The sequence below is a fragment of the Nonomuraea sp. NPDC049750 genome, from assembly GCF_040659625.1.
Classification (GTDB): domain Bacteria; phylum Actinomycetota; class Actinomycetes; order Streptosporangiales; family Streptosporangiaceae; genus Nonomuraea.
On record NZ_JBFANB010000043.1, the window covers coordinates 1 to 57,671 of the forward strand.

40 protein-coding genes, 1 pseudogene and 1 CRISPR repeat array are annotated in these 57,671 nt (G+C 67.6%); of the genes and pseudogenes, 17 read left to right on the forward strand and 24 right to left on the reverse strand.

From position 1 onward, the window contains the following. Positions 1–625 precede the first annotated feature (625 nt). The 4 genes from cas7c to cas3 are packed head-to-tail and all read right to left on the reverse strand — an operon-like array spanning position 626 to position 6,382. Positions 626–1,507: a type I-C CRISPR-associated protein Cas7/Csd2 gene (gene cas7c, locus AB0J16_RS53860; protein WP_358555305.1), complete on the reverse strand. Its 882-nt coding sequence runs from the start codon at positions 1,505–1,507 to the stop codon at positions 626–628. Positions 1,508–1,509: 2 nt separating this feature from the next. Further along, the gene (gene cas8c, locus AB0J16_RS53865) at positions 1,510–3,447 is read right to left on the reverse strand and encodes a type I-C CRISPR-associated protein Cas8c/Csd1 (RefSeq protein WP_358555308.1); all 1,938 of its coding nucleotides are present in this window, start codon (positions 3,445–3,447) and stop codon (positions 1,510–1,512) included. Then, entirely contained in the window at positions 3,447–4,145 is a 699-nt protein-coding gene (gene cas5c / locus AB0J16_RS53870) for a type I-C CRISPR-associated protein Cas5c (RefSeq protein WP_358555311.1), read from the reverse strand. The genes cas8c and cas5c overlap by 1 nt, the downstream gene beginning before the upstream one ends. Then, on the reverse strand, positions 4,142–6,382 hold the full coding sequence (gene cas3 / locus AB0J16_RS53875; protein WP_358555314.1) for a CRISPR-associated helicase Cas3': 2,241 nt from the start codon (positions 6,380–6,382) through the stop codon (positions 4,142–4,144). The genes cas5c and cas3 overlap by 4 nt, the downstream gene beginning before the upstream one ends. A 390-nt stretch (positions 6,383–6,772) precedes the next feature. Next, a CRISPR array of direct repeats spans positions 6,773–8,107; the repeat unit is 16 nt; unit sequence GGCCGAGCATCGCAAC. A 237-nt stretch (positions 8,108–8,344) separates the two neighbouring features. Between cas3 and AB0J16_RS53880 the strand changes: the two genes are divergently transcribed. The 7 genes from AB0J16_RS53880 (at position 8,345) to AB0J16_RS53910 (ending at position 20,705) form a co-directional block, all read left to right on the forward strand. Next, entirely contained in the window at positions 8,345–9,241 is an 897-nt protein-coding gene (locus tag AB0J16_RS53880) for a hypothetical protein (RefSeq protein WP_358555317.1), read from the forward strand. A gap of 295 nt (positions 9,242–9,536) precedes the next feature. After that, a complete protein-coding gene (locus tag AB0J16_RS53885; RefSeq protein WP_358555320.1) occupies positions 9,537–11,834 on the forward strand; it encodes a TIM-barrel domain-containing protein in 2,298 nt (765 codons plus the stop codon). Beyond that, positions 11,831–13,138, forward strand: coding sequence for an extracellular solute-binding protein (locus AB0J16_RS53890; RefSeq protein WP_358555323.1), 1,308 nt, complete (start codon positions 11,831–11,833; stop codon positions 13,136–13,138). The genes AB0J16_RS53885 and AB0J16_RS53890 overlap by 4 nt, the downstream gene beginning before the upstream one ends. Positions 13,139–13,223: 85 nt before the next feature. Then, positions 13,224–14,039: a sugar ABC transporter permease gene (locus AB0J16_RS53895; protein WP_358555326.1), complete on the forward strand. Its 816-nt coding sequence runs from the start codon at positions 13,224–13,226 to the stop codon at positions 14,037–14,039. Next, a complete protein-coding gene (locus AB0J16_RS53900; RefSeq protein ID WP_358555329.1) occupies positions 14,036–14,848 on the forward strand; it encodes a carbohydrate ABC transporter permease in 813 nt (270 codons plus the stop codon). The genes AB0J16_RS53895 and AB0J16_RS53900 overlap by 4 nt, the downstream gene beginning before the upstream one ends. A 10-nt stretch (positions 14,849–14,858) precedes the next feature. Next, entirely contained in the window at positions 14,859–17,792 is a 2,934-nt protein-coding gene (locus AB0J16_RS53905) for a glycoside hydrolase family 3 C-terminal domain-containing protein (RefSeq protein ID WP_358555332.1), read from the forward strand. A gap of 177 nt (positions 17,793–17,969) precedes the next feature. Beyond that, positions 17,970–20,705: a cellulose binding domain-containing protein gene (locus AB0J16_RS53910; RefSeq protein WP_358555335.1), complete on the forward strand. Its 2,736-nt coding sequence runs from the start codon at positions 17,970–17,972 to the stop codon at positions 20,703–20,705. Between the two features lie 59 nt (positions 20,706–20,764). Here the strand turns inward: AB0J16_RS53910 and AB0J16_RS53915 are convergent, their stop codons facing one another. From AB0J16_RS53915 to AB0J16_RS53925, 3 genes are read right to left on the reverse strand one after another with little or no spacing between them, the layout of a single operon-like run. Then, positions 20,765–21,661 carry a carbohydrate ABC transporter permease gene (locus tag AB0J16_RS53915; protein ID WP_358184503.1) on the reverse strand — a complete coding sequence of 299 codons (897 nt, stop codon included), beginning with the start codon at positions 21,659–21,661 and terminating at the stop codon, positions 20,765–20,767. Then, entirely contained in the window at positions 21,658–22,680 is a 1,023-nt protein-coding gene (locus AB0J16_RS53920) for an ABC transporter permease subunit (RefSeq protein WP_358555338.1), read from the reverse strand. Before AB0J16_RS53920 ends, AB0J16_RS53915 begins: the two co-directional genes overlap by 4 nt. Then, complete coding sequence (locus tag AB0J16_RS53925; protein WP_358555341.1) at positions 22,667–24,322, reverse strand: extracellular solute-binding protein; 1,656 nt, start codon at positions 24,320–24,322, stop codon at positions 22,667–22,669. The genes AB0J16_RS53920 and AB0J16_RS53925 overlap by 14 nt, the downstream gene beginning before the upstream one ends. 294 nt (positions 24,323–24,616) lie before the next feature. Between AB0J16_RS53925 and AB0J16_RS53930 the strand changes: the two genes are divergently transcribed. The 3 genes from AB0J16_RS53930 to AB0J16_RS53940 all read left to right on the forward strand — a co-directional run bounded on the left by AB0J16_RS53930 (position 24,617) and on the right by AB0J16_RS53940 (position 29,975). Then, on the forward strand, positions 24,617–25,801 hold the full coding sequence (locus tag AB0J16_RS53930) for an ROK family transcriptional regulator (protein ID WP_358555344.1): 1,185 nt from the start codon (positions 24,617–24,619) through the stop codon (positions 25,799–25,801). A gap of 161 nt (positions 25,802–25,962) precedes the next feature. Next, positions 25,963–28,830, forward strand: coding sequence for a glycoside hydrolase family 3 C-terminal domain-containing protein (locus AB0J16_RS53935; protein WP_358555346.1), 2,868 nt, complete (start codon positions 25,963–25,965; stop codon positions 28,828–28,830). Continuing rightward, positions 28,827–29,975: a LacI family DNA-binding transcriptional regulator gene (locus AB0J16_RS53940; protein WP_358555349.1), complete on the forward strand. Its 1,149-nt coding sequence runs from the start codon at positions 28,827–28,829 to the stop codon at positions 29,973–29,975. Before AB0J16_RS53935 ends, AB0J16_RS53940 begins: the two co-directional genes overlap by 4 nt. Positions 29,976–30,016: 41 nt before the next feature. On the opposite strand, the gene AB0J16_RS53945 is transcribed toward AB0J16_RS53940, so the two are convergent. Both AB0J16_RS53945 and AB0J16_RS53950 read right to left on the reverse strand, forming a co-directional pair. Beyond that, the gene (locus tag AB0J16_RS53945; protein ID WP_358555352.1) at positions 30,017–30,676 is read right to left on the reverse strand and encodes a TetR/AcrR family transcriptional regulator; all 660 of its coding nucleotides are present in this window, start codon (positions 30,674–30,676) and stop codon (positions 30,017–30,019) included. A gap of 44 nt (positions 30,677–30,720) precedes the next feature. Further along, positions 30,721–31,908: a cytochrome P450 gene (locus tag AB0J16_RS53950; RefSeq protein WP_358555355.1), complete on the reverse strand. Its 1,188-nt coding sequence runs from the start codon at positions 31,906–31,908 to the stop codon at positions 30,721–30,723. 215 nt (positions 31,909–32,123) lie between these two features. On the opposite strand from AB0J16_RS53950, the gene AB0J16_RS53955 reads away from it, so the two are divergent. After that, positions 32,124–33,515 carry a glycoside hydrolase family 43 protein gene (locus tag AB0J16_RS53955; protein WP_358555358.1) on the forward strand — a complete coding sequence of 464 codons (1,392 nt, stop codon included), beginning with the start codon at positions 32,124–32,126 and terminating at the stop codon, positions 33,513–33,515. 25 nt (positions 33,516–33,540) lie between these two features. Beyond that, on the forward strand, positions 33,541–33,915 hold the full coding sequence (locus tag AB0J16_RS53960) for a hypothetical protein (RefSeq protein ID WP_358555361.1): 375 nt from the start codon (positions 33,541–33,543) through the stop codon (positions 33,913–33,915). Here the strand turns inward: AB0J16_RS53960 and AB0J16_RS53965 are convergent. The 7 genes and pseudogenes from AB0J16_RS53965 to AB0J16_RS53995 all read right to left on the reverse strand — a co-directional run bounded on the left by AB0J16_RS53965 (position 33,848) and on the right by AB0J16_RS53995 (position 42,873). Next, positions 33,848–35,077, reverse strand: a complete 1,230-nt coding sequence (locus AB0J16_RS53965) for a transposase (protein WP_358555364.1) — start codon at positions 35,075–35,077, stop codon at positions 33,848–33,850. The two genes, AB0J16_RS53960 and AB0J16_RS53965, sit on opposite strands and share 68 nt — an antisense overlap. Before the next feature lie 342 nt (positions 35,078–35,419). Further along, positions 35,420–35,572 (reverse strand): annotated as a pseudogene (locus AB0J16_RS53970) (Ig domain-containing protein); the annotation flags it as partial. Positions 35,573–35,864: 292 nt separating this feature from the next. After that, complete coding sequence (locus tag AB0J16_RS53975; protein ID WP_358555367.1) at positions 35,865–37,778, reverse strand: Ig domain-containing protein; 1,914 nt, start codon at positions 37,776–37,778, stop codon at positions 35,865–35,867. Positions 37,779–37,805: 27 nt separating this feature from the next. Beyond that, positions 37,806–38,708 (reverse strand): carbohydrate ABC transporter permease, encoded by a 903-nt coding sequence (locus AB0J16_RS53980; RefSeq protein ID WP_358555370.1) that lies wholly within the window; start codon positions 38,706–38,708, stop codon positions 37,806–37,808. Further along, a complete protein-coding gene (locus tag AB0J16_RS53985) occupies positions 38,705–39,586 on the reverse strand; it encodes a sugar ABC transporter permease (RefSeq protein ID WP_358555373.1) in 882 nt (293 codons plus the stop codon). Before AB0J16_RS53985 ends, AB0J16_RS53980 begins: the two co-directional genes overlap by 4 nt. Beyond that, a complete protein-coding gene (locus tag AB0J16_RS53990; RefSeq protein WP_358555376.1) occupies positions 39,586–40,953 on the reverse strand; it encodes an extracellular solute-binding protein in 1,368 nt (455 codons plus the stop codon). The genes AB0J16_RS53985 and AB0J16_RS53990 overlap by 1 nt, the downstream gene beginning before the upstream one ends. A gap of 12 nt (positions 40,954–40,965) precedes the next feature. Then, complete coding sequence (locus AB0J16_RS53995) at positions 40,966–42,873, reverse strand: beta-L-arabinofuranosidase domain-containing protein (protein ID WP_358555380.1); 1,908 nt, start codon at positions 42,871–42,873, stop codon at positions 40,966–40,968. 141 nt (positions 42,874–43,014) lie between these two features. On the opposite strand from AB0J16_RS53995, the gene AB0J16_RS54000 reads away from it, so the two are divergent. Beyond that, a complete protein-coding gene (locus AB0J16_RS54000; protein ID WP_358555383.1) occupies positions 43,015–44,004 on the forward strand; it encodes a LacI family DNA-binding transcriptional regulator in 990 nt (329 codons plus the stop codon). A gap of 262 nt (positions 44,005–44,266) precedes the next feature. On the opposite strand, the gene AB0J16_RS54005 is transcribed toward AB0J16_RS54000, so the two are convergent. Together AB0J16_RS54005 and AB0J16_RS54010 are read right to left on the reverse strand one after the other, a co-directional pair. Further along, positions 44,267–44,611, reverse strand: a complete 345-nt coding sequence (locus tag AB0J16_RS54005) for an Lsr2 family protein (protein ID WP_214643165.1) — start codon at positions 44,609–44,611, stop codon at positions 44,267–44,269. Between the two features lie 124 nt (positions 44,612–44,735). Continuing rightward, positions 44,736–45,212 carry an Lrp/AsnC family transcriptional regulator gene (locus AB0J16_RS54010; RefSeq protein WP_357952786.1) on the reverse strand — a complete coding sequence of 159 codons (477 nt, stop codon included), beginning with the start codon at positions 45,210–45,212 and terminating at the stop codon, positions 44,736–44,738. A 95-nt stretch (positions 45,213–45,307) separates the two neighbouring features. Between AB0J16_RS54010 and AB0J16_RS54015 the strand changes: the two genes are divergently transcribed. The 3 genes from AB0J16_RS54015 (at position 45,308) to AB0J16_RS54025 (ending at position 50,964) form a co-directional block, all read left to right on the forward strand. Next, complete coding sequence (locus AB0J16_RS54015; RefSeq protein ID WP_358555386.1) at positions 45,308–48,907, forward strand: indolepyruvate ferredoxin oxidoreductase family protein; 3,600 nt, start codon at positions 45,308–45,310, stop codon at positions 48,905–48,907. A gap of 37 nt (positions 48,908–48,944) precedes the next feature. Continuing rightward, positions 48,945–50,084, forward strand: coding sequence for an acyl-CoA dehydrogenase family protein (locus AB0J16_RS54020; RefSeq protein ID WP_358555389.1), 1,140 nt, complete (start codon positions 48,945–48,947; stop codon positions 50,082–50,084). A gap of 655 nt (positions 50,085–50,739) precedes the next feature. Beyond that, complete coding sequence (locus AB0J16_RS54025) at positions 50,740–50,964, forward strand: hypothetical protein (protein ID WP_358555392.1); 225 nt, start codon at positions 50,740–50,742, stop codon at positions 50,962–50,964. 414 nt (positions 50,965–51,378) lie between these two features. Here the strand turns inward: AB0J16_RS54025 and AB0J16_RS54030 are convergent, their stop codons facing one another. Beyond that, a complete protein-coding gene (locus AB0J16_RS54030; protein WP_358555498.1) occupies positions 51,379–52,575 on the reverse strand; it encodes a helix-turn-helix transcriptional regulator in 1,197 nt (398 codons plus the stop codon). 2 nt (positions 52,576–52,577) lie between these two features. Continuing rightward, on the reverse strand, positions 52,578–52,874 hold the full coding sequence (locus AB0J16_RS54035; RefSeq protein ID WP_358555395.1) for an antibiotic biosynthesis monooxygenase: 297 nt from the start codon (positions 52,872–52,874) through the stop codon (positions 52,578–52,580). 186 nt (positions 52,875–53,060) lie between these two features. Here AB0J16_RS54035 and AB0J16_RS54040 point away from each other — a divergent pair, with 186 nt between their 5' ends. Beyond that, positions 53,061–53,489, forward strand: a complete 429-nt coding sequence (locus tag AB0J16_RS54040; protein ID WP_358555397.1) for an ATP-binding protein — start codon at positions 53,061–53,063, stop codon at positions 53,487–53,489. 1,535 nt (positions 53,490–55,024) lie between these two features. Here the strand turns inward: AB0J16_RS54040 and AB0J16_RS54045 are convergent. The 4 genes from AB0J16_RS54045 to AB0J16_RS54060 all read right to left on the reverse strand — a co-directional run bounded on the left by AB0J16_RS54045 (position 55,025) and on the right by AB0J16_RS54060 (position 57,558). Further along, the gene (locus AB0J16_RS54045; RefSeq protein WP_358555400.1) at positions 55,025–55,462 is read right to left on the reverse strand and encodes an NUDIX domain-containing protein; all 438 of its coding nucleotides are present in this window, start codon (positions 55,460–55,462) and stop codon (positions 55,025–55,027) included. Between the two features lie 55 nt (positions 55,463–55,517). Continuing rightward, positions 55,518–56,291 carry an alpha/beta fold hydrolase gene (locus AB0J16_RS54050; protein ID WP_358555403.1) on the reverse strand — a complete coding sequence of 258 codons (774 nt, stop codon included), beginning with the start codon at positions 56,289–56,291 and terminating at the stop codon, positions 55,518–55,520. Between the two features lie 39 nt (positions 56,292–56,330). Continuing rightward, positions 56,331–56,918 carry an SGNH/GDSL hydrolase family protein gene (locus AB0J16_RS54055; protein WP_358555406.1) on the reverse strand — a complete coding sequence of 196 codons (588 nt, stop codon included), beginning with the start codon at positions 56,916–56,918 and terminating at the stop codon, positions 56,331–56,333. Positions 56,919–56,994: 76 nt separating this feature from the next. Further along, positions 56,995–57,558 carry a hypothetical protein gene (locus AB0J16_RS54060; protein WP_358555501.1) on the reverse strand — a complete coding sequence of 188 codons (564 nt, stop codon included), beginning with the start codon at positions 57,556–57,558 and terminating at the stop codon, positions 56,995–56,997. Positions 57,559–57,671 lie beyond the last annotated feature (113 nt).

The window sequence follows — 57,671 nt, forward strand, 5'->3', positions numbered from 1 at the left end:
CGCGGCAACGTCGGCCTATCTCGAAACCTTGATCAGATGATTCGGGAAGGTACACCCCTTCCCCTCAGATCCACAGGTTTCGATCATTGCTCCACCCGGGCACGCCGGTCGCGGTCGCCGTACGGGTGGCGGTCGCCCTTCGGGACGGCCGAGCATCGCAACCACTTCGAGGTGGACTCGCTGCACCAGCTCCAGACCAGTGGCGGTCGCCCTTCGGGGCGGCCGAGCATCGCAACATCGAGACGCTGCTCGACTACATGGTGATCCCGATCGTGGCGGTCGCTCTTCGGGGCGGCCGAGCATCGCAACGTGTTGATCACCGCAGGGTCGTCGACGACCGGCGGTGGCGGTCGCTCTTTGGGGCGGCCGAGCATCGCAACATCTGGAACGCCCTCGAGTACCGCTATAACCGCTAATGGCGGTCGCCCTTCGAGGCGGCCGAGCATCGCAACTGCTGAAGCCGGAGGGCAACGAGCTGCTTCTGCATCGTGGCGGTGGTTCTTGATTCCGTCGAGGAGCAGTAGCCGCTCGGGGGCAGACGCCTTTGGACGCGTGAGTGGCAGCACCAGGTGCGTCCGGTGCTGCCGTGCTGTTCGTGCAATTGGGTCAATTAGTCCGTTGGGCCTCAGATGAGGGATGTGAGTGTGATTCCGGCTGGTAGATCTGTATCGCTGATTTCTGTTTTGTAGTCGGTGATGGAGCGGGGCACGTTCTGGTTCAGGGGTGTGATCTGGATGCGGTCGAAGAGGGTTGCCGCGCGGGCGCGGCCGAAGGCGTTGTCGTGGCTGAAGATGTAGAGGCCTTGGATGGCCATTTCGCCGCGGGCGGCACTGCGGTCGTGGTCGAACATGTTGGTAAGGGCTTGCCAGAGGGTGTCGAGGTCTTGGCTGGTGGTGCCGGTTTGGAGACCGCGGGCGGCGCTGTAGTAGGCGTGGACCCGGTATAGGCCGTAGTGGACGGTCCACTTTGAGCCCATTTCTGTGCGTTCGCCTTTGTCGATATCTGCTTGTCGGGTTTGGGTGATGCGGGTGATGGCGTGGTCAACGGGGAAGACCGGGCTGATGCTGCGGGCGAAGGAGAATTGGAGTGGTCCGCGGACATGTCCGGCTTGTGCGTCGCCGGTGGAGAGTACGCCGCCGAAGAGGCGGATGTCGTAGAAGTTGTCGCACATCCACTTGTGAACGGCGTCGCGTTCTTGGGGAGTGGCCTTCTTGCTGGGTTTGACGCCTGCGCCAGCGAAGCCGCGTTCGATTTGGCTGTTGAGGGCGACATCGGCTTCGACGAAGATCTTGTAGCGGGGGTCGTCGGGGTGCAGAAGGGGAATAGTGTCGCGGATCTTTCGTTTGAGGGCGACGTCGGTGACCAGGCCTTGGTAGGTCTCGGTGTCGAGGCGAGGTTGGTTGCCGGCGTCAGGGTCGCCGTTGGGATTGCCGTCGTGCACGTCGAAGAGCATGACGATGTCATGGCGGCGGGCGGGGTCGAGGTGGGCGGGGATCTGGTCGGTCATGGTCAGTGCTCCAGGGCGGCGGTTTGGTCAGCTTCGGGATTGGGGCCGAGGTCGGCGTCGGTGGTGGCCTCGTCGGTGGCGCTGTCGGGGATGAGGTCGTCGGTGGCCAGGCGGCGGGCACGGGCGCGGGCGATGTCGTGGTTGCGTTGGTCGGCGTAGCCGTTGAGGAACAGTCCCTGGTCGTACAGGGTCAGGGAGGTGGGGAAGGGACGCAGCCGGCCGATGAGGTCGTTGAGGTTGCGGGCGAAGAAGTCGGCGTAGGCTTTGCGGTCGCGGGTTTGCAGTTTCTTCATGTGGGCGCGGGAGCCGCGTACGGCGGGGATCAGCGCGGAGGCGGGGCTGGTGACGGCGCGGCTGAAGTAGCGGTCTCCGAGGGTGGTGTTGAGCTGTCCGCCGCCTGCACGGGTGGCGGCGTATTGCAGCGATTCCAGGATGGCGAACATACGTCCGGCCAGGTATGCGGGGGTGTTGTCGTCGGGGTCGAGGGCCATGGGGAGCCTCCGGGCGTGGTTGGGGTGGCAGCGGGTCAGGCAGAGCCGGAGCAGGGCTTGGCGGGTGAGGTCGAATCCGCCGTCGGTGCGCACGCGCTGCAGCAGGTGCGCCAGCATTGCTGAAGACAGCCGGGTGCCGTTGAGCGCGGAGTGCAGGAGTTCGCGCTGGATCCAGACGGGGCGTTGGGCGCCCTTGGCGCCGAAAAGGGCGTAGCTGCCGCGGGCGCCGTTCTTTCCGGGATACCAGCGTCCCAGCGCGATGGCCAGCCGAAACAGCGAGGGGAAGCGCCGTTGACTGGTCCAGGGATCGGTGATGAGCATGTCGGCGAACCAGGAGGCGACGTGCTGTTCCGCCTCAGGCAGAGGGATGTCGATCCAGTCCCGGACCATGATCCGGGCGGAGTTGTTGGACAGGGTGCTCGCGCAGAAGCGTTCGGTGTGGGAGGTTCCGGCGACCACGGGGGCACCGGTGCACGGGGCGTCCAGCATGGTGGCGATCTTGATGGGGTTGGGCTGGAAGAGCAGTTGGATGGGGGCGTTGCTCTGCGGGAGGGCGTGGTCGCGGGTGCGGTCGCTTGGCACGATCCACCACACGATCGCGGTGTCGCCGATGGTGCGGCGATGGTCGCGGTGTTGCAGGAGGTGCTCCAGGGCGCCGGTGTAGCTTTCTGCGCAGGTTTCGCATAGCGGGGTGTTCCGCAGGCCGGTGACCAAGTTGAACCCTTGGGCGGGGTGGTTGATGCTGACTAGGTAGGCAGGGTTGCCGCGTTTGCGTTCTGTCCTGCTGAACGGGTCGTGGCCGACGACGGGGATCAAGCCGGGACGGATGGAGCGTACGGCGCGTTCGAGGATCGGCTGGGTGGTGCCGCAGACCAGACAGCGGTCGTGAGCACCGGAGGATTTGCGCTTTGAGGCGACCAGGCTCCAGAAAACGCGAGCGCTGGCGGTGGCATGAGCGGGCTGGCCGTCGATGCGGAACATGACGATCTGGCCAGCCGTGAAGCGTTCCGGCGGCTGGATGTGGCTTACCGCCTGAGAGGTGAGGAAGGCGCGTAGCGCTTGGGCGGCCGGCTCGTGGGGGTCGTGGTCGGCCCAGGCGCAGACCAGGTCGATGAAGGCCTGGTGGTAGCGGCGTGCCCTGGCACGTGTGCGTTCGTCGTCGGCGTCGTTGGGGTCGGGCCAGCCCAGCGCATACTCGATCTTGTCGCAGGCTAGCAGGGGAACCACAGCGGAGGTGCGGCCCACCGTGGGTACCAGCATCGGCAGGCCGTGCCGGCCGCTGGGATCACCGGGGTCGGATATCGGAGACAACTCGGCGACCAGTCCGGAGACGGGGGAGCCGTGCGCGTCCAGGTCGATCAGCCAGTGCACACCGCTGTGAATGAAGAAGGGCGGCGGGATGTGCTCGGGATGGGCGGCGGCGAATTGCTGAAGGCGGGTCAGCAGCATCAGGCCCTCCGCCGTGGCGCGGTGGTGATCGCGGCATCCCGGGTCGGGTCGTGGATGCCCTCGCGGGGCACGCTGAGGATGCCCTGGTTGAGCTGGGCGGTGAACCATAGCGAGCGCGGGGTGGGTGCGTCGTAGTTGATGTCCAGCAGCATCACGCCCAGATCTTCGCTGCGTGTGATGGGCTGGTTGCTGTAATCGGGCGGGCCGAAGTCAGCGCAGGAGAACTCCCGGGTGCCCAGGTAGGGGTGAGAAAAACAGGCGCCACGCTCGATGCGACGGTGGAACTGCTCGCGATACTTGGCCACGTGGGCGGTGGCGTGGGGGTTGAGTTCTATCTGGGCATGGATGCGATAGGCGACATCGCGCAGGGCCACGGTGTTGCGCTGGTCGCGCTTGTGGGGGGCGCGGAAGTGGTAACGGGGCCCCTCCTTGAGCACAGTGCTGAGGCTGGGGGCTTCGGTGACCTCGTTGCGCCGGACATTGAACCACTTGATTTCGTTGAGCACGTCGATCCGCTCGATCCGGTACTCGAACTCCGGCTTCCAGAAGACCGCCTGAAGGATGCGGCGGGCGGCGCTGGGCGTCATCATCGGGTAGCTGACCCGTTCGGCCTTGAGCTCAGGGCGGGTGAAGCAGGCGAAGTCTCCGCTGATCTCCATGACGAGGGCGGGGTAGGACTCACGGGCGGGTTTGCTCACGTGTTCTCCTCTTTGGCGGAAATGACGATGCCGGTGTTCGGGTCGTAGTCGCCGGTCCACTCGTGCAGATCGCCGATGACGGACCGCAGCAGGGCGGCCACGCGTGGCTTGGCCAGCTGATTCTTCGGCAAGGAGATGGTGTAGGGCTGCAGGCGGCGCAGCCAGACATGTCCGCGGGCGGGGTCGCGTCGCAGCTGCTGCAGCCAGTCATCGATCGGGTCCGGCGGGTCCGAGCTGTGAGGATTGCGGTAGCGCACCACCACTGGCACGGTGTCCTCGTCGATCATCCGGAAGTCCCTGGCTACGGTCGGGAAGTCCCAGGAGGTGCGGGCGGCCAGCAGTTCGGCGCCCATGGCCTCATCCGGCAGGACGGCGTAGTAGCCGCGAGAGTAGTCCGCCAGCGTGGCCAGGTTGTCCGGCTCCGGCTGCTTGGTGGGGCCGAAGTGGCGGCGTGTCTCAGCGACCGGCAGCCCGTAGCTGGGCGGCATGGCCTGCTCCACCGGATCGAAGATCACCACAAGGCCGCCCTCAGCCCGCAATCCTTCACGGTTGGCCCGGCCGGCGGCCTGCAGGATCGATTCCGCCGGTGACATCGCCCGGTAGACGACGGGGAAGTCCAGATCGACGCCCGCCTCGATCAGCTGGGTGGACACCAGGTAGAGCGGCTCGGCGGGCTCCCGCTTCAAGGTCGCCTCGACGTCGGCGAGCACATCGTGGCGGTGCGCGGGGCACATCCGGGTGGACAGATGCCGAACTGCCCCCGGCCGCTCCTGGTTCAGCAAGTCATAAACAGTGCGGGCATGATCGACGGTGTTCACCACGGTGAGCACCTGCCTGGTCGGCTCTGCTGCCACCATGGCAGCCACCTGCTTCAGCGACCGGCGGGGACTCACCTCCCACCGATAGCGCATCGGCCGGAGCGCGCGGAGCCGCCGCTGCAGGTCGGCGGGGTCCGGAAGGATCTCCGCCGGTTGCACCTCGCGCAGCGGCGGCAAGTCCCAAAACTCCGGCTGGGTCGCCGAGGCTAGCACCACTGTGACCCCGAAGTGCTCCACCAGTTGCCGCAACATCGCCAAGATCGGGATCAGTAGGTGCACCGGCAGCGCCTGGATCTCATCCAGCACGATGACCGAGCGAGCCAGTCGGTGCAGCTTACGCATCGCCCACGGCCGCCGATCATGCAGCGAGTGCAGCAACTGCACGGTCGTTGTCACGATGAACGGCGCATCCCAGTTCTCGGCCGCCAGTCGCTGCCATCGGCTGCCTGGGCCTTCCAACGCGACGCTGCTGTGATGCTCCAACACCACCGAATCGCGTGGGGTCGAGCGCAAGAGGCCGCGATAGACTTTTGCGTTCTGCTCGGTGATCGAGATGAATGGCACCGCCACAACTACCCGGCGCAACTCGTGCGCCACCGCGTGATGCAGCGCAAACCCCGCACTGGAGATCGTCTTGCCGAGACCGGTGGGCGCCGCCAGCTTGAAAAACCCCGGCTTAAGCGGCGCCGCGGCAACGCACGCGTCGTACACCTCACCGCGCAACGGATCAACCGGGCTCGAAGTCTTCCCTTCCAGCTTTGCTTTGCGCCCGGCCTCGAAACGGTCCAGCAGGTGCGTCATGGTGACCGGGGCGGCGACGTGCTCGCGCCGCTTGCCGAAATGCACCTGCGTATCTAAATGATCGGCATCGACTAGGGCGCTGAACAGCATCCGGGTCAACAGCTCCCCATCCAGCAGGTCGGAGGCGTACGGCGGCCACGTAACGGCAGTAGGAGCATCCAGTTCAGGAAGGCGTGCCCGCAAGCGACGCAGCGCCTGCTCCTCATGCACGGCCTCCAGCGGAGGGAAGCCCAGAAAGTTCTCCATCGCGCCCGGGTGATCCAACCCGCCGTGGTGGCCATAGACCGGCAAGGCGAAGGCGTCAAACCCCAACTGCTCCACCAAGAACCGAGTCCCTACAGCCCGATGATCGGTCCTGACCCGCTCGTCGGTGCCCTCCACCTCCAGCAGCCTTCGCTGCCACACCTCGGCCGCCTTCCCGAAGTCGTGCGTCAGCCCCAACCAATAGGCAACCTGCTCAGCACTGAACGGCTCCGCGAACTGCCAGGACCACCAGGCCACCGATCGAAGGTGATCCTCAAGCAGATGCCTGCGATCAGACCCGTTGGCACGACTATGCGCCCACAATGGGCACTCGCCGTCGTCGGAATCCCGAGGAGCAACTTCACCTGCGTCCATGGCTTGGAACCGTACAAGGGGCTACCGACAATAATCTTCGTGACCTACCTGAGAATCTTGGGCTCGCAAAAATGAGGGGACCGAGCGGTAGCATGCCAACGGCCCAACGAGCAGACTTTGGCTTAAGCCGCCTTTGTACCTTGATAAGTAAATTGTCGGATTTTCTGCGAAGTGGCGGCCTAGCTTTCCGACCACTGAGCATCACAAGCCAATTGCAGCATGATCGCGATTGCATGATCCGTGACGACCACTCTCATGGGTGAGCCCAGCATCGAAACAAGCATCCGCCCAGACTCTGCTGGTATATAGCGCTAAAGCCGTGGCAACCCTCCTGGGCCAACGAGCATCGCAGCCGCCTCGCCTACGGCGCGGAGATGAACGGCTACGACAGTGGCGGTCACTCTCACGGGTGGCCGAGCATCGCAACGTTCACGTGATCTCAACTTGGCCCGAGCTGGGAGGCGGTCACCCTAGCGGGTTGCCGAGCATCGCAACTTGCACATGTGGGCCTCGTCCACCATCAGGAAGTCGGTGGCGGTCACCCTCAGGGGCGGCCGAGCATCCCAACGGGCAGGACGTACGGGATGGATCACGAGGTCCCAGACCGTGGCGGTTGCCCTTCAGGCGGCCGAGCATCGCAGCGGGCCCGGCGCCGCCTCCAGCAGTCGCACGACCCCGGATTGGCGGTTGCCCTTCGGAGCGGCCGAGCATCGCAACGACGCCGCCGAACACGCTGGCGCCAGGGCAGTCGGTGGTGGCGGTCGCCCTTTGGGGCGGCCGAGCATCGCAACGACAGCGACGGCTGGGCGTCGGAGGTCGTCACCCAGTGGCGCTCGCCCTTCGGGGCGGCCGAGCATCGCAACCAATCTGCTCCGGCTCTGGCCAATTTCCGCGCGGGCAGGTGGCGGTCGCCCTTAGGGGCGGCCGAGCATCGCAACCGCGAGAGCGGCGTTGGTTGGGCCAACCTGGTCCAAATGTGGCGGTCGCCCTTCGGGGTGGCCGAGCATCGCAACCTGGTCAGCCAGAGCTGGATGAGCAGAATGACCAGCGTGGCGGTCGCCCTTCGGGACGGCCGAGCATCGCAACTACGTCAAGGCCCGCCTGTGCCACCCGCCCCCGGCAGTGGCGGTCGCCCTTCGGGACGGCTGAGTATCGCAACGCTACGGCTGCGGGCGTGAAGTCGCCGGGCTGGTGTGGCGGTCGCCCTTCGGGACGGCCGAGCATCGCAACAAGGTCGCGGTGAGCAAGTTCCTGCGCGTGCGCGTCGCGGCGGTCACCCTTTCGGGTGGCCGAGCATCGTAACGAACAAGACCGTCGTGTAGTCGTTTCCGCCGCTGGTGGTGGCGGTCACCCTTCCGGGTGGCCGAGCATCGCAACGATTACGGGGGCATTCTCGCGACAGGAAAGGTCGAGTGGCGGTCACTCTTCCGGGTGGCCGAGCATCGCAACGGCGATTACGGGTACGGACCCCGCACCACGCACGTCGGCGTGGCGGTCGCCCTTCGGGGCGGCCGAGCATCGCAACCTGAAATGCTGCTGGGGCTCAGGTGGCGGTCACCCTTCCGGGTGGCCGAGCATCGCAACACGGTTTGACGACGTACGCCCGAGCGTCTTTCTAGTGGCGGTCACCTCTCCGGGTGGCCGAGCGTCGCAACGCGACCGGCACCTGTGGGCGACGCCGTTCGCGGGTGGCGCTCGCCCATCGGGGTGGCCTAGCATCGCAACGTGCGGCCTCGCGGTCGCGAAGTCTCAGAGGGCAGTAAGCGCCCTGTCGTTGTGTGATCAGGTGAATCTGTAGCGTTATGCCTTGCTGGCGGGCCCCGTCGTGGGATGGCCGGGTGGGCGGGCGCAAGCCGTACCCGAGTGACTCTCCAGCGCGGGGAGTCCGCCGGCGTGTCTTGTCAGGTGGCGGGTCGTGGACGAAGATCTCTCCGACGGGCTATCTCGCGGGGGTGGCAGGACGTGAGCAGCAGGTTATGGACGGTGGCGGCCCTGGTGGCGGTCATGGTGACCGTATCGTCTTGCGACGCTGATACCCCGCCGAAGGACACGCCCCCGCCCTCCGCCGCGAGCTCCGCGACCTCGCTCCCGCCGAATCCGCCCCCTTCTCCCACCCAGTCAACCGCCTGGGCAGCCGGGCTCTGCCTTGACGTTCAGGTGCCCAAGCCGGACAGCCAGGTCCCCGCGCTCGTCGACTGTGCCCTCGCGACGGCCGGGGTTCAGATCACCAAACTCGTCTACCAGGGCAACGAGCCGGTGGAGTGCCCGAAGGACACCGACGGGATGCTGGACACCCCGACCGGTCTGGAGCCGCCGCGTACGGCCTGCCTGCGCAACCGCCGCGCCCCGCACCCGGGGGATGTCGGCAAGGGCGGTGGGATCCTGCGCGTCGGCGACTGCACGCTCATCGAGGACGATCCCGTCGTTTCCGTCGAAGAGCGGGCCTGCTACGACGCCCACGGGCCCGGCCGGATCAGGTCCTTCACCAAGACGAAGAAGGCGTGCACGCGCAAGATCTGGTCCTACGCCTACAAGTGGCAGGGCTCTTACGTGTGCGTCGGTCCGGGTGAGGACGCCAAGGAGGTCGGTCCGCAGTACGCGCTTGCGAGCTGTCTGACCGCGCCCAAGACCAAGAAGCGCAAGACGGTCTTCGGCACCGAGAACTCCATCGTCGGCGGGCTGAAGAAGGTGTCCTGCAAGGCCAAGAAGGCGTGGGGGAAGGTCGTCGGGCACGTCAGCATCGAGTTCGAGTGCCGACGGCCGGCCGACTACTCGGTGACGAGCTCGACCACCACGCTGTACGGGCTGGCCCACGGCCCCGATCCCTACCCGTCGGTCACCTGCATCCGGAGATTCTGACCGCGCCTGGGGGTGAGGACCCTGGGCCCGGGGTGAGGACCCCAGGCCCTGTGGGGTGAGGACCCCGGGGACTGGGGGGTGAGGACCCCGGGCTTGAGGCGAGGACCCCACGTGTGGGGCGAGGACTCCGCGCCTGCGGTGAGGCCCCCGCGCCGGCGTGCGCAGTCTCCCGGGGTCAGCGCTCGGTCACTTCATTTGTTTGGCTGGCATCTAAACTAATGGGCGACCGTTGACGTTTGTTGGTTGGGACGGAAAACTAACTCGCGAGCCGTGCCGGTCACTTGAAGGAGCCTTCATGCCCTACCGCCCGCCCCTGGTCGCGCACGAGTACTTTGTCGCCGACCCGCCGGAGCTGCCGGTCCGCATACGGGGCGAACAGGGCCTGTCCGCGTTGACCGCCGCCGAGCCGGTGGCCGTGGACGACTCGGGAGTGACGTTGAAGGGCATCACCTCGGCGGAGGAGAGTCTGGTCGTACAGGTGCGGGTGGCGGGCGAGGGAGTGATCCGGGTCCGGCTCGGCCAGGACGTGGACGCCCGCACCCGCTCGGCCCGGGCGGCCTCCCTGGTGACACCGGGCACGTACGCGGGAGCCCGGGTGGAGACCCGGCCCGGCGGGCTGACCATCGACGCGGGCTCGTTGCGTGCGGAGATCACCCTGGACCCGTGGCGGCTGCGGTTCACCGACGCGGCGGGCGCCACGCTGGTGGAGCAGGACCGGGGGCACACCGACATCAGCGGGCGGCTGCGTACGCTGCCGTTCGGCCGCTCCCACGCCGACGGCGTCACGGTGGCCTACCACGAGAGCTTCGCCGCGCCGGCCGACGAGGCGTTCGCCGGGTTCGGGGAGTCGTTCACCCCGCTCGACAAGCGCGGCCAGCGGCCCGTCATGTGGAACTTCGACGCCTTCGGCGCCGAGTCGCAGCGCGCCTACAAGAACGTGCCCTTCTACCAGTCGAGCAGGGGATACGGCATCGTCGTCGACAGCGGGGCGCCGACGGAGTTCGACGTCTGCCAGTCCACGCACAGCGTCGTGCAGATCGTCGTCCCCGACGACCTGATCGACTACTACGTGATCGCCGGGCCGACGCCGCCGGAGATCCTCGACCGCTATGACCGGCTGACCTGCCGCCCGACCCTGCCGCCGAAGTGGGCGTTCGGCACCTGGATCTCCTCGGGCTTCTTCGTGGACAGCCAGGAGCGGGTCATGACGCGGGCTCGGAAGATCCGCGAGCGCGGTATCCCGTGCGATGTGCTGCACCTGGACACCTACTGGCAGACCGACGGCCACTGGTCGGACCTGCGCTGGGACGAGGCCCGCTTCCCCGACCCGGCCGGAATGCTCGCCGAGCTCGACGGGATGGGCTTCAAGGTCTGCCTCTGGATGAACCCCTACATCTCCCACCTGAGCCCAGCTTTCCCCCAAGCCGCCGAAGCCGGATATTTCCTGAAAAATCAGGATGGGGAGGCGTACGTCGCCGACTGCTGGCACGGGTCCTACCCGGCCTGCGGCATCGTCGACTTCACCAACCCGGCCGCCGTCGCCTGGTTCCAAGGGCTGCTGCGCCCGCTGCTCCAGCAGGGCGCGCAGGCGTTCAAGACCGACTTCGCCGAGGGCGTGCCGCACGACGCGACGGCCTTCAACGGCATGACCGGCACCGACCTGCACAACGTCTACACGCTGCTGTTCAACGACGCCGTCGCCGAGGTGACCCGTGAGGTCCACGGGCACGGCCTGGTCTGGGCCCGCTCGTCGTTCCTGGGCGGCCAGCGGCACTCGGCCCAGTGGAGCGGCGACACCTTCACCAGCTACCCGGCGATGGGCAGCACGCTGCGCGGCGGCCTGGCCCACGGCCTGTCGGGCGTGCCGTTCTGGAGCCACGACGCGGGCGGCTTCACCGGCCGCCCGGCCGACGACCTCTACGTCCGCTGGACCCAGTTCGGCGCGCTGTCCCCGCTGCTGCGGCTGCACGGCACCACCAGTCGTGAGCCGTGGGAGTTCCCCGAGGTGGAGGCCGAGGCGGTGGCCGCGCTGCGGCTGAGGTACCGGCTCATGCCCTACCTCTACTCGGCGGCCGTGGACGCCGCGCGGACCGGCGCGCCGATGATGCGGGCGCTGTGCGTCGACCATCCGGGCGACCCCGTCGCCTGGCGGGCCGACCTGGAGTATCTGCTCGGCCGCGACCTGCTGGTCGCGCCCATGACCACGCCCGACGGCACCCGGCAGGTGTACCTGCCCGAGGGCCGGTGGGTCGACTACTGGACCGGGGAGCTGCTGGAGGGCGGGCGCTACCGCGCCGTCTCGGCGCCGCTGGAGCAGATCCCGCTGTTCGTCCGGTACGGCGCGCTCATCCCGGTCACCACGCCTGGGGACACCGTGGACGTCCCCTCGGAGATCACCCTTGTCGCCTTCGGGGGCGGCGACAGCCGTAGCACGGTCCACGACCTCGACGGCGAGACCCTCGTCGAGGCCACCCGCGACGGCGACACCCTGCACGTCACCGTCACCGGTCCGAAGCGGGTCGCCGGGGTCGAGTTCGCCCCGGTGGCGGGCGCCCCGGTCCGGGCGGTCATCACCTCCCAGGAGACACCATGATCAAGCTGAGAAGTGCCGCGGCGGCGCTCGCCGTCGCGGCATTGACCCTGACCGCCTGCGGCTCCGGCTCGGACGGGCAGCAGCCCGCCGCGAGCGGCCAGCCGCGCGTGCTCAAACTGTGGCACTACGAGAGCGCCGAAGGCGCGATGGGCAAGGCCTGGGCGGCGGCGATCAAGAAGTTCGAGTCGACCCACCCGGGCGTGACGGTGAAGTTCGAGGAGAAGGGCTTCGAGCAGATCCAGAAGACGGCCAGCATGGTGCTCAACTCCGACGAGGCGCCCGACGTCATGGAGTACAACAAGGGCAACGCCACCGCCGGGCTGCTGTCCAAGCAGGGCCTGCTGACGGACCTGACGGAGCAGGCGACCAAGCGCGGCTGGGACAAGCTGCTGTCGGCCAGCCTGCAGACCACCGCCAAGTATGACGACCGGGGCATCATGGGCTCCGGCAAGTGGTTCGGTGTGCCGAACTACGGCGAGTACGTGATGGTCTACTACAACAAGAAGCTGTTCGAGAAGAACGGCGTCACGGTGCCGACCACGTTCGAGGAGTTCACCGCGGCGCTGGACAAGTTCGCCAAGGCCGGCGTCACGCCCATCTCGACCGCCGGGGCCGAATACCCGGCCCAGCAGATCTTCTACCTGCTCGCGCTGAGCAAGGCCAACCGGGCGTGGGTCGACTCCTACGAGCTCTACAAGGGCAAGGTCGACTTCCACGGCCCCGAGCTCACCTACGCCGCCGACACGCTGGCCGACTGGGTGAAGAAGGGCTACATCGCCAAGGACTCGGCCGGGATCAAGGCCGAGGACATGGCCACCGCGTTCATCGGCGGCAAGTTCCCGATCATGGTGTCCGGCAGCTGGTGGTACGGCCGGTTCCAGACGGAGATCAAGAAGTTCGAGTGGGGCTCGTTCCTGTGGCCCGGCAACCAGCTCGCCCCCGGCTCCAGCGGCAACATCTGGGTCGTCCCCGAGAAGTCCAAGAACAAGGACCTGGCCTACGACTTCATCGACATCACGATGAGCAAGGAGATCCAGAACCTGCTCGGCAACTCCGGCGGCGTCCCCGTCGCGGCCGACCCGGCCGCCATCACCGACCCCAAGAGCAAGGAGCTCATCGACAACTTCAACAAGCTCACCTCGCAGGACCAGCTGGCCTTCTACCCCGACTGGCCGGCTCCCGGCTACTACGACGTCCTCGTGGCCGGCGTCCAGAACCTCATCAACGGCAGCAAGCCCCCGGCGAAGGTCCTCGACGAGATCGCCCAGCCGTACAACGAGAACCTCGCCGACCTTGGCAACTAGAGCGTCGGCAACCAGAGCGTCGGTAACCAGAGCGTCGGCAACCAGAACAGAGCGTGGCTACTGGCCGTACCTGATCCCCAGCGCGGTGCTGTTCACCGCGGTCATCGTCGTGCCGTTCGTGATGAATGTCGCGACGAGCTTCACCCGCTGGTCGGGGGTGGGCACACCTACCTGGATCGGTACACAGAACTATGTCCGCCTGTTCGCGGACGAGCGGTTCTGGACGTCCTTCCGCAACAACGTGGGGCTGATCGTCGCGATGGCGATCATCCCCACGGTGATCGGGTTGGTGCTGGCCGCCGCGCTGTTCGACTACATCGGCAAGAGGTTCGGCCCCCGTACGGCCTCGGCCCTGCGGGCGGCCTACTACCTGCCGCAGGTGCTGCCCGTCGCGGTGGCCGGGGTGGTGTGGGGCTGGATGCTGCACCCGACCTACGGCGCGGTCAACCAGATCTTCGGGCTGAAGGTCAACTGGCTCGGCGATCCCGACTACGCGCTGGCCACGGTGATGGCGGTGATGGTGTGGTTCCAGCTCGGCTACCCGGTCGTCATCTTCATGGCCGGGCTGCAGCGGGCCGACCCGGCCCTGCACGAGGCGGCCGAGATCGACGGGGCCTCGTGGTGGCGCCGGTTCTGGCACATCACGATCCCGCAGATCCGTCCTGAGATCTTCGTCGTGCTGCTGACCTGCACGATCGCCGCGCTCAAGGTGTTCGGGCCGATCTTCGTGCTCACCAGGGGAGGGCCGGGCAACGCCACGATGGTGCCTTCGTACTTCTCCTACCTGAACTTCTTCCAGAAGGCCAACATCGGCTACGGCTCGGCCATCGCCACCGTCCTGGCGCTGATCATCGTCGTGGTGACCTCGGCCTTCCTGTTCCTCCAGGAGCGGAAGCCGTGAGACGCTACCCGATCCTGGCCGCGCTGACGGTGCTCGCCGCCGTCATGCTGTTCCCGTTCGTCATCGTCACCTTCAACGCCTTCAAGACGCCCGCCGAGTATTCGGCGGGCAGCCCGCTGGGCCCGCCGCAGGGCCTGAACCTGGACGGGATCATCGCGTTTTGGACCCGGGTCGACTTCGGCGAGAAGCTCCTCAACAGCCTGGTGATCAGCGGCTCCGTCGCCGTGCTCGCCGTGCTGCTGTCGGTGCTCAACGCCTACGCCCTCGGCATCGGCCGGGTACGCGGCCGGCTGTGGATCCTCGTGCTGTTCCTGGTGGCCAACACGCTGCCGCAGGAGGCGCTGGCCTACCCGCTCTACTACCTGGCCAAGGCGGCCGGCCTGTACGACTCCAAGCTGTCGGTGATCATCGTGTTCACCGTCATCCAGGCCGCCTTCGGCACCTACCTGCTCAGCGCCGTGCTCGGGCAGTTCCCCAAGGAGATCCTCGAGGCGGCGCGGATGGACGGCGCGGGGCGCTTCCTGGCGCTGTGGCGGATCGTCGTCCCGATCAGCAGGCCCACGCTGTCGGTCCTGGTGATCTTCTTCTTCATCTGGACCTGGAACGAGTTCTTCCTTCCGCTCATTTTCCTGGTCTCCAACGACACCCAGACGGTGCCGGTCGCCCTCGGCGTGCTGCAGGGCGAGAAGTACATGGACGCCACCATGTCCAGCGCCTCGGCGCTGCTCGGCATCGTCCCGGCCGTCGCGTTCTTCCTCATTTTCCAGCGGACGCTGACCAGGGGCATCACGGTCGGCGCCATCAAGTAGGAGCTCCCGAATGAAGCGATTCCTGGCGGCCGCCTTGCTGGCGGTCACCATGGGCGCGGCGCCCGTCAACGCCGTGCCCGTCCATGCCGCGGCGGCCCTGCCGTACCAGGACCCGGCCGTGCCGCTCGACCAGCGCGTCGGCGACCTCCTGGGCCGGCTCACCCTCGACGAGAAGATCTCGCTGCTGCACCAGTCGCAGCCGGCGATCCCCAGGCTCGGCCTGCCGTACTTCAAGGCCGGGACCGAGGCGCTGCACGGCGTCGCCTGGTCCAACGACCACAACGACGCCTGGAAGCAGAAGCTGGCCAGCGGCACCGTCTTCCCCCAGGCCGTCGGCCTGGCCAGCACCTGGGATCCGGAGCTGATCAAGCGGGTCGGCTCGGCCGTGGGCGACGAGGTACGCGGCTACAACGCGATCGACCCGGTCCTGTGGGGCACCCAGGTGTGGGCGCCGGTGGTCAACCTGCTGCGCGATCCGCGCTGGGGCCGCAACGAGGAGGGCTACTCGGAGGACCCGCTGCTGACCGGCGCCATCTCCACCGCCTACGGCAAGGGCCTGTCCGGCGACGACCCCCTCTACCTCAAGACCGCCCCGGTACTCAAGCACTACCTGGCCAACAACAACGAGTATCTGCGCAGCCTCACCTCCTCCAACCTGCGGCCGAGGATCAAGCACGAGTACGACGAGGCCGCGTTCAAGCCGGCCATCGCCAACGACGCCGCCACCGGCGTGATGGCCTCCTACAACCTGGTCAACGGACGGCCGAACACCGTCAACCCCGACCTCGACACGGTCGTCCGCTCGTGGACGGACAAAGACCTCTACAACGTGAGCGATGCCTGGGCGCCGGACGCGCTGCAGGAGTACGAGCACTACTACGACACCAAGCCCGAGGCCGTCGCCGCGACGCTCAAGGCGGGCCTGGACAGCTTCACCGTCAACGACGACAACCCCTCCCTCATGACCGCGAACATCAAGTCCGCCCTCTCCCAAGGGCTGATCACCGAGGCCGACATCGACCGGGCCGTGCGGCACGTGCTGTCGATCAGGATCCGGCTCGGCCAGCTCGACCCCGACGGCGGACCGTACGCGAAGATCACCAAGGACGTGATCAACTCGGCGGCGAACCAGCGGCTCAACCGGCAGACCGCCGGCGAGGCGATGGTCCTGCTGGAGAACTCCGGCAAGACGCTGCCGCTCTCGCCGGGACTGAAGAAGGTCGCGGTGCTCGGGCCGCTGCAGGACACCCTCTTCAGCGACTGGTACGGCGGCACCATGCCGTACAAGGTGACCCCGCTGGCCGGCATCAAGGAGCGGCTCGGCGCGCGGGCGGCGGTGACCGGCGCCGACGCGCTGGACCGGATCGCGCTCAAGGACCTGGCCAGCGGCAAGTACGTCACCGCGACCGGCACCACGGGCCAGAACGTCGTCGTCTCCGACACCGCGCCCGGCGGCGCCTCGACCTGGGACCAGACCGACTGGACCGGCGACGTCTCGACCCTGCGCAACGTGGGCAACGGCAAGCTGCTCTCCGGCAACTTCGGGCCGTACGTCACCAACGCCGACGTCCCGGGCGGCTGGTACGTCCAGCAGCAGTTCCGGCTGGAGGGCCAGGCGGACGGCACGTACCTGATCCAGTACGTCGGCTACGAGGTCAACGAGGGCTGGTGGCCCTTCCCCGAGCACTACGTGACCGTCGGCGCGGACGGCACGCTCGGCACCGGGACGAAGGCCGCCGCGGCGCACTTCGCCAGGGAGGTCGTCCAGAGCGGCGCCAAGACCGCGGCGGCTGCGGCCAAGGGCGCCGACGCGGCGGTGGTCGTGGTCGGCAGCAACCCGTTCGTCTACGGCCGCGAGAGCCACGACCGCTCCACCCTCGCGCTCGGCCAGGGCCAGCAGGAGCTGATCAAGGCCGTGCGGGCGGCCAACCCGAACACCGTGGTCGTCCTGGAGGACAGCTACCCGACCACCATGAACGTGGACACCCCGGCCCTGCTCTGGACCACCCACGCGGGCGCCGAGACCGGGCACGCCGTGGCCGACGTGCTCTTCGGCGACCGCAACCCGGCGGGCCGGCTCACCCAGACCTGGTACCGCTCCGACGACCTGCCGGACATCCTGGACTACGACCTCACCAAGACCGGGATGACCTACCTCTATCACCGGGGCGACCCGCGCTACGCCTTCGGCCACGGCCTCAGCTACACCACCTTCGGCTACCAGGGCCTGAAGGTGACCCCGCGCGGCGACTCCTACGACGTCACCGTCAAGGTCACCAACACCGGGTCGCGGGCCGGCGACGAGGTCGTCCAGCTCTACACCCACCAGCAGAGCTCGCGCGTCACCCAGCCGGTCAAGCAGCTGCGCGGCTTCACCCGCCTCACGCTGCGCCCCGGCCAGAGCCGTACGGTGAAGCTGACCGTCAAGAAGGCCGACCTGGCCCTGTGGGACGTCACCCGCGGCAAGTGGACCGTGGAGACGGCCACCCACGACGTCCTGGTCGGTGGCTCCTCCTCGGCCATCAGGCAGCGCGCGACCTTCCAGGTGAGCGGCGAGCGGATCCCGCCCCGCGACCTGACCAGGAGCACCCGGGCGATCGACTTCGACGACTACTCCGGCGTGGACCTGGTCGACACCTCGAAGGCGAGCGGCGAGGCGATCGGGGCGGTCACGGGTGACTGGGTGAAGTTCGCCGACGCCGACCTGCGCGGGGGACTCACCGGCATCACCGCGGGCGTGTCCTCGGTGGCGGGCGGCTCCTTCGAGGTCCGCGCGGGCTCCCCGTCGGGCGCGCTGCTGGCCACCGTCGCGGTCCCGGCCACCGGCGGGATCTACCAGTACGGCACCGCGTCGGCGACGCTGTCCGGCGCCGGTGGGATCCGGGACCTCTACCTGGTCTTCAAGGGCGACCTGCGGATCAAGGATCTGACCCTCACCAAGTAAGTTTGGTTAATAACCAAACTATTGACCTCACTCAGAGGCTGTGTGAGCCTCTGAGTGAGGGTTCGGGGACCTCGCGACCATGTGCGCTGGAGCGGCGACGGCAGGGTCCTGTACCCGGTCGTGCATGGCGGTCATCTGCTGCTGTGGGGCCTTCGGCCCCGGAGAGGGAAACCGCTCATGCGAAGAAGGTTGTTCAGCCTGCTCGCGGTGGCTGCCGTCGTCGTGGCGATGGCGGTGGTGCGGATGGCGCCGGTCGGCGCCGTCGCCGCCGATCCGTACGCCTTCAAGGGAGTGAAGATCGGCGGCGGCGGCTTCGTCCCCGGCATCGTCTTCAACCAGAAGGAAAAGGACCTCATCTACGCCAGGACCGACATCGGCGGCGTCTATCGCTGGGACAAGACCAAGTGGACGCCGCTGCTCGACGGCATCGGCTGGGACAAGTGGAGCTGGGTCGGCGGCGTCAGCGTCGCCACCGACCCCGTCGACCCGAACCGGGTCTACGTCGCCACCGGCATGTACACCAACGACTGGGACGCCAACAACGGCGCCATCCTGCGCTCCACCGACCGGGGCAACACCTGGGCCGCCACCGAGCTGCCGTTCAAGGGCTTCGGCAACATGCCGGGCCGCGGCATGGGCGAGCGCCTGGTCATCGACCCGAACAAGAACAACATCCTCTTCTACGGCACCGCCAACAAGAACGGCCTGTGGAAGAGCACCGACTACGGGGTCACCTGGGCCAAGGTCACGAGCTTCCCGAACGTCGGCAACTTCGCCCAGGACCCGAACGACACCCAGAACAACTACAACACGATGACCCAGGGCATCCCCTGGATCACCTTCGACCCGCGCACCGGTTCGGCCGGCACCGCCACCAAGACGATCTACGCCGGGGTGGCGGACAAGGACAACAACGTCTACCGCTCCACCGACGGCGGCGCCACCTGGACTCGGGTGGCCGGTCAGCCGACCGGCTACATCCCGCACAAGGGCGTGCTCGACGCCGTCAACGGCTACCTCTACCTGGCCACCGGCAACACCGGCGGGCCGTACGTGGGCGAGGACGGCGAGGTGTGGCGCTACGCCACCGCCACCGGCACCTGGACCGAGATCACCCCGACCCCCGACGCCGACCGCTACTACGGCTTCAGCGGCATGACCATCGACCGCCAGAACCCGAGCACGATCATGGTCGCCAGCCAGGTGTCGTGGTGGCCGGACAACATCATGTTCCGCAGCACCGACAGCGGCGCCACCTGGACGCGGATCTGGGACTGGAACGGCTACCCCAACCGGACCTTCCGCTACACCCAGGACGTCTCCTCCCATCCGTGGCTGGCCATGGGCAACCCGCAGCCCCCGGAGATCACGCCCAAGCTCGGCTGGATGACCGAGGCGATGGAGATCGACCCGTTCGACTCCAACCGGCTGCTGTACGGCACCGGCGCCACCATCTACGGCACCGCCAACCTCAAGCAGTGGGACGCCGCCGGCGGCAAGATCACCATCAAGCCGTTCATCGAGGGGCTGGAGGAGACCGCGGTCCTCGACCTGATCAGCCCGCCGACCGGGGCGCCCCTGCTCTCGGCGGTCGGCGACATCGGCGGCTTCGTGCACAGCAACCTCGACGCCGTGCCGCCGATGATGTACACCCAGCCCAACCTCGTCACCACCCGGAGCATGGACTACGCCGAGCTCAGCCCGTCGAACATGGTCCGCGCCGGAGACAACGACACGGCCGGGGTGACCCGCATCGGGTTCTCCTCCAACGGCGGCGCCAACTGGTGGCAGGCCAGCAGCGAGCCGGGCGGGGTCACCCAGGGCGGCAGCGTCGCGATCTCGGCCAACGCCGGCACCACGGTGTGGTCGCCGACCGGCGGGGCGGTGAGCCGCTCGACCGACTCGGGCAGCTCGTGGACCGCCTCCACCGGCATCCCGGCCCAGGCGCAGGTGCGCTCCGACCGGGTCAACCCGAACAAGTTCTACGGCTACTCCGGCGGCAAGTTCTACGTCAGCACCAACGCGGGCGCCACCTTCGCCCAGTCCGCCGCCACCGGGCTGCCCACCGGCACCGCCACCGTCAAGTTCAAGGTCGTACCCGGCAAGGAGGGCCACATCTGGCTCGTCGGCGGCGCCCCGTCGACCGGCAAGTACGACCCCGCGGGCACCTACGGCGTGTGGCGCTCGACCGACTCCGGCGCCACCTTCACCAAGCTCGCCAACGTCACCGCGGCCGAGAACGTCGGCTTCGGCAAGGCGGCGCCCGGTGGCTCGTACATGGCGATCTACCTGGTCGGCCAGATCGACGGCGTGCACGGGTTGTTCCGCTCCGACGACGCGGGCGCCTCGTGGGTGCGGATCAACGACGACCGGCACCAGTACGCCAACATGGGCGAGGCGCTCACCGGTGACCCCCGCGTGTACGGCCGCGTCTATCTCGGCACCAACGGCCGCGGCATCATCTACGGCGACCGTACCGGCCCCAACCCGACCCCCACCCCGACCCCGACCCCCACCCCGACCCCCACCCCGACCCCCACCCCGACTCCGACTCCGACGCCCACCCCGACCCCGACTCCCACGCCCACCCCGACGCCGGTTCCGGGCAAGTCGTGCGCGGCGACCTACGCGTCCACCGGCCAGTGGCAGGGCGGCTTCCAGGCCGGGGTGACGGTGAAGAACTCCGGCACCGTCGCCATCACCGGGTGGACGGTCGGCTGGAGCTTCCCCAACGGCCAGACCATCACCCAGCTCTGGAACGGCGCCCACACCCAGACCGGCGCCGCCGTCAAGGTCACCAACGTCAGCTACAACGGCGCGCTGGATCCGGGCGCGAGCACCATGTTCGGCTTCACCGGCAACTGGACGAGCAGCAACGACCCGCCCGCCACGGTCACCTGCACCCCCGCCTGACGACAGGAGGGCCGACCGAGGGAGAGGCCCCTCCCTCGGTCAGCCCTTGGCGGCCTTCGTCAGCCCTTGACGGCGCCGATGATGACGCCCTTCGTGAAGTGCTTCTGCACGAACGGGTAGATCACCAGCACCGGGATCAGCGCCAGCGTCACGATGGCCATCTGGATCGCCAGGCTCGGCGGCAGCGCGTGCCCGCCGACCGCGGTGTCGCCCGTCTGCCCGACGAACATCGACTGCCCCTGAAGCACGAACTGCCGCAGGACCACCTGCAGCGGCCACTTGGTGCTGTCGTTGAGGTAGAGGGTGGCGTTGAAGAAGGCGTTCCAGTAGCCGACCGCGTAGAACAGCCCGATCACCGCCGTGACGCCCTTGGACATGGGCAGCACGATCCGCCACAGGATGCGGAACTCGCTCGCCCCGTCGATCCGCGCGCTGTCGGTGACCTCCTCCGGGATGTTCATGAAGAAGGCCCGCATGACGACCAGGTTGAAGGCGGTGACGGCGGTCGGCAGGATCAGCGCCCAGTACGAGTCGATCAGCCCCAGCGAGCTGACCAGCAGGTAGCTCGGGATCATGCCCGGCCCGAACAGGAAGGTCAGCAGCACGAGGAACAGCATCGGCCGGTGCAGCAGCGAGCCGGGCCGCGACAGCCCGTAGGCCGCCAGGACGGTGACCGTGAGGCTGAGCAGGGTCCCGACGACGGTCACCCCGAGGCTCACCCCGATCGACCGGGTCACCACCCCGCCCGCGAACAACTGCTCGTAGGCGGCGAAGGACAGCTCGCCCGGCACGGTGACCAGGCCACCCGCCTTCGACACCGCCTCCTGCGTGGACAGGCTGGTCAGCACGACCATGTAGATCGGGAACAGCACGGCGGCCACGATGAGGGCCAGCACCAGCCCCTTGACGCTCGCGCCGAACCGGGTGGGCCGCTCGGCCCAGACAGGCATAGTCATGATCGTTTGTAGATTCCCTGCTCGCCGAAACGATGGGCGACCTTGTTGGCTATGAGGATGAGGATCAGCCCGGCCACGCCCTTGACCAGGCCCGCCGCCGCGCCGTAGCTCCACTCGCCGGTCAGCAGCGTGCGCCAGTACATGAACGTGTCGAGCACCTCGGCGGCGTCGCGGCCGACGGCGTCGCGCTGCAGGAAGAACTGCTCGAAGCCGACGTTGAGCGCGTCGCCCAGCCGCAGGATCAGCAGCAGCACGAACACCGGGCGCAGGCCGGGCAGCGTGATGTGCCACAGCCGCCGCCAGCGGGAGGCGCCGTCCACGGCGGCGGCCTCGTAGAGGTGGGGGTTGATGGCGGCCAGCGCCGCGAGGAAGATGATCGTCCCCCAGCCGGCGTCCTTCCAGACCGTCTCCGCGGTGACCAGCAGAATGAAAGTGTCCGGATTCGTCATGATGTCCACGCCCGCGAAGCCGTGGTCGCGCAGGATCTGCGCGAGCAGTCCCGCGCCGCCGAACATCTGCTGGAACAGGGTGACGACCAGGACCCAGGAGAAGAAGTGCGGCATGTACACGATGCCCTGGATGAACAGCCGCAGGCGCGGCCGTACGACGCTGTCGAGCAGGATGGCCAGCAGGATCGGCAGCGGGAAGTAGAAGATCAGCTGGAACGTGGTGATCGACAGCGTGTTGAGCGTCGCGTCCCAGAAGCTCTGGTCGAACATCAGCCACTGGAAGTTCGACATCCCGACCCACGGGCTGTCCTTGACGCCGACGTAGGGGGAGTAGTCCTGGAAGGCGATCACGTTGCCGAGCAGCGGCACGTAGTGGAACAGGAGCAGCAGCCCGATCGCCGGCACGGTCATCAGCAGCAGCTGCCAGTCGCGCCGGAACCGGGCCCGCAGCGAGCCCTGCTTGATCCGGACCCGTGTCCGGGTGATGCCCGAGCCGGCGGGAGAGGGCAGGTCTCCCGCCGGCCCGGCGTCCGTGGCCCGCTCGACCGCGATGTGGTCAGGCGCGGCCATTGTCCCGAAGGACTTTCATGTAGAACTCGCGCGCCTCGTCGCCGCCGTCGCGCCGCCACTCCGCCGCGATCTGCTTGGCGTCGCTGACCGGGCGGCGCCCGCGCATGATGTCGGTGAACTTGTCCTCGGTGGGCACCTGCAGGCCCGCGTACTTCGACGGCCGCTGGATCCTGATCCCGTCGAACGGCGTCTTCTCGATGTACTTGAAGGAGGCGTTCTGCCAGTCGATGTTGGCCTTGGCCGCTTCGGGGAAGGGCCAGTCCACGTAGAGGGGACGGCCGCCCAGGAAGCCGTAGGTGTAGGCGACCTCCTTGCGGCCCAGGTCGGTGCTCTGCGGGATGCCCTTGGCATCGAGGGTGAAGTGCTTGCCCTTGATCCCGAAGTTGGAGAGCTCGTACTCCTTGGTCCCGTACGGTGCGGCGCACCAGTTGAGGATGGACAGGATCTCCTCCATCTTCTCCTTCGGCAGCCCCTTCTTGATGAAGGTGAACATGCCCGCCGCGTTGTTGTGATACATGATCGGCGTGCCGCCGTCATGCGCGAACAGCGGGAAGACGCCCAGCGCGAAGTCGGGGTTCTTGCCGGTGTGCTGCTGGAGCAGCTCCTTCCAGGCACCGATGCCGTCCCGGTAGATGGTGATCTGGCCCGCGCCGATCAGGTCCTTCTCGTTGGCGCCCTTGCTGCCGGCGACGCTCGGATGGATCAGCCCCTCGGCGAAGAGCTTGCGCATCCACGCCAGCATCTCCTCGAACTCCGGCGTCTCGTACTTGTGCGTCAGCTTGCCGCCCGCGTACCGCCATTCCTGCGGGACGCCGAAGATGGGCCAGGCCATCTCGTGGATGTCGCCGAACGCCCAGCGCTTGGCCTTCGCGTCGGTGATCGTCTTGCCGAGCTGGTAGAGCTCGTCAGCGGTCTTGGGGTTCTGGTTCCAGCCGTTCTTGTCGAACAGGTCCTTGCGGTAGAGCAGGCCGTACGGGAAGGGCTCGGTGGGGTAGGGGATCGCCATCAGCTTGCCGTTCCACACCGACCACTCCCACGCGGGGGTCGGCAGGTTGGCCAGCAGCGGGTACGGCTTCACCTTGTCGCCCTGGAGGTACGGCGTGAGGTCCTCGAACGCCTTGTCCACGGCGGTGTTGAAGTCCGCCATCTTGTCGATCTCCCAGCTCGGGAGGGCGAAGATGTCGGGCAGGTCGCCGGAGGCCAGCCGGGCGATCGCCTTGTCGGCGTAGGTGGTGCCGTCGGCGATCTGGAACTCGACCGTCGCGCCGATGTCGGCGTTGACCGCCTGGAAGTAGGTGTTGCCCGGCAGTCCGGGCGGCGGTGGGCCCCACAGCGGGGTCATCGCCTTGTAGGTGCCGCCCTTGCCCGCCTTCTGGGTGAGTGCCGCGGTGGGGGTGGCCGGGTAGGTGGTGAAGCCACCGGCGATGCCCGGCACGCCCGGCAGGTTGGAGACCGTGCCGGCCAGGTCGGGCTTGACGCCGGCGAACTCGACGTACGCAGGCGTGAGCTGGGCGAGCTTGTCCGCGGCGGCCGCGGTCGCGCCGCTCGAGCCGGGCCGCGTCCCGGTCGGGGCGGAGCAGGCGGCGAGGGTGGTCAGACCGGCCAGGCCGAGAAATCCACGGCGAGTCATCGACGGTGTCACGACGGCTCCCTTCGTTGGTCGGAGCAGGGTGAGGGGTGTCCGAACGGGAGGTCTACGAGCTAGAATTAGTTCGTCTAATGACCAAACAAACTAAACCCGAGGCGACGCTGACCACAAGGTGTGCCACCGGTCACAGATTGATGTCGGGAGTGAGATGAGATTCGCTGACGGCTCCCTCCCCGCCGTTCCCGGGGGTCCGCGCGGCTCTCGGCGACGGCACGGGGACACTGGGGGACAGCGCACACTGGTACCGCGGCATGATCGCCCGCGACGGCCTGACGGACGGGACAGACTTTGATCACCTCATCGACCGACCCGCAGCCGGCCGACTTCGCCGACGTGCGGGCCACCAACCTGGCCGTCGTGCTGCGTTTCGTCCGCGAGCACGCGCCGTGCTCGCGGGCCGACATCGCGGCCTCCACGGGCCTGAACAAGGCGACCGTGTCGAGTCTGGTCGCCGACCTGATCGACAGGCGGCTCGTCCGCGAGACCGGCCTGACCGAGAACCGGGTGGGGAGGCCGGCCACGATGCTGGTGCTGGACGGCTCGCCGTACGCGGCGATCGGGCTGGAGATCAACGTCGACTACGTGACGGCCGTCGCCGTCGACCTGGCGGGGGAGCGGCTGCTGTCCTGGCGGCGCGCCTTCCCCGGCTCGGTGGCCGCCGTCGCCGCGATCGTCAGGCGGGTGGTCAACCGCATGGCCAAGGAGGACAAGCAGATCCTCGGCCTGACCGTGGCCGTGCCGGGCCTGGTCGACGAGCAGGGCGTCGTGCGGGTCGCGCCCAACCTGGGCTGGCTCGACACCGATGTCAGCGGCGACCTCGCCAAGGCGCTGCGCGATCCCGGCTTCCCCATCCAGGCCGACAACGACGCCAACCTCGGCGCCCTGGCCGAGCACCGGTTCGGCCCCCATGGGGCGGTCACCGACCTGGTCTACCTCACCGGCGAGATGGGTGTGGGCGCCGGCGTGATCCTGGACGGGCGGCTGCGCCGGGGCGGGCGCGGCTACAGCGGCGAGATCGGCCACATCCAGATCGACCCGCTGGGGCCGGAGTGCCGGTGCGGCCGGACCGGCTGCCTGGAAGCGGTGGCCGGCATCGGTGCGGTCCTGGAGCACCTCTCGCCCTCGCCGGTCGAGGTGGAGCTGGAGATCGAGGAGGTCGTCCGGCGAGCCCGCGCGGGCGACGCCCATACCCTGGGCCTGCTCCGCGGCGTGGGCCGCGACCTCGGTCGCGGGGTGGCCATCCTGGCCAACCTGCTCAACCCTCAGGTGGTGATCCTCGGGGGCTACTACGTGCCGCTGGCGCCCTGGCTGCTGCCCGCCGTGGAGGCCGAGGTACGCGAGCGCACCATCGCGCCGGAGGCCGGCGGCTGCCAGGTGGTGATCTCGTCCCTCGGCTACGACGCGGCCGCGCTCGGCGGAGCCGCCCGGGTGCTCGACTCCATCGATTCAGGAAGATTGCCGCGAATCTCTTGACCCCGCTCGCGCACGCGTGCACCCTTCAGAAGAACTCCGTTCGAAACACTCGTGTAACGGGCGGGGTTTTTCTGGACCGGCTATCGAAGCGCTTCGACAGAGACCCGAAGCGCGCTCCCCCCGCTAGTCGAAGCGTTTCGACGCTTTCAGAAGGTGGCCCCATGAACGAACCGTTCCGCGACCCGGACCTCCCCCTCGCCGAGCGGATCGCCGATCTGCAGGCCCGGCTGACCGTGACCGAGAAGCTCGCGCTGCTGCACCAGTACCAGGCGCCGGTCGAGCGGCTCGGCGTGGGCGCCTTCCGTACCGGCACCGAGGCCCTGCACGGCCTGGCCTGGCTGGGTCCGGCGACGGTGTTCCCGCAGGCCGTGGGCCTGGCCTCGACCTGGGACCCGGAGCTGGTCCGCAGGGTGGGGGAGGCGGCGGGCGAGGAGGTCCTGGCCTTCCACCACAAGGACCCGTCCGGCGCCGGCCGCAACGTGTGGGCCCCCGTGGTCAACCTGCTGCGCGATCCGCGCTGGGGCCGCAACGAGGAGGGCTACTCCGAAGATCCGTTGCTGACCGGCGTCATGGCCACGGCCTACGCGCGCGGGCTTCGTGGGAGCGCTCCCGTAATGCGGACGGCGCCTACCCTCAAGCACTTCCTCGGCTACAACAACGAGACCTACCGCTGCGTCACCTCCAGCAACCTGCCGCCGCGGGTCCTGCACGAGTACGAGCTGCCCGCCTACCGGCCCGCCCTGGAGAGCGGCGCCGCCGTCGCGGTCATGCCCTCCTACAACCTGGTCAACGGCCGCCCGGCGCACCTCAGCCCGCTGATCGGGCAGGTGCTGCGGGCCTGGGCGCCGGACGACCTGCTCGTGGTCAGCGACGCCTACGCCCCCGGCAACCTCACCGGGCTGCAGGGCTACTACGACGACCCGGCCGAGGCGTACGCGCACGCCGTACGGGCCGGGCTCGACAGCTTCACCCAGGACGACGACCGGGCCGAGGCCACCCTCGGCCACCTGCGCGAGGCGCTGGAACGCGGCCTGCTGACCGAGGCCGACCTCGACACCGCCGTACGCCACACGCTGTCGATCCGCTTCCGGCTCGGCGAGTTCGACCCCGCCACGCCGTACGACGACATCACCGAGGCGGTCGTCAACTGCCCCGAGCACCAGGCGCTGGCCCGCGAGGCGGCCGCCCGCTCGATCGTGCTACTGAAGAACGACGGCCTGCTGCCCCTGGCGCCGGCCGCCTGCCGCCGCATCGCGGTGCTCGGCCAGCTCGGCGACACCCTGCTGGAGGACTGGTACAGCGGCACGCTGCCGTACGAGGTGACCGCCCGCGCCGGTCTGGCCGAACGCTGCGAGACCGTCTTCTGCGAGGCCGTCGACCGCGTCACGCTGACCGCCGACGCGGGCCCGGTGGTGGCCGGGCTCGACGGCGGACCCCTGGGCATCGGGACGCCGGGGGACCGCTTCGACCTGTTCGACTGGGGCGGCGGGGCCATCGCCTTCCGCGCGGTCGCCACCGGCCGCTTCCTGTCCGTGGACGACGACGGCGTCCTGGTCAACGACCAGCCCGGCCCGAACGGCTGGGAGGTGCGCCAGACCTTCCGGCTGGAACAGCGCACCCGCGGCGCCGTCGTCCTGCGCCACATCTCCACGGGCCGCTACATCGGCCTGTCCTCCGACGGGGTCTTCCGGCTGGTGGACGACGCCGACGCCGCCACGTGGCTGACGGTGGAGGTCGTCGAGAGCGGCGCCGCGGCGGCGGCCGCGCTGGCGGCCACCGCGGACGTGGCGGTCGTGGTCGTGGGCGACCATCCGCTGGTCAACGGCCGCGAGACCGAGGACCGCACGGACCTGGACCTGGCCCCCGCCCAGGACGCGGTCGTCCGGGCGGTACGGGCGGCCAACCCGCGCACGGTCATGGTGATCACCAGCGGCTACCCCGTCACCTGGTCGGACCCGGACATGCCCGCGGTGCTGTGGTCCTCGCACGGCGGCCAGGAGTACGGCCACGCGCTGGCCGACGTGCTGTTCGGCGACGCCGACCCGCAGGGGCGGCTCACCCAGACCTGGTACCGCTCGGCCAGCGAGCTGCCCGACCTGCTCGACTACGACATCATCGCCACGGACGCCACCTATCTCTATTACCGGGGCACTCCCCTCTACCCCTTCGGCCACGGCCTCAGCTACACCGTGTTCGACTACTCCGGCCTCACCGTCGCGGTCGACGGGGAGATCATCGCCGCCACGGTCACGGTCACCAACACCGGCTCGCGGGTCGGAACCGAGGTCGTGCAGTTCTACACCCACCAGCGGCGTTCCCGGGCCAAGCAGCCGCTGCGCCGGTTGCGGGGCTTCGAGCGGGTACGGCTGGCGCCCGGTGAGAGCCGGGCCGTCACGCTCACCTTCCCCGTACGGGACCTGGCCTTCTGGGACGTGACGCGCGGCGCCTTCGCCGTCGAGGACGCGCCGCACCAGCTCATGGTCGGCCGCAGCGCGACCGACCTGCGGCTGAGCGCGGCCTTCCACATCGAGGGCGAGACCATCCCGCCCCGGCGGGGCGGGATGGCCGCGGCGGACCACGACGCCTACGACGCGGTCGCCTTCGTCGACGCGGCCAAGGTCTCGGGCGACGCGGTGCGCTCCGAGGCCGAGGGGGCGTGGATCCTGTTCCGCGACGTCGAGCTCACCGGGGCCGCGTCCTGCCTGATCGAGGCGGCGAGCACCGAGGGCGGGGTCGTCACGCTCCGGCTGGACGACCTCCTGCACGGCCCCACACTGGGCGCCATCCCCGTGCCGCCGGCCGGGCGCTACGCTCCGGCGGCGTCCTCGGGCGAGCTTGCGGAAGCCTCGGGGGTGCACGATCTTTATGTCGTGTTCGAGAACGTGGGCATCACGCTGGGCAGGCTGGAACTGACCGGCACGGGTCGGGCCGCCCCCCGATCGCCCGGCGCCGTACGCGCCGACCGAGGACGAACGGGGCGAGGCCGCATGGACCGAGACCACGCCGACACCGGACGGACCACCACATGACGGAACACCACATAACGGACGGCCACCTGGTAGACGGCCACGCGCCGGACCGCGACCTGCCGGACGGCCGCCCATCGGACGGGGGAGCGGCGGACGCGCACGGTGAGGAGGCGCGCGGTGAGGAGGCGCGCGCTGAGGACGGGCACGCGACCGGCCGGGCGGTCACCATTGTCGAGGTGGCGCGGCACGCGGGTGTGGCGGTGAGCACGGTCTCCTATGTGCTCAGCGGCAAGCGGGCGATCTCGGCCGACACCCGGCGGCGGGTGCTCGACAGCGTGCGGACGCTCGGCTACCACCCCAACGCCGGCGCCAGGGCGCTGGCCAGCAAGCGGGCCAACGTGATCGCGCTGGTGCTGCCCCTGCGGGCCGGCATGCACGTGCCCGTGCTGATGCGCTTCGCCACCTCGGTGGTCACCGCGGCGCGCCACTTCGACCACGACGTGCTGCTCATGACGGCCGACGAGGGCCTCGACGGGCTGCGCCGGGCCGCGGCCAGCGCGCTGGTCGACGGCCTGGTGCTGATGGACGTCGAGCTCGACGACCCCAGGGTCCCGCTGCTGCGCCGGCTCGCCGAGCCCAGCGTGCTGATCGGCTTCCCCGCCGACGCCGCCGGGGTGACCTGCGTCGACCTCGACTTCGCCGCCGCCGGGGCGCTGTGCGTGGCGCACCTGGCCGAGCGCGGGCACCACGAGGTGGTCCTGCTCGGGGCGCCGGCGGTGGTCTACGAGCGGGGAACCGGCTTCGCCCGCCGTACGCTCGAAGGCTTCACCGCCGCCCTGGCCGAGCACGGGCTCGACGGTACGGCCCTGCCGTGCGAGGAGAGCTTCGAGGAGGTCCACGCCACCGTGAGCGGGCTGCTGGCGGCCCGGCCCGGTCTGTCGGGACTGGTCGTGCACAACGAGGCAGCCGTCAACCATGTGCTGAGCTCGCTGCGGCAGCTGGGCCGCAAGGTGCCGCAGGACCTCGCGGTGATGGCGATCTGCCCGGACGACGTGGCCGAGCCCGCCCGGCTGACCTCGGTGCTGATCCCGGCCGAGGAGGTCGGCAGGGAGGCCGTCGGGCTGCTGATGGACAAGCTCGCGGGCCGCCCGGTGCCGCCGGCGACCCTGCTGGTCCCCCGTCTGACGGTCCGCGCGAGCACGTGACGGTCCGCGCGAGCGCCTGACCACGGAGCCAGGCTCTCGGGTCAGCGGTGGTGGTGGCGTGTGGCGCCCTTGGCGGGACAGTGGTCCGTCGACTCGCGGGCGAAGAGGTCGACGGCGGACGGCCTGGGGAGCGGGACGGCCGACGGGCGGGTGCCGTCGAGGAGGAGCGCCAGGTAGCGCCGCCGGTCGGCGCGGTCGTCGGAGTCGGCCCCGTGGTGCAGGGTCGTCGCCAGCGCCATCACCACGATCGCCGCCAGGTCGCGGACCAGCAGGTCGTCACGGACCAGCCCGCGCTCCCGCGCGGCGGTCAGCACGTCGCCGAGCGGTCCCATGAACCGCTCGGCGATGCCGATCGTGAACGCCCCGGCCTCCTTCGCGGCCGACAGGAGCGCCCGGTGGCCGGACAGCGTGTCGACCACGGCCGTCAGCGCGTCGGCCAGCCCCTGCCTGGGGTCGGCGGCCACGCGGGCGGCCTGGAGGACCGGCTCGATCTCCTCGGCGAAGTAGGTCTCGAAGCAGGCCAGGATCACGCCGTCGCGGTCGCCGAAGCGCCGGTAGACGGTGGCGATGCCGACTCCGGCGCGGCGGGCGATCTCCTCCAGCGGGACGGCCGTGCCCGACTCGTGCAGGGCGGTGATCGCCGCCCTGACGATCCTGTCGGAGTTACGCAGTGCGTCCGCACGACGTCGCTGCTCTGGCACATGCCGAACGCTAGCAGCATCCACGCCGTCACTCCATGGCAGCGTTACCAGGCCACCTCGAGCGAGGCCAGCCCGTACACGACATGGAAGGAGCGGAAGTCCGCGATCGGCGCGACGGTGCGCAGTCCGGGGAAGCGCTGGAAGAGGGCCTGGAAGGCGATCCGCATCTCCATCCGGGCCAGCGGCGCGCCCAGGCAGTGGTGCACGCCGTGGCCGAAGGCGAGGTGGCCGGGCGCGCCGCGGGTGATGTCCAGCTCGTCGGCCTCGTCCATGAAGGCGGGGTCGCGGTTGGCGAGGGGCAGCGAGCACATCACCAGGTCGCCGGGCTGGATCTTCTGACCGGCCACCTCGGTCTCCGTGGTGCACACCCTGCCGATGCTGGCATGGAGAATGCTGAGCCAGCGCATCAGCTCCTCAACGGTGGCCTCGATCCGCTCGGGCTCCTTCTTGAGCAGGTCCAGCTGGTCCGGCTGCCGGAGCAGGGCCAGCGTGCCCAGGCCGAGCATGTTGGAGGTGGTCTCGTGCCCGGCGATCAGCAGGAGGTTGCCGATGCCGATCAGCTCGTTCGTGGTCAGGTCGTCGCCGTGCTCACGTACGAGCATGCCCAGCAGCTCCTCGCCGGGGTCGGCCTGGATGCCCTCGACCAGCTCGGTCATGTACGCGCGCGACTCCTGCTGCAGCTTGAGGCGCTCGTCCATGGGCAGCGACACGTCGAGCAGCCGGCCGGTCCTGCGCTGGAAGTCCGCGCGGTCGGCGTACGGCACGCCCAGCAGCTCGCAGATCACCAGCGACGGGATCGGCAGCGCGAACGACGACACCAGGTCGACAGGTGAGCCCGCGCGCTCCATGGCGTCGAGGTGCTCCTCGACGATGTCCTTGATCCGCGGTTCCAGCCGCTTCATCCGGCGGATGGTGAACTCCGGCGTCAGGAACCGGCGCAGCCGGCTGTGCTCGGGCGGGTCGAAGGAGAGCAGGTTGCCGGCGCGGAGCACCTTGAGCTCCTCCTCCGTCGCGCCCGGCGGCTGGAAGATGGTCTGGCGGGCGTTGCTGAACCGCTCGGCGTCGCCCAGCACCGCACGCGTGTCGGCGTAGCGGGTCACCAGCCAGGCGTCGATGCCGAACGAGGTGGTGACGCGGGTGATCCCTTCCTTCTCCCGCACCTCCGCCAGCTCGGCGGCGGGACTGAACTCTGTCCGCCGCATGTACAGAGGCAGCGTTGAGATGTCGCTCATATATCCCCCAGGATGACCGGTCGTCACGAAATACCCTGACAAGAAACGATAGCAACCTATCGATTAGCCGCAAGACCATCCCGGTAAACATTGGGTCTTGACGACCTTGGTGGTATCGCTAACACTCGACGACGCCCCGCCTACCGCACAGATTCGGGGTCCAAAATGTTAGCGCTAACCAAGCAATCGCTAGCTTAGACGAGGAGTGCCCTGACATGAGACGTCTGAAAACCATGACCCTGGCCGCGGCCGCCGCCGCCGGGTTGGTCGTCGTCACCGCGGTCCCGGCGCCCGCCGCCGCGCCGATCACCACCTCCATCTATACCGCCGATCCGGCCGCGCTGGTGGTCGGCGACACGATGTACCTCTACACGGGCCACGACGAGGCGCCCGCCGGCGGCACGAACTTCGTCATGCGGGACTGGCACGTCTTCACTTCCGGCGACGCGACGACCTGGACGGACCAGGGCGCGAAGCTGAACCTCTCAGATTTCCCGTGGGCGGGCGCCGACGCGTGGGCGGGCGAGGTCGAGCCGCGCAACGGCAAGTACTACTGGTACGCCCCCGTCAACGGCAACGGCGCCGGCTGGATGGACATCGGCGTGGCGGTCGGCGACAGCCCGCTCGGCCCCTTCCACGACGCCAAGGGCGGCCCGCTGATCAGCGACAGCACCCCGGGCTCCTCGCCGCTCAACATCGACCCGACCGTCTTCACCGACGACGACGGCCAGGCCTACATCTACTGGGGCTCCTACTACGGCCTGCGCGCCGCCAAGCTCAAGCCCGACATGATCAACCTCGACGGCGGCGTGGTCACCCCGAGCGGCGTGTCGAACTTCTGGGAGGCCCCCTGGATGTTCAAGCGCAACGGCACCTACTACCTCGCCTACTCCGCCAACGACTCGGCCTGTTCCGCGCCCGGTTACGCGTGCATCCGCTACGCCACCGCGAGCAATCCGCTGGGACCGTGGACGCATAGGGGAGTGGTGCTCGACCAGGTCTCCTCGACGACCAACCACCCGGCGATCATCGAGTTCAAGGGCCAGTGGTACATGGTCTACCACAACGCGGGCAGCCCGGGAGGCGGCGACTTCCGACGCTCGGTGACGCTCGACAAGCTCTATTGGAACGCCGACGGCACCATGCAGAAGGTCGTGCAGACGACGGGTCCCGCCAACCCGAACAACCTGGCGCTCAGCGCGACGGCCTCCACCTCCTACGTCTCGCCGTGGGAGACCCTCGGCGCGGTCAACGACGGCTTCACCCCGGCCAACTCGGCCGACCACAGCCACGGCGCCTACGGCAACTGGAGCCACCAGGGCACCGAGTGGCTGGAGTACCAGTGGCCGTCCGCGCAGACCGTCAACCGGGTCGGCGTCTACTGGTTCGACGATGACCAGGGCATCGACCTGCCCGCCTCGTGCAAGGTCCAGTACTGGAACGGCAGCGCGTACGTGGACGTGCCCGGACAGTCGGCCTGCGGAACGGCGGCCAACACCTTCAACACCACGACGTTCACGGCGGTCTCGACGACCAGGCTCCGGCTGAGCGTCACCTCGAAGATCGGCTTCTCGACCGGCGTCCTGGAGTGGACCACGCAGGCGTGACCCTCTCACCAGCACTGGAGGTGCAATGAAACTGCTTCTTCTCCAGAAGTGGATGGACGTGATGGCCGGTCGACCCCTGCCAGTACGCCACTGTGCCCCTCAAAGCCCGAACTGCCCCGGCGGCGCGTCCCATCTCCACGGTATGTCGCTGTGGCTGACGGCCGGCTTCGGCAGCGGCGCGGCCAGCGACTCGGGCCAGCGCGTCGGCAGTGAGTACTACATGGGCAACCTCAACACCGACAACATGCACATCCTGCTGCACGAGATGGGCCATTCGTTCGATCTGGATGACTTCTACAACTGGACTCCCACGGGGGTGTGCTGCTTCCTGGTCAACTACCGCCGGTTGAAGCTGGTGGTTTGCTCTCGCGGTCCCGTCTGGGTGAAGGGAGGCCGGTAGCGTGTGGCTGGTTGATGACAGCCCAGCCCGCTATGCCGCGTGTGGCGATGTTGCGGGCTGCGATGTGGTCGGCGTGCCCAGCGAGGCCGCACCTTGTGCAGACGAATCGGCCCCGCGCCGGCCGGTTCGCCCGGCTGATGTGCCCGCAGTCCGGACAGGCTTGCGAGGTGTAGGCGGGGTCGACCAGGAGGAAGGCGACTCCGGCGCGGGCGGCTTTGTAGCGGGTGAAGGTGATCTGCTGGGCGAAGGCCCAGTTGTGCAGGGTGCGTCGCTGGAGCCGGTGAGCCCTTACCCGGCTGCGGATGCCCTGCAGATCTTCCAGGGCGAGACCGCGGCCGGTGCGTTCGGCTTCGCGCACCACATATTTGCTGATTTGGTGGTTGAGGTCGGTCATCATCCGGTGCTCACGACCGGACAGACGGCGCAGCACCCGCCGCGCCGCAGACGTCCCCTGCTTCTGCAACCGACGGCGTTGGCGATGCCGCCGCTCCCGCAGCGTGCGGACGTGGCCGTTGCCGCCGACTGGGCCGGGCAGGGCGGGGCCGGGCAGCACCACCCGATCGGAGGTGACCGCCAGGTTCGCCACCCCTTGATCCACCCCAAGAAAGCCGCCGACCGGCTCACGCACCACCGGCTTGGGCAGGGTGAGGGCGATCTGCAGCAGCCACATGCCGCGCCGGTAGATCAGGTCGGCCTCGCCGAGCGGCAGCGTGTCGATGGCTTTGAGGTCTTCTGGTCGGCCGGTGTAGGGGAGGGTGACGCGGCCGGTGGGGGTCCACAGCGACACGGTGCGGGCGTCCCGGTTGAAGCTCATCAGCCGGGCGTCGTAGGGGACGGCGCCGTGTGGGCGGAAGATGTGGGCGCGTTTCTTGGTGGCGCGCCGGTTGGCGTAGGCGCCAGCGACTCGGGCGATCGAGCGTACGGCCGCCTGCGCCCCCAGCCCGGCCAGTTGCGCCCGCACCTCGTAGTAGGCCAGCCGGTGCAGCTCCACCACAGCGAACGTGCGGTGGTGCCAGGCCAGGCGGGAGACGACGGTGGCCGCCTGATTGCACACTTGCACTGCCGCGGCCAGCGCGTCGGCCTGGGCCGGGGCGGGTGTGAGCCGCAGTTGCACGATCGTGGGCAGGCCGTGGCGTTTGGTGGTGGAGCGGCGGATCGCCATCGCGCACCTCCTGTCACCCCGTCCTCACCCACCGCACATATTACCGAACGTGATCGAGCCTTTCCATGCTGTTTTCGAAAGAGGGATGTCGCTTCCTCCCGACCCTGAAAGACCGAGTCTCCGCTCCACCATTCAGATGAAAGCGGCAGCGCCACTTCGATCATCGAGATCGACCGTGGATGTTCCGCGACTGGTGGCGGCACTTGAGGAGCCGCTACGGGCTGTAGGACCGTGGAGGGCGGCGGCCACCGGCGCCGCCGCCCTCCACGGGCGCTGATGGCGCTTCTCAGGTGTTGACGGTGAGCGAGTACTACGGGTTACCGGCGTGCTCAGCTTTTCGTATTAGTCCCTGAGCTGGACGGTGAAGGCCGACGTGCCCGCCTTCACGGGCGTGCCAGTGATCGCGCCGGTGAATCGGTCGAGCGTCAGCCCCTCGGGCAGCGCGCCGCCGGTGACCTGCCAGTCGTAGAAGGGCACGCCCCCTGACCTGGAGCCGCTGGTCGTAGGCGGCGCCCGCCTTGTCGGCCTTGACCGAGGCGGTCTCGATCGAGGGCTTGAGGAACGGGGTCAGCTCCCTGTTCAGCTTCCAGCCGGCGTTCTCCACGATCAGCAGCGTAAGCTTGTGTCAGCGTCGAACACGTCCAGGGCCGGGGCCGCTCGGCGGGCCGCCAGGCCGGGGGTGGGCATGGAGAGCGCGCCCACGAGCCCGGCCAGGACGGTAACAACGGCGTTCTTTTCACCAACGTTCTTTTCACCAAACGTTCTTTTCGCTAAGCGTTCTTTCTCATCAAGCGAATGCCTTCACGTCCAGCAGTCCGACGGAGGCTTGGCCGCTCTGGAGCGCGACCCTGAGCTTGGTGGTGTTCACACCGGTGAACGTCACGTGGTTGTAGGCGTTGAGCGCGGTCGGGTAGGTGCCCGGGATGTCGACGTACGCGGTGCCGTTCCAGTACTGCAGCTTCCAGGAGGCAGGCAGGCGCACGCCGTCGTTGTCGTCGAAGAAGTACACGTCCGCCGACCGGATCGTCTGCGCGGCCGGCCAGGTCAGCTCGGCCCACTGCGCGCCGGTGTTGGGCCAGGTGCCCCAGCGCCGGTTGACGGTGTCGTTGGAGCTCGGCGGGTCGATGCCGTCATTGATCGCCGCGATGCTCTCCCACGGCGAGGTGTACGAGGCGGACGGCGTCGCGCTCGTGGCCAGGTTGACCGGCGTGGGGCCACCGCCGCCGACCTGGAGCTGGAACGACTTGGTCACCGGCGTGCTCCTGCTGTCGTAGTCACGCAGCTGCACGGTGAAGGTCGAGGTCCCGGCCGTCGTGGGCGTGCCGCTGATCGCGCCGGTGAAGCGGTCGAGGCTGAGCCCGGCGGGCAGCGAGCCGCTGGTCACCTGCCAGTCGTAGAACGGGACCCCGCCCTTGGCGGCGAGCGTCTGCTGGTAGCTCTGGCCGGGCGTGGCCTGCGGCAGGGAGGTGGTGGTGATGGAGGGCTTGAGGAACGGGGTCAGGTTGCGGTTCAGCTTCCAGCCCGCGTTCTCGGCCACCAGCAGGGCGAGCTTGGTGAGCATCCACCTGCGGGTCGGGAAGTAGTGCGTCCAACCTCCGCTCTGCCCGCTCAGCCGGTCCCAGTTACGCTGGTCGCCGGGGATGTGGTAGCTGCTGTCGAGCGGCACGGCGTAGCCCATGTAGTCGACGACGTCCGGGTCGTTGCCGCCGCCGCTCACGTAGGAGCGCATCCCGGCCCAGTCGCTGTGGAAGGCCACGGCGTGGCCGTACTCGTGCATGACCAGGCCCTCCACGTCGAGCACCGAGCCGGCGATGTCCGTCTTGTACCAGTCCTCGTCGGCCAGGGAGGTGAACAGCTGCTTGTTCGCCTCGTCATACTCGAAGATCATCGCGGTGGAGCGGTGGAGGGGGCCCGCAACCTGTGCGCCGTTCCTGGTGAAGTACTTGCCGTTGGCGGCGGGGTAGCCGGTCGAGTAGGGCGACTGGATGCCCCGGAAGAAGACGTACATGCCGTTGTAGGCGGCGTTGTTGGTGACCGTGATCTCGTTCTGCCAGTCGTTGCCCGGCAGGTGGTTGTTCTCCGTCCCGGCCGCCACCGTGTCGAAGGGCGTCACGTCGAAGAACCTGAACCAGTCCTTGACAGCCTCCTCGGCGGCGGTCCTGAAGGCCGGGTTGGCGAAGTAACCGGTGACCGTGTCATAGCGGTAGTCGAAGTTGATCGGGATCGTCGGCTGCAGGGCGGTCTTCTCGTCCTGCTGGACCCTGATCGGCATCGACTGCTGGAACGTCGCGCCGCTGCCGTCCCTGATCGCCAGCCGCAGCGTGTGCATCTCGTCCTGGCCCGCGCCGCGCTTGGAGGCGATCTCCAGCTTGAACGTCTTCTGCTCCGACGCGTTCGCGAACGTCAGCGTCTTGGTGGCGCCCGTCGCGGTCAGCTGGCTGGGCAGGTCCATCATCAGCCGGGAGGTGCCCTCGGCCTTGAGGTCGATCGTGACGGGGAACTGGGCGTCCTGCGGGGGTTTAACGGTCAGCTGGATATACGGGTTGGCCAGGTACCCCTCCCAGTCGACCAGCTTGACGCCGTAGGTGTTGACGGTTCTGCCGAACATGTCGATGACCTGGGCCGCCGACAGGGCGTGGGCGGGCTGCACTCCGACGAACAAGGAGCTCAGCAGCAGGAGCGCGACGGTTAATCGCTTCATGATCTGACACCTTTCTGTTCGTAAAACTCAGTTCTTGATGCCGGTGAGCGTGACTCCCTCGATGAAGTAGCGCTGGAGGAAGAAGAACAGGGCCACGATGGGCACGATGACGGCCGCCGAGGCCGCCATCAGGTAGCCCCACTGCGTGATGAAGACGCTCTGGAACGAGGCCAGCCCGAGCGAGAGCGTGTACTTCTCCTCGTCCTGCAGGTAGAGCAGCGGGCCGAGGAAGTCGTTCCAGGTGCCGATGAAGGTGAAGATGGTGACCACGATGATGGCCGGCTTGGACAGCGGCATGACGATCGTCCAGTACACCCGCCACGGCGAGGCCCCGTCGATGTAGGCGGCCTCGTCGAGCTCGAAGGGGATCGTCAGGAAGAACTGCCGCAGCAGGAACACGTTGAACACCCCGCCGCCCGCCCCGGCGAACCAGGCGGGCACGGTGAGCGGGACGAAGGTGTTCAGCGCGCCCAGCTCCTGCCACATGACGAACGTCGGGATGATCGTCACCGCGTACGGCAGCATGACGCCGGTCAGCAGCAGCGCGAAGACGATGTTGCGCCCCTTCCACCGCAGCCGGGAGAAGCTGAAGGCGGCCACCGAGCAGGTGAACACCGTGCCGAGCACGCAGATCACCGCGATGATCACCGTGTTGAGAAGGTAGAGGCCGAACGGCTGGGCGGTGAGCGCCTCGCCGAAGTTCGACCACTGGAACGGGCGCGGGATCCACTCCGGCGGCGCGACGAACATCTGGCTGTCGGTCATCAGCGCGCTGCGCACCAGCCAGACGAACGGCAGCAGCGTCGGGATCGCGCCCGCGGCCAGCGCCACGTACAGCAGCGCCCTGCCGTACCTGCGCGGCCGCCGCAGGCCCTGGGTCGGCGCCACGCCCTTCGCGCGGGTCCTCTCCCGCGCCGCCAGCGTGGTCATCGGGCACCTGCCATCTCGTAGTAGACCCAGCGGCGGGCGTTGCGGAACATCAGGAACGTCACCACCATGATGATCATGAAAAGCACCCAGGCGAGCGCGCTGGCGTAGCCCATCTCGCTCTCGGTGAAGGCCTTGCGGAAGAGGTAGTAGACGTAGAAGAGCGTGGCGTGGTTGGGCCCGCCCTCGGTCATCACGTACGCCTGGTTGAACACCTGGAAGGTGCCGACCACGCCCACCACCAGGTTGTAGAAGATGGTGGGCGTCATCATCGGCAGCGTCACATGCCAGAAGCGGCGCAACGGGCCGCCCCCGTCGATCGACACCGCCTCGTACAGGTGGCGCGGCACGCCCTGCAGTCCGGCCAGGAAGATCACCATGGTGTTGCCGAAGCCCCAGGTGCTCATGATGATCAGCGACGGGATCGCCATCTCCTCGCTGTAGACCCACTGGGAGGTCGGCAGCCCGGCCTGGCGCAGCAGCGAGTTGAGCAGCCCGAAGTCCGGATTGAAGATCCAGATCCAGAGCACCACGTTGGCGATCGCCGGGACCAGCGTCGGCAGGTAGAAGATCGTCCGCCAGAGCGACAGGCCGCGCGCCTTCTGGTTGAGCAGCATGGCGACCGCGAAGCTGACGATCAGCGTGAGCGGCACCGCGCCGAGCGTGTAGTACGTCGTGGCGCTCAGCGACTTCCAGAACAGCTCGTCGTTGACCATCCTGCTGTAGTTGTCCAGGCCGACGAACGACGGGCTGCCGCCGATCTGCCAGTCGGTCAGGCTGAAGAAGAACGAGGCGACCATCGGGCCGATGGTGAAGATGGCGAACCCGAGGATGGCCGGCAACGCCATGAGGATGCCCCACCGCGTCTCGAACCTGCGCATCAGAGCGCCTGCGTGTGCTGCCAGCCCTGCAGCATCCCGGTGATCTTCGGCGCGACCGCCTTGAGGATCTCACCCGCCGGGCGCTTGCCGGACTCGATCTCCTGCAGGGCGGGGGCGAGCACGTCGCTGCTGATCACGGACATGTTCTTGACCCGGTTGCCGAACACAGGCACGCCGTGGTCGCGCGCGAAGTCGACGACCGCGGTCCTGAACTCCGGCGGGTGCTGGTCGTTCTTGATCCAGGAGTCGATGGACGCCTGGTCCTCGTAGTACTTCTTCTCCTGCGGCATCCACAGGCCCTGCTTGTACAGGTCGACGTAGCGCGGGTCGTTGTGGAAGGCGAACAGCTCGACGGCCTCCTCTACATGCTTGGTCCCGGCGAACACCGCCGACGCGCCCGCCACCTGGGTGGCGGTGAACGGCTCCGCGTATTTGGGCAGCACACCGAGGCCGAAGTCGGTCTTGCTCTCGTTCATGTCGAGCAGTGACCAGTGGCCGTCGACCACCATGGCCACGCGCTTGGTCTTGAGCAGGATGTTCGTGCCGGGCACGTCGTCGCCGGTGGCGGCGAGCTGGCCTGGGCCGGGCATGACCCGGTGCTTGTAGATGAGGTCCTGGAGGTTCTGGAACACCTTGATCGCCTCGGGCGAGTCGAGCAGGCACCGCTTGCCGGCCTCGTCGGCGAAGTCGCCGCCGTTGCCGCGCAGGAAGCCGTACCAGGCCGCGCCGTAGGTGATGCTGCTGGAGATGCCGAACTGCTTGATCTGTTTGGGGTCGAAGCCCGACTCGTCGGGATGCTTGCCGTTCTGGTCGATGGTGAGTTTGTAGGCGTTTTGCACCATCTGGTCCCACGTCCAGGCGGAGGCGGCGTCGGCCGGTGGGGGAGCGATACCGGCATCGGCGATGGCCTGCTTGCTGTACCAGAGCAGCTCGACCTCGTTGGCCGTGGCCACGCCGTGCAACTTGTCCTGGCCGTACCAGAGGTAGGCATCGGGCAGATAGCCGGCCAGCTGCGGATACTTCTTCAAGTAGGGGAACAGGTCGACCAACTTGCCCTGCTCGGCCAAGCGGAAGGACATGGCCATCGGCACGTAGCCGACGTCCGGCACCCGGCCGCTGGCCACCAGGGTGTTGAGCTTGACGTCGTACTCGTCGGGGGTGAACAGCGCCTTGACCTTCACGCCCGGCTTCTTCTGCTCGAACTGCCTGAGCATCTTCTCCACGGCCTTCTGCTCGAAGGTGGAGCCCCAGTACATGAACTGCAGTTGTTTGGCGCCGGCCGATCCGCCGCCGCCGCTCCCACACGCGGACGCCGCCGCGCCGAGCGCCGCGAGACCGCCGATCTTGAAGAGGTCACGTCTATTCATGGGGTGATTCCTTTACGCGAGGGGGATCCAGACCCGCATCCCGCGGCCGTCGCGGTTGTCCCACTGGTAGTAGGGGATCGCCGTGGCGGTCACGCGGGAGCCGGTCGAGAGCTCCCCGGGGGGTGTGGTGGTGTACGGCAGGCCGCCCACCGGCTGGCAAACGACTTGGGCGTCGGCCTCGATCAGGACGGTGCGCCCGACGCCGTCGAGGTCGTCCTTGTCCAGGACGCGCAGTTCGGCGCCCGCGGGCAGCGCCAGGTCCGGAAGGTCCACGCCTTCGGCCTGGTCGGCCTGCTCGAAGCAGTAGACGAGCGGCCCGCGCTCGACGGCGACGCATCCCCTGACGGCGTCGACGCGGCGGTGCGGGTGGACGAGCCGGGGCGCCATGTCCAGCTCCAGCTCGACGGTGTCGCCCGCCCGCCACTCGCGGGTCAGCACGACGTAGCCGCGCTCGTCGGGGACGGCCGCCGCCGACTCGCCGTCGACCGTCACCGTGGTGGAGGCGCTCCACGCGGGCACCCGCAGCGCCAGCGACCACGGGGTGCCGGGCGCGCGCTCCACGGTGAACGTGACGCGGCCGTCCCAGGGGTAGTCGGTGGCGACGGCCAGCGCGAGCGCGCCGTCGGTGATGGTCCCCGGCATGTACTGGTGGACGAGCAGGGTGTTCTCGGCGGACGTCGCGACGTGGCCGCCGAGGGAGGAGACGAGCCGCATGATGTTCGGCGGACAGCAGGCGCAGGCGAACCACTCGCGCCGCCGACCGGCGTAGGCTCCTTCGACGTGGTCGTCCCTGCGCTGGAGCGGGTTGACATAGAAGAAGCGGATGCCGTCCGCCGACGTCGAGGCGGCGAAGGCGTTGTAGAGCGTGCGCTCGATCAGGTCGGCGTAGCGGCCGTGGCCGGTGGCCAGGAGCAGCCGCCAGTTCCAGTGGATGCTGGCGATGGCCGCGCAGCTCTCGTTGTAGGCGCGGTCCGGCGGCAGCTCCCAGCGGTCGCCGAACGCCTCGTCGGAGTGGCGGCTGCCCATGCCCCCGGTCAGGTGGGTCTTGGTGGCGACCAGGTCCTCCCAGCGCCGGATCGAGCACTCCAGCAGCGACTCGTCGCCGGTCTCCAGGTAGACGTCGACGATGCCCGCCTCCAGGTACAGCTGGCGCACCGCGTGGCCGACCGCCGTGTCGGCCTCCCTGACCGGCAGGTGGTCCTGGGCGTACAGGATGCCGAGCCCGCTGTCGCGGATGAGCCCCTTGCCCCTGTTGTCGATCAGCTTCGCGGCCAGGTCCAGGTAGGAGCGCTCGCCGGTGACCCGGTAGAGCTCCACCAGCGCCGTTTCGACCTCGGCGTGCCCGTCGATGCCGTCGTTGCCGCCGCGCAGGAAGACCTCCGCCAGGTGGTCGGCGAACTTCCGGGCGACCTCCAGCAGTTCCTTGCCGGTGCCCGCGCGGGTGGCGGCGACGGCCGCTTGGAACAGGTGGCCCGCGCAGTACATCTCGTGGCTGTACTCGAGCTCGGCGTAGATCTTGTCCGGCTTGACGACCTGGTAGTGGGAGTTGAGGTAGCCGTCGGGCCGCTGGGCGCGCTTGAGCACCTCGGCCGCCTGCTCCACGAACTGCGGATACTCCGCAGACGGGCGCCTGGCGTGTTCCCAGGCGACGGCCTCGAGCTGCTTGTACAGGTCGGAGTCCTGGAAGCGGTAGCCGCGGAACTCGCCCTCGCCCGCTTCTCCGGCTCCGGCCAGCCGCAGGTTGGGCAGGCTGCCCGCCTCTTCCATCTGCTCCAGCCCGAGCGGGATGCTCGCCGCGCGGTTGACGCTCTGCCACCGCCCGAACGGACCACCGGTGATCACGACGTCGTGGATGCCCAGCGGCCGCTGCACGGCCTTGGATGCTGCGGTCGGTACGGCAGGGCCGCAGGCCTGGTCCATCGAACTCCTCGCACATGGGGAATAGGCTTTCCTTGGCGAACAGTAAGGTGTTACACATCACTGGTCAACCCTCTGGGTAGTTGGACCGTGACCAGGATGTCGAGGGAGGGAAACCGGTTGTCTGAATTTTCCCAGCGCGCAGTGACCATCCGTGAGGTCGCCGCGGCCGCCGGAGTGTCGATCGGCACGGCGTCCAAGGCGCTCAACGGCCAGGGCCGGCTGCGCGAGGAGACCAGGGCGCGGGTGATCGCCGCCGCCGAGCGTCTGGAGTTCCGGCCGAACACGCTCGCCCGGGGCCTGCTGCACGGCCGTACCTTCACCGTCGGCCTGGTGACGTGCGACAGCTTCGGGCGCTTCAGCATCCCGGTCATGCTCGGCGCCGAGGACGCGCTGGGCGCCGGTCAGATCTCGGTGTTCATGTGCGACACGCGCGACGACCCGATCAGGGAGCAGCACTACGTCGAGCGCCTCCTGGCCAGGCGGGTGGAGGGCATCATCGTCACCGGCCGGCGTACCGAGCCCCGGCCGAGCATCGGCACCGGCCTGCCCGTCCCGGTCGTCTACGCCATGACCCAGTCGACCGAGCCTGCCGACTTCTCGGTGATCCCCGACGACCTGGGCGGGAGCCTCCTGGCCGTACGGCATCTGCTGGCCACCGGGCGGCGGCGGATCGGCCACATCACCGGGCCGCAGCGCTTCCTGGCCGCGCGGACGCGCGCGGCGGGGTTCGCCGACGCCCTGGCGGAGGCGGGGGCGACGGCGGCGGGCGAGACGCTGTTCGGGGAGTGGTCGGAGGAGTGGGGGCGGCAGGGCGCCGACATCCTGCTCCGCACCCAGCCGGACGTGGACGCGGTGTTCTGCGGCAGCGACCAGATCGCCAGGGGGGTCGCCGAGACGCTCAGGGATCGTGGCCGGCGCATTCCCGACGACGTGGCGCTCGTGGGCTTCGACAACTGGGCGCCGATGGCGCTCGGCTCACGGCCGCCGCTCACCACGGTCGACATGAACCTCGGTGAGATCGGGCGGGCGGCCGCCACGCACCTGCTGGACGTGATCGGCGGCGTGCCGCACCAGGGCGGGGTACGGCGGATGCCGTGCAGCCTGGTGCTGCGGGAGTCGACCCGCGCCTGAGGGGCCTTTGGTCAAGCGGTCGGGGCACTCGGACATTCGGAGCGAATCTGGAGTGTCTGGGCAACGTCGGCTGGCGGCCGCGCCACCGGTCCCCTCGCCTGGACCGGCGGGCCGTACGGCCATAAAGGCAGCCGGCCGACTCTGATCGCCATCCTCCCGCCGCGCACCCGCCGTCGCGGCGGCCAAAGGCCGATGGGCGGGCGCATTTCGAATTCAGGAGGTGCCGGTCATTATCGCCGTGGTGATTGCCGGAGCGGCAATCTCAGTGAGCCGCCTCGTACTGCTCCACGATGGTCGCGGCGATACGTCCGCGCTCGCTCACGGGTAGTCCCGCCTGCTTCGCCCACTGGCGAATTTCGGTGGACTTGTCGCGGCTGACCGAGCGTGCCGAGCCGACTCCGCGACGGACCTTACCACCGCGCTCCTTGCGGACCTGACGCGCCTTGACCAGGAACGGGGCAAGGGCTTTGCGCAACTTCTCCTCGTTCTTATCCGACAGGTCGATCTCGTAGGCAAAGCCGTCGAGGCCGAACCGGATTGTGTTCTCGGACGACAAGGCGGATCCGTCGAGGTCGTCAAGGAAGATCTCTTGAATTTGCTTGGCCATGCTGGTGCTCCGAATTCAGAGGCGAGAAGACAATGAGTACTGTAGCGTATGGTGCCGTTGTCCGGCGCACCCCTGGGGCGGTGGATAGCCAGGACAAAGAAAGCTCGCCTAATTGCATAGCGAGCTATTTCATTCCCGCTATCCGGGGCGGTCGCGGCGTCAGTGCGTCGCGGGTCCACGAGCCCAGCACCAACAGCGTTTTGGTGCCCGTGACGTTCCCGGCACGGCGCAGGTGATCGATGACCTGCTGGAGATGACCGAGGTCGCGGACCCGTACGTGGATCAGCGCGTCGGGGTCGCCGGCGATGGTGAAAACGGCCTGAACCTCCGCCACGTCGGTCGCCGTGCGGACGATCTCGCTCACCGGTGTCGTGCCCGCGTAACGCAGTTCGGTGAACGCCTCGATGCCCCATCCGAGCTTGGCGTAGTCGATCTGCACGCTGAAACCGGTGATGACGCCGAGCTCTTTGAGCCGGTCCACCCGGCGCTTGACCGCGGCCACGGAAAGGCCGATCGTGCCCGCCATGTCGGAGAAGGTGCGGCGCCCGTCCTCGCGCAGCAGGCGCAACACCCGATGATCAATGTCATCTATTTCAGGCACGTGGCCACTCCTCGGTTTTTGATGGAAAGAACCATAGCGAAAGAGGCCGAGGTCGCAAAGGTTTTGCGTCTTTGTCGTGTCTTCTTGGTCGATACTTGCGCGATGCCCGCCCGCGTTGCTGTGCTGGGGTCTCCACGAACCCCAGGGAGGCCCGCATGAGCGTCACCCTCGACGACAAGTACACGGCCGCGGACGGTCGCGTGCTCATGTCGGGCCTGCAGGCCCTCGTCCGGCTGACGCTCGAACAGCGCCGCCTGGACCAGGACCGCGGGCTCGACACGCGCGTGTTCGTCTCCGGCTACCCGGGCTCGCCGCTGGCCGGCGTCGACCTGGAGATGGGCCGGGCCGCCCGGCTGCTCGACCCCGCGGGCGTCGTCGTCCGTCCGGCGCTCAACGAGGAACTGGCCGCCACCGCCGTGGCGGGAACCCAGCTCCTGGAGCGCCTGCCCGGCCGGCGCCACGACGGCGTGACCGGCTTCTGGTACGGCAAGAGCCCCGGCCTCGACCGCGCCGCCGACGCAATCCGGCACGGCAACCTGGCCGGCACCGCCGCGCTCGGCGGCGCGGTGGCCTGGATCGGCGACGACCCCGGTAGCAAGTCCTCGACCGTGCCCAGCACCTGCGAGCCGATGTGCCAGAGCCTGTGCGTGCCGCTGCTCGCGCCGGGCTCGGTGGCGGAGATCATCGAGTTCGGGCTGCACGCGGTCGCCCTCTCGCGCGCCAGCGGCCTGTGGACCGGCCTGAAGATCGTCGCCGACCTGGCGGACGCGTCGGCCACCGTCGACCTCGGCTCGCTGCGTGACGGCATCCCCGCCCCGGACCACCCGAGCCGCCCCACCCCGGCCGCCCTGGTCGGCCCGGCCGCGCTGGACGCCGAGCACGACATGCTGACCCGGCGGCTCGACCTGGCCCGCGACTACGCCCGCGCGCACGGCCTGAACCGGGTGGTGGCCGGCTCGTCGCACGCCCGCCTGGGCATCGTCGCCTCCGGCGCGTCCTTCGCGGTGGTACGCCGGGCACTGGCCGACCTCGGGCTGGACGAGACCGCGATCGAGGACCTGGGGCTGCGGCTGATCCGGCTCGGCATGCCGTACCCGCTGGCGCCCGCCGACCTGGCCGCCATGACCGCGGACCTCGACCGGGTGCTCGTGGTGGAGGACAAGGTGCCGTTCCTGGAGGGGCAGCTGAAGCAGGCGCTGTACGACGTCGCCCGCACCCCCGCCGACCGCGACCCCGCCCCCAGCACCCCCGTCGCCGCCCGCAGCACCCCCGCTGTCGTCGGGCGCGAGCTGCTCACCCCCCGCGGCACGCTCGGCGCGGAGGACGTGGCCAAGGCGCTGGCCACCTTCGCCGACACGCTGCCACGGACCACCGTCCACCTGGCTCCCGCCCGGAAGCCGCAGCCGCGCCGCCTGCTGCCGCTGGTCGCCGCGCGCACGCCGTACTTCTGCTCGGGCTGCCCGCACAACACCTCCACCCGTACGTCGGACAGCACGCTGGTCGGCGTCGGCATCGGCTGCCACGCCATGATCGCCCTGGACGGCGCCGGCCGCGGCAACCAGGTCGGCCTCACCCAGATGGGCGGCGAGGGCGCCCAGTGGATCGGCCTGGCCCCCTTCACCGACGACCGGCACTTCGTGCAGAACCTCGGCGACGGCACCTTCCACCACTCCGGCTCGCTGGCCGTCCGGGCCGCCGTCGCGGCCGGGGTGCGGATCACGTACAAGCTGCTCTACAACGACGCGGTCGCCATGACCGGCGGCCAGCGCGCGGAGGGCCGCCTCGACGTGCCCGCGCTGACGCGGTCGCTGGCCGCCGAGGGGGTCCGCCGGATCGTGATCACCACCCCCGAACCGGAGACCTACCGGGGTGTCCGGCTCGCGCCGATCGCCACCGTACGGCACCGCGACGGGCTGGCGGCGGCCGAGAAGGAGCTGGCCGAGCTCGACGGGGTGAGCGTGCTCATCCACGACGACCGGTGCGCGGCCGACGAACGCCGCCTGCGCAAGCGCGGCAAACTGCCCGTACCGGTGGAGAAGGTCGTGGTCAACGAGCGGGTCTGCGAGGGCTGCGGCGACTGCGGCGAGGTGTCGACCTGCCTGTCGGTGCAGCCCGTGGAGACCGTGTACGGCCGCAAGACCCGGATCCACCAGCCGTCCTGCAACTCCGACCTGAGCTGCCTCAAGGGTGACTGCCCGTCATTCCTGCTGGTCAAGCCGGGCAAGGCACGGCCAGCCCCGGAGCTTCCGGTGGATCGTGGACCACGGCCGGTCCCGGAGCTTTCGGCGGATCGTGGACCACGGCCGATCCAAGCACTCGGTGCACGGCCGGTTCTGGAGCTTCCGGTGGAACTCACCGAGCCGGTCGTTCGCTTCCCCGATCGTGAGGTGTTGCTGCGGATGCCCGGCATCGGCGGCACGGGCGTCGTGACGGTCTCGCAGATCCTGCAGATGGCGGCCCACCTCGACGGCCTGCACGCGGCCGGCCTCGAACAGACCGGCCTGGCGCAGAAGGGCGGACCGGTCGTCAGCGACGTCCGCGTCTCCCCGCACCCGATCGCCGGCTCCCCGAAGGCGTCGCACGGCACCGCCGACGTACTGATCGGCTTCGACCTGCTCGGCGCGGCGGCCGACACGAACCTGGCGGTCGCCGCGCCGGACCGTACCGTCGCCGTGGTCAGCAGCGCCGTCGTGCCGACCGCCGCCATGGTGACCGGCCGCGTCACCGTACCGGACTCGCCCGCCGACGCGATCACCCGCGTCGAGTCGGCCACCCGGAGCGCCGACAACCTCTACCTCGACGCCCACGGGCTCGCCGAGGCGCTGTTCGGCGACCACATGCCCGCCAACATGCTGCTCGTCGGTGCCGCGTACCAGCACGGCTGCCTGCCGGTGTCCGCCGAGGCCGTCGAACGGGCCATCCGGCTCAACGGGGCCGCGGCCGAGCAGAACCTCGCGGCGTTCCGCTGGGGCCGGGCCGCCGTCGCCGACCGCCAGGCGGTGCTGGCGGCCGTGGAGACTCCCGCTCCGCAGGCCGAGACGTTCGATCAGGCCCTGGCCACGCGGATCGCCGACCTGACCGGCTACCGCGACGCGGCCTACGCCACGCGGTACGCCGAGGACGTGCGCCGCGTGGCCGCGCTCGCCGCCGACCGCGCGGGGGAGGAGGCCGCCGCGCCGATCGCCCTCGCCTACGCCAAGGGGCTGCACAAGCTCATGGCCTACAAGGACGAGTACGAGGTCGCCCGGCTGCACCTGGACCCGGCCGAGCGAACCAGACGGGAGCGCGAGTACGGCGCTGACGCCGTCGTGTCGGTGCTGCTGCACCCGCCGCTGCTCCGGGCGCTGGGCATGAAACGCAAGATCAGGCTGCGCCGCTCGGCGAACGTCGTCTTCCGCGTGCTGCGCGCCGCCAGGTTCCTGCGGGGTACGCCGTTCGACGTGTTCGGGTACGCAGGAGTACGCCGCGTCGAGCGGGCGATCATCACCGAGTACCGTGACCTGATGCGTGACGCTCTCGCCCGGCTGAGCCCGGCGACCGCCGACGCCGTGGCCGCGATCGCGGCGCTGCCGGAGGCGGTTCGCGGGTATGAGGACATCAAGCTCGCGCGGGTCGCGGAGTTCCGCGATCGCGCCAGGACCGCCCTCGCGCAGCTGAGCGAGCCCACCGGACCCCGCTCTCTGGAGAGAACGTGACCGTCGACCGCTTGCTGCCCAGCCCTCTGGAGAGAACGTGACCGTCGACCGCCTGCTGCCCACCCAGGACGCCGAGGACCTCATCGCCCTCACCCGGGACATCGCCGACAAAGAGCTGGCGAGCCGGGTCGATGAGCATGAGCGCGCCGAGACCTATCCGGAGGGCCTGTTCGCCACGCTCGGCGCCGCCGGACTGCTCGGCCTGCCGTACCCGGAGGAGCTCGGCGGCGGCGGCCAGCCGTACGAGGTCTACCTGCAGGTGCTGGAGGAACTGGCGGCCCGCTGGGCCGCCGTCGCGGTGGCCACCAGCGTGCACACCCTGGCCTGCTTCCCCGTGGCCACCTACGGCACGCCCGAGCAGCGCGAACGCTGGCTGCCCGACATGCTGGCGGGCCGGTTGGTCGGCGGCTACAGCCTGTCCGAACCCCAGGCCGGATCCGACGCCGCCGCCCTCACCTGCAAGGCGGAGAAGGTCGAGAACGGCTACCGCATCACCGGCAACAAAGCGTGGATCACCCACGGCGGCAAGGCCGACTTCTACGCCCTGTTCGCCCGCACGGGACAGGGCAGCCGCGGCATCTCCTGCTTCCTGGCCCCCGGCGCGGCCGACGGCCTGACCTTCGGCCGCCCGGAGGAGAAGATGGGCCTGCATGCCATCCCCACCACCAGCGCGCACTGGGACGGCGCCGTCATCGAGGCCGACCGCCTGCTCGGCGAGGAGGGCCAGGGCCTGCCGATCGCCTTCAGCGCCCTGGACTCCGGCCGCCTCGGCATCGCCGCCTGCGCGACCGGCCTCGCCCAGGCCGCACTGGACGCCTCAGTCGCCTACGCCAAGGAACGCCAGACGTTCGGCCGCAAAATCATCGACCACCAGGGCCTGGGGTTCCTGCTCGCGGACATGGCGGCGGCCGTGGACTGCGCCCGCGCCACGTACCTGGACGCCGCCCGCCGCCGCGACGCCGGCCGTCCGTACGGACGACAGGCCAGCGTCGCGAAGCTGGTGGCTACGGACGCCGCGATGAAGGTCACGACGGACGCGGTGCAGGTGTTCGGGGGGTATGGGTACACGCGTGAGTTTCGGGTGGAGCGGTACATGCGCGAGGCCAAAATCATGCAGATCTTCGAGGGCACGAACCAGATCCAACGCCTGGTAATCAGCCGAGACCTGGCCCGCTGACCCTGACCTGCCTCGCGCCCACCCGTTACCCGATTCGGTGGTTGCCCGTCTGATGCCCGCCCCGCCAAAAAGGGCCTCCGCTTCGCTCTGGGCGCTCTTTTGGGGGCGCCTTCGGCGCACAACGGGCTTCGCTTGGGGGCGCTTCGCGCCTTCAGGGCTCAGGCGCTGCTTCCAGTCGGGCCAAAGCCCCGACCCCTGAAGGGCCTCGCTGCGCTCGGACGCCCCTCCCAGGCAGGCTTCGCCTGCACAGCCCTTGTCGACCTTGGCCGACCCGAGACAGACAGCAGGTGCGAACTCGCGATTGTGTGTAGTCCACGGTCGTGCTCTCCAAGGAGCGTTGTAGAGCCAGACGCTGCCCAGATCCCAGGCCTTGGACGTTCGTGGATTTGCCACCCGCCGCAGCGGTGTTTTCTAGGCACCCACTCGGTTTGCCAGTTCCCGCAGCTCAGTCGGCGCGGGATCCTGCATCGACAACAGATCCGTGAGGGCTTGTCACGGCCAGGATCCCTCGCGTGGCCGCACAGCTGAAAGGGAATCCGCGCAACGGAACTCGGCCGGAAGTAACAGAGAAGAGACACGGAAGCCCCGGCTGCGAGGCTCTCTGTGCAATCAAGAAAGGATGAGTGGCTTCAGGATGTGGAACAAGGTGAGGAATGTGGCGGTCGCGGTGTCGGCGGCGGCCGCCGTCGGCGCGTTCGTACCGGCTCCGGCCAGCGCCGACGTCTGGGAATACGTCGCGGCCTATCCGCTCACCACTGCGGGCTACAACAAGTGCATGGTCGAGGGCAAGCAGTGGCAGGGGAGTTGGCGGTGCCGCAAAATGACGGGTGAGCACTGGTCGCACAAGAAGTCGGACTACCACCTCGAGATCCTCAAGTAGCGTCTCGCGCTACGGCTTCCTGGCCACGCCGGAGCGGGAGTTCCTCCCCGGGGGCGAGGGGCCAGGCATGCGCTCGTCCGGGTGCCATTCGGGGAAGTGCACCACGCCGGGCTTCCTAAACCAGGTGGCCGTATCGCCGGCGCCGTGGGCGAGACCGAGACTGTGCGGGCGTGCGCGAAAACGTGGACCGCGTGCAAAGCTGGCCCGTACGCCCTGCTTGGCGAGCCAATCCAGGCAGGCTTCGCCTGCACAGCCCTTGTCGACCTTGGCCGACCCGAGATGGACGGCAGGTGCGAACTCGCGATTGTGTGTAGTCCACGGTCGTGCTCTCCAAGGAGCGTCGTAGAGCCAGACGCTGCCAACTCCCAGACCTTGGACGTTCGTGGATTTGCCCGCCCGCCGCAGCGGTGTTTTCTAAGCACCCACTCGGTCTGCCAGTTCTCGCAGTTCAGTCGACGCCGGATCCTGCATCGACAACAGATCCGACGCGAGTTGCCGCACGATCCGGTGGTTACGGATCTGTTCCGGAGTGATGGCCTCAGCTTCAAGGAGCTGGGCCACCGCCTCATCAACCTGACGACGCTGCGCATGCGCGCGAGCCAGATCAACGGCCAGCCGCGCCCGCCGCTCTGCCGATAGCGTCGAGGCGTCTACTGCGGCTCCGACGCGTAGCGCGTGACCGGCGTCGCCCACTTCCACCGCTACGGCCACCTCATGCAGCGCCACATTGGCCGGGCCGAACTCAGTGTTGTAGTCGTTGCGCCCCTCGCCAACGCGCGCCGCCATCTCACGGGCTCGCGACAGGTGCTCGTAGGCCACGTCGGCCTGATTGAGCCGCGAGGCCGCCACCGCCCGCTGCAAGGTCAGCCCGCCCCACAGCGACATTGCTTCCACGCTGCCCTGATCGGTCAGGGGCCACAGCGCCTCAGCAGCCGTACGTGCTGTCTCCTCCACCTGATCGAAGTGACGCGCCCCCAGGAACACGAACCCCAGCCGGAACGCCCCCGCCGCCATCAGCAACGGGTTGCCTGCCCGCTCGGCCGCGCCGATGGCCCGATCCGCCGCGATCCACGCCGCATCCGGCTCGCCCAGCTTGGCCAGCGATGCCGAGCATGCCTGATAGGTCACCGCCAGCAGTTCGAACAACTCGGCCTGGCGTTCGGCGGGCGCGGATCGCACCGCGCTCTCCAAGGTGGGCACTAGGCCGCGCAGCAACTCGGTCAGTTCGACATAGCGGCTCTGATGCGTCAGCTCCCACGCGTGATCTACCTGTGGCTTGAACTGGTCAGTGGCCGGCGCGGGCGTGGTGTGCAACGTGGCCTGCAAGGAGTGGGCGCCGGACAACACCAGTCGCAGCCCGGCCGTTCCCGGCATCTCCTCATTGGTGGCGGCGACCAGGGGCGCTTCGGCGGCCAGTTCCGACAGCGGCACATCCAGCGTCTCGGCGACTTTCTCCAGCACGGACATGCGATCGACCTTGCGCACGCCCCGCTCCACTTGCGAGATCCACGCCACCGACCGATCCACCAGTCGCGCCAACTCGGCCTGCGACAGGCCGCGCCGCTTACGCTCTTGAGCGATACGTCGTCCGAGCGCCCGCTGATACTCCATGCTCACGGCGTCGTGCCCTTCCCGCTCTGCAGTTCCACCCAGTCGACTTCAACCGAGGCCAGCAACTCGTCGCGAGCCGCCAGGAAGTGCCTGGTGTGCTCGGTCTGCTCGTGGGCGTCGAAGGCGTCGCGGTCCCGGTACAGCTCGTAGAAGATCCGCTGGAGCGGCTGACCGTCCACCCGGTGCGAGGCGTACACGATCGTTCCGGGCTCGTGCTGGCGGATCGCCTCGATTGTCTCACCGACGAGCGTGTCGAACGCCGTCGCGCTCGCGTCGTCCTTGCAGGTGAAACGGACCATTAGTCCGAACATATGCACCCTCCTGGGTCACCGCCGACGGCTGGGATACCGGCCTCTTTACTCGACCAGTACTTATTGTGCGGTGCAAGTACACCAAGTCGCTTGTACTTGAAGTATAGCACCAGTACTTTTAGTACCGATAGCTGTTGGCAGTGCTCTGACCTGCATGAACGCGAGGAAGTCGCAATGTCCCCAGCGCTGAACAGCCCCAGAGAGATCCACCGGTGGTGTCGCAACTTCCCCGGCACAAAAGACCAGATCCGCCAGGCACGCCAGTTCGTCGCCAGCTACCTGGGTGGCCGCCCCGAAGCCGACACCGCCCAACTGATCGTCTCCGAACTGGCCACCAACGCCGTCCGACACACCCGCAGCGGACACCCCGGCGGACGATTCGGCGTCACGATCCACGCAGGAAGCACCCTCTTGATCCTTGCCGTCCTCGACGAAGGCGCTCCCACCACTCCACACCTGCGTCAGGCCGAAGACGACGACCAGGGCGGGCGCGGTCTGCACCTGGTGGAGACCCTGGCCATCCGCTGGGGCGTCCACGGCGACGAGGCCGGCCGCACCGTCTGGGTACTCATACCTCTCACATCCGTGAACCCGGCCGCATGACCGACTGCCTGGCCCCACACCTTCCACCGCCGCAGCCGGGCTGCGTCCGACTGGTCTGGCTCAGCCCTCGCAACGAGCCGCGATACAGAGCACTCGCCTGGACCTGCCACTGCGCTGACGTCACCTTCGAACTGTGCGCCGCCGGCGGCCAAACCTTCCTCCGCCGCACCGACTCGAGCACTGGGAAGATCTGCGAAACCCATCGCATGAGCATGCGAGAGGGAGAGGTCACATGGCAGGCCCTACTCTCAGGTCGCGCACGGTAGGAGCAGACGCGGCTCGACCCTGAGCAATGCGCTCAAACGCAATCCAAGATCATCAAGGCTCATCTCGCTCAGTCTCCAGGCGGACAGCAGAAGTAGGCGAAGAACAACCACGACCAGCATGAGCACTAGCGAGGCGGACGATGCCGCCAACAGAGCCGCAGAAGAGCAGCAGATGACTCGGGGCTCCGCCCCGACCCTCCTCGGAGATAAGGAGGGCGCATGGCTGAGCTGGAAGGGCGATCACGTCCTCACTGGCCACCACAAGGAACGCCAGACCAGCCATCCGAGGTCAAGTCGTCGTGTGTGTCGCACGTCGGGCAATCAGCGGTCGCGGAAGGTCAGCGGGAGACAGGTACACGCAAACGACGGCTTAACTCCGGTCGTCCGGCCCGGCATGGCGGAGCCTGCCCGACGAGATGACCACCAAGGCCGGATCCGCCGCAGCCGTCTACCTTACCAGCTTCGAACGCACCTGGACTATAGCCCAGCCCTACCCCGGCCAGCACTGAGACACCTACGAACAGCCACTACCGGACAGCGCTGAAAGCAACTTATCTACACGTCATTAAAGGCGGCTCGCCTGCGGCGATCCGCCGCGCGTTCGGGTGATCGCTGGCCGCGCTGCGGCTCTCCGGCTGGTCGTGGCCAGCACCGCCCACGCGCCAACGTCCACGGACAACAGCCGATCATGCGGTGACCCGCACGCCTCCGACGGATGATGAAATGGATTCAATGATGCTCAGAACGCATTCCGAACTTACCGCATGACTGACGGCGACGGAGCACACCAGCTGATCGTCCCAGGTTTAGACGCTTCGGCCCCAGTTGGCCTGGCCGTTCGCGACCAGAAAGCATAAGAATGTCGGACGCGACCAGATAGAGAGGGTGTGGGCCGCCGCCGACCGAGCCAAGTACGGCATGGACTGGAAAACTCACCTTGGCCGCCTGAATAGAATTAGCCACCAAGGTCCCGGCAGTCTCCAAACGCACCTGTTCACGCTTGGCTCGCGCCGCCGGGGTCAGACCACCACCATCCGGATAAAGCATCTCACCGGCATACTCCCGAACCCCGCCGTAAGCACGCAACCGCACAGTGATACCTCAGGCCTTCAACCTCTTGTGAGTCCTCGAGGCTGAGCCCTGCTCGATAAGGACGTATTGCTTAACCCCACTCCCATAACTTTCCGGAATCGGCTTGTGAAGCGTCGGCCGGCCTGTCCTGCTGCTAGACAGCTGTATTCTGCACAATCGACGTCACACCGTTAGCGATTATCTATCGCGATAGCCATGAAAAATTACTCGACGCCTCCCATTCCCGGCAGCATCACGTATTCGAGAGACATGACTCGTGATTGTATTAGCTGGGAGATCACGAATATTGAAATAGGCGAAGGATAACACTTCCTCTGATGTCGTCGGAGTTCGTGCGCCTATACTGCACCTGAACAGAACAATGATGCTCGGACGGCTAGTCACTTGAGTTTCGTTGAGATTGTTTGAGGAGTAAATGCCCACTAGACGCCAATGGGCGCAGGAAACCCCTATTTCCTCAAGCAATTCTCGACGCAATGCATCTTCGACTGTTTCATTATACTCAACAATTCCTCCTGGGAGGCACCACAAATGATTATCTGCGCGCAGCGTAAGGAGAATGCGGTGATGACTGCAAAAAATAGCAGCATTAACAGCGACAATCGGATATTGCATTACCTATCCGCTCCAGCCAATGCTTCAGACGGGTCGCTAATGGGTCCACCCTTCATCATCCACCCCGTCCAACTTCTCTTTCAAGCCATTGCATCGTCACATCTCTCGCTACCCTAAATGAATCGGGAGGGTAAGCAAAACTATGCCCTGCTCCTGGAATTATGACTAGCTTCGAGGGCTGTCCTGCTGCTTGGTGCGCTTTTCGCGACAATTCCACTGAGGCGGTTTCATCAGCGTCCCCATGCACCAGCAAGCACGGAACGTTGGCATCGCGGAGCGCGGAATATGTATCTCGCCCCTTCAATGAGAGGAGGAAAGGCAAACCAATGCGATATTCATGATCGTACGTGAACCCCTTTGTAACAATCGCGGGCCCTAGCCTGGATGTATAGCGTTCGTATAGCTCTGCAGATAGGCACCAGAGGACAAGAGAAGAGATATCGGAGCGCTGAGCCGCAACGTGAGTTGCAACTGCACTCCCCAAACTATTTCCAAGAAGCAAGAGTCGTTGATCAGGAAAAATCCTCGAGAAATGATTGATTACGGCGTGCAGATCCGCCATATATGTTTCGAAAGTTACTTCTTCCGTGCTTAGATCGCTGTAACCCCAACCTCGATAGTCGAAAAGAATGCAACTATATCCATGTCTCGCCAGTTCATTTGACATCCGCACAAATCTGCGCCCCCCCTCGATGCCACTGCTAATGAATCCATGCGAGAAAATAATTGTTGCCACCCTAGCAGCATCTTTCGGTGGCTGGATGACTTGCACATGAACGTAGGTTTTATCAGCAACCAGCAGCCTAAAATGTCCTTTTACAAGCCTCATAGGTAATCTCTCTCAGGATGCAAAATCAGTCAGGTAAGCTCATGCAGCCATAAACGCTGCTGCCAAGTATCCAGCTATAAACGCTCCTTGTAACTTCCGGACATTATTTGTGAAGTGTATATGATCTGCATATAAGGGTTCGTCTCTGATGTCCTTGCAGAACTGATATAAGTCTATGATGCGCGCGCCGTGCCCACGGGCTATGGTGTCGGCGATTGCGTTATATGCCTGCACATCCGAATCGTGGCGCTTATAATCATTTTTGATAGCATTATGTCTCGCATCATCGACTGGCGTTGTCCTTATCCAAACTATCTGATCGCCGATATCCGCAGCCAATATAAAAAGTCTTTCTAGATTTGTCTTGTATTGCAAAATTGGGACCTGACGAGAACCATTTCGATCGCGAATGTCCCATAGGCCACAGTTAAGTAAAAGTATTCCCCATCTCATCTGCTGAGATTGACATCGACCCAGATAGGTGAGAACCATACTAGAATCCTGGCCATTTGAACCCTCTACATTCTTAATGGCTCCAATGGTTTCCGTCTTACGGCTGTAGTCGCACCAGCTTGCTACGTGAGCCTCAAGATACGGACCATAATGCATTGATATACTATCTGCCACTACATGAAGAGTAGACATTTCTTCTCCGGGAGATCTCGTGGTACTCGCACCTAAAGCCGGCGCAGTTTTCCTTTTTTCATGAATGGGCGGCGATAAGCTTCGCCAGACTAGACACCTCCTCAGAATTCCTGATACCGATCTGGATCGCTGGATTCTGAGCCCATATAGTTGCGGTGGGAATGTCCCGCGTCACCACTGCGCCGGCGCCAATCACCGCGTAATCCCCAACCACAACGCCGCCTATCACAGATGACTCGCGCCCAATCAACACTCCGTCGCCCACACGGGGGGACGGCTCGATGTATCCAGGAAGGCCGGCCTTGAATCGATGCATAAGGTGACCAAGGACCGAGGCTCCGTGTCCAATGTAGCTACGATTACATACCGTGCCAGCAAGGCGACAGCCACGCCCCACATGAGCAGCGGCCATAATTTGAGTGCCTGTTAGGATTCGCGTCTTTTCGCCAATTGAACACTCTTCTCTTAATTGCACATTGTGAGCGATATCCACTGCTCTCTCTAAGTTGGAACCACTATATATAACTGTTCCAGAACGAATAAAAGAATATGGCCCAATCCGTGTGGGTGACGTAACGCATTGATCGATCAAAGAGTCAAATGAGTCAAAAATATTTCCCATCTCAAGATTTTCCCTAAGTAATTCTTGCTCGCGCGGAGATGGATATCCTATTATAACCCCACTATCAATAAATGCACATCTTTCGATCACGACTGCACCGTATATCCGGGCCG

Bases quoted from the DNA above. Each gene is read 5' to 3' on its own strand.
- cas7c (WP_358555305.1), bottom strand. From the start codon at position 1,507: ATGACCGACCAGATCCCCGCCCACCTCGACCCCGCCCGCCGCCATGAC.
- cas8c (WP_358555308.1), bottom strand. From the start codon at position 3,447: ATGCTGCTGACCCGCCTTCAGCAATTCGCCGCCGCCCATCCCGAGCAC.
- cas3 (WP_358555314.1), bottom strand. From the start codon at position 6,382: ATGGACGCAGGTGAAGTTGCTCCTCGGGATTCCGACGACGGCGAGTGC.
- AB0J16_RS53885 (WP_358555320.1), top strand. From the start codon at position 9,537: ATGCCCTACCGCCCGCCCCTGGTCGCGCACGAGTACTTTGTCGCCGAC.
- AB0J16_RS53890 (WP_358555323.1), top strand. From the start codon at position 11,831: ATGATCAAGCTGAGAAGTGCCGCGGCGGCGCTCGCCGTCGCGGCATTG.
- AB0J16_RS53905 (WP_358555332.1), top strand. From the start codon at position 14,859: ATGAAGCGATTCCTGGCGGCCGCCTTGCTGGCGGTCACCATGGGCGCG.
- AB0J16_RS53910 (WP_358555335.1), top strand. From the start codon at position 17,970: ATGCGAAGAAGGTTGTTCAGCCTGCTCGCGGTGGCTGCCGTCGTCGTG.
- AB0J16_RS53915 (WP_358184503.1), bottom strand. From the start codon at position 21,661: ATGACTATGCCTGTCTGGGCCGAGCGGCCCACCCGGTTCGGCGCGAGC.
- AB0J16_RS53920 (WP_358555338.1), bottom strand. From the start codon at position 22,680: ATGGCCGCGCCTGACCACATCGCGGTCGAGCGGGCCACGGACGCCGGG.
- AB0J16_RS53935 (WP_358555346.1), top strand. From the start codon at position 25,963: ATGAACGAACCGTTCCGCGACCCGGACCTCCCCCTCGCCGAGCGGATC.
- AB0J16_RS53940 (WP_358555349.1), top strand. From the start codon at position 28,827: ATGACGGAACACCACATAACGGACGGCCACCTGGTAGACGGCCACGCG.
- AB0J16_RS53950 (WP_358555355.1), bottom strand. From the start codon at position 31,908: ATGAGCGACATCTCAACGCTGCCTCTGTACATGCGGCGGACAGAGTTC.
- AB0J16_RS53955 (WP_358555358.1), top strand. From the start codon at position 32,124: ATGAGACGTCTGAAAACCATGACCCTGGCCGCGGCCGCCGCCGCCGGG.
- AB0J16_RS53960 (WP_358555361.1), top strand. From the start codon at position 33,541: ATGAAACTGCTTCTTCTCCAGAAGTGGATGGACGTGATGGCCGGTCGA.
- AB0J16_RS53965 (WP_358555364.1), bottom strand. From the start codon at position 35,077: ATGGCGATCCGCCGCTCCACCACCAAACGCCACGGCCTGCCCACGATC.
- AB0J16_RS53975 (WP_358555367.1), bottom strand. From the start codon at position 37,778: ATGAAGCGATTAACCGTCGCGCTCCTGCTGCTGAGCTCCTTGTTCGTC.
- AB0J16_RS53980 (WP_358555370.1), bottom strand. From the start codon at position 38,708: ATGACCACGCTGGCGGCGCGGGAGAGGACCCGCGCGAAGGGCGTGGCG.
- AB0J16_RS53985 (WP_358555373.1), bottom strand. From the start codon at position 39,586: ATGCGCAGGTTCGAGACGCGGTGGGGCATCCTCATGGCGTTGCCGGCC.
- AB0J16_RS53990 (WP_358555376.1), bottom strand. From the start codon at position 40,953: ATGAATAGACGTGACCTCTTCAAGATCGGCGGTCTCGCGGCGCTCGGC.
- AB0J16_RS53995 (WP_358555380.1), bottom strand. From the start codon at position 42,873: ATGGACCAGGCCTGCGGCCCTGCCGTACCGACCGCAGCATCCAAGGCC.
- AB0J16_RS54005 (WP_214643165.1), bottom strand. From the start codon at position 44,611: ATGGCCAAGCAAATTCAAGAGATCTTCCTTGACGACCTCGACGGATCC.
- AB0J16_RS54030 (WP_358555498.1), bottom strand. From the start codon at position 52,575: ATGGAGTATCAGCGGGCGCTCGGACGACGTATCGCTCAAGAGCGTAAG.
- AB0J16_RS54035 (WP_358555395.1), bottom strand. From the start codon at position 52,874: ATGGTCCGTTTCACCTGCAAGGACGACGCGAGCGCGACGGCGTTCGAC.
- AB0J16_RS54040 (WP_358555397.1), top strand. From the start codon at position 53,061: ATGTCCCCAGCGCTGAACAGCCCCAGAGAGATCCACCGGTGGTGTCGC.
- AB0J16_RS54045 (WP_358555400.1), bottom strand. From the start codon at position 55,462: ATGCAATATCCGATTGTCGCTGTTAATGCTGCTATTTTTTGCAGTCAT.
- AB0J16_RS54050 (WP_358555403.1), bottom strand. From the start codon at position 56,291: ATGAGGCTTGTAAAAGGACATTTTAGGCTGCTGGTTGCTGATAAAACC.
- AB0J16_RS54060 (WP_358555501.1), bottom strand. From the start codon at position 57,558: ATGGGAAATATTTTTGACTCATTTGACTCTTTGATCGATCAATGCGTT.